The following is a 57,671-nucleotide window of genomic DNA, read 5'->3' as shown; positions in this document are numbered from 1 at the left end:
TGAAGAATTGCTTGGGGGCATATTTAAGTAGTTGGAACTTCATGATGTCCCTTTCTATTTAACATAAATTTATATTGGAATAGCTGTAATTTAAATAGAGATAACGGATCATGATAAGTTTCTGGGTTTGTTCTTAATTTTGTTAAATTATGTTCATCCTCTTCAATTTCTCGATGAGCTGCTTCTACAGTTTGTTTTAAAATGCTAAGAGGATCTTTAAAGAACATCATAATGTCGCGTTCTAATGCACTTTCGAACAATTCAAATTGCAGGAAGAATTGTGTAGAAATAGTTGTAGCCACATCTGTATAATCTTCCGTTTCAATATATTGTTTATATTTATTAGAGAGAAGAGGTTGATTTTTATTTCCAAACAGTTTTCCAGCACTCTTTAAGAAAAATTGTGTTGGTGTAAAACGTAGTAATATGTTGACATTATCGACTTTGATTCGGTGCGTCATTCTTACAACATCCCTGCGCCAATCATCTAGAAGTTTGAAATCACATGGTAATTGCATGCGTTCTTCTTCGTATAGTTTATTAAAGGTTGTACTCATTTCATCTAAGTAAGATTGACCTTGAATAAACTCATTATGAGCTGTTTCAATCCATTCTTGAATCGATTTTGTAAATTTAGGTAGTAGCACTTGTTGTAAATGTTTTTGAATTCGTTCATTCATTGCATCATTTATTTCCTCATGAACCGATTTAAAATCACTATCTTCTTGAACGAGATCAGAACAACTTTGTAACAACTCTGGAATTTGAGCATGTATATCATGTATAATTTCTTCTTTTGTTAATCGGTACGAATCTGTAATCGAACGGATGGTATCTGCTTGGATTGTAGTGAGATTATTCAGAAAACCATTTAATTTTACTAAAATATGCTTATTCCAACGAATTGATTTTTCTAATGTATTTTCTAGCTCGACACGTTCGTTTATGAGATATGTAATGGTCTTATGAATAAACCATAACAGTTTTTCTATGCGTTCTTGAGTTATATCTCTCTTAGCGATATTTGCAAGAATAGAATCAGTTACATCGCTTAATTCCTGACTATTTTCTTGTAGCGGTGAATAAGGAAAGATTTGTGCCGATGGGAAGTGCGCATGTATCTTATTTTCAATTTCATTAATCATTTGCTGTGCTGTCTCTGCATGAATATTTGAATCTAGTTTATTTCGTATAAATTGAATTTGTAAATTAGGCATTTGCTCTTGCATATATACCAATGTATCGAGTTCTTCATCCGATAATGGTGAAGATGTATTGATAATATAAATAAGACTATCGGTTGCTTGCAAATATTCAAGAGCCGTATCCTTCATATGTAACGCTTGTTTAAAGTTAGGTGTAACAATGAATGAGAATTTATTTTTTCTTAAAAATCTACATGGTAGTTTGAACTCGACACAGTTCTTTCTCGTTTCTTCTTGAGAAGGTGTCATCATCATATTTTGAAATGTATTCACGTCCGAAACACTTCGAATTGTTAAATCTGTAAATTCGTTTATTTCCGTTTGAACATTGTCTTTAAAAATGATAGGAACCGACTGGTAATCCCCTAATATGTCTTCCCCTAGTATTGAATTCATAAATAACGATGTATCGAGGTTGCTCGTTCCGGCTATCAGAAATTGTTTTACTTGTAAATTAGAAAGACCGCGAACAAGTAATGTGAATTGATGTGGTAAATCTACATCATTGTTTTCTGCCCATGTAGCAATTGTTTCAAATAGTGTAGAAATATTATCTATATTCATTTCTTCATTAGCCTCTAAATGAGACAGAATAGCTTTAGCACTTTTTACAAGAAGTGAATCTAAAGTTTTAGGAGCGACTTCATCCCAAGCTAATACCGCAGCGGAAACAAATAAAGAATTTTCCTTTTTGGTAATACTGAACCAATTTGTTAATAAATCTGGAATGATTCCTTGTAATTCATGCATGAAGTGCTGGCCTGTAATTAACTTACAATATGTTTCTTGATAAAGGATAGAAATTTCATTCCAGTCCTCGGAAGGACCTACTTCTAAATGGCAGAATAAATGATTCACTGTTTGGATCCATGTTAAATAGTTTGGTTCTTCTCGGTAGCTATTCCACAGTGCTGAAATGAGTTCTTTAAATTGTGCTTGATCAACTGTATATAAGGTTTTTAATGCTTCATAAAAATATTCTGGTTTCATATTTTTTGTGAAACCTAGATTGATATAATGAATCAAAATATCAAACCAATGTAAAGATTTGGTTCGAATCCCTTCATGTACTGCAAGTTCAATTGCGTTGTTCCAATCTTCTTGTTTTTCATAGAAGGAGCGAGCGATTGTAGTAATATTAGGATAATCAGGCTGGAATGAAACAGCTTCATTAATCGTTTTAAAAGCCAAACCTAATCGATTTTGTTCAAGATAAAGAGAAAAGAGTTGTAAAGCAACTTCCATTGTAAGTGTTATATCTTCCGTTTTAATAGAAGTATAAATTTCTTCTGCTGTGGAAAGGAAACCTAATTCAAAATAAGCATCACCTATATTTTTCTTTGCCCAGAAAGAAAGTTCATTATTTACTTTTTCCCATTTAAAAATAGCAGCTTCAAAGTCTTTATGATGAAAATAAACTTCACCTTGTGCAAAGCGAATATTTGATATGTTGGCAAATTCGTTTTGGGATTCATTTATGTATGCTTCTCCAAGAATTTTTTGGGCATCAGTGGAGGCTTGTTCTGTTAAAAATGTTTCATAATATATCTTTTGAATGAATTGTTTTTCTGTGGTCATGTTATTTCCCCCTATATAAATTAGAAAAATGATTTGTTATGTAAAAAGGGTGCATTTTCATTTAATGGATAGAATTTGCATTTTATCGACCAAAATATATTTTTTCAGTTATATCATTTTTCTGAAGAGTGAAACCGATGCTAACAGTAACTTTCTTTCTATTGTAACAAAAAAAATCGTTTATGAATTTTTATTTTTTAATGACTTTACAAAATGAGATGTATATGAAAAATGAAAGAATAGGAGTAGAGTTCATTATAAAAAACATGTATAGTGAATATGTATACCATGTTTGCTACAAAATGAGAATGGGCATAATATGGAATAACGATTGTACATGGGATGTGTCATCCGAATGGAACAACATATTGCTGAATTAATCACACAATACGGATATTTTGGGATTATTATCGCTTTAGCTGGTGGAATTGTCGGGCTGCCGATACCAGATGAATTTCTCTTAACCTTTATTGGGTATAACATTTCAAAGGGTGTTATGTCAGGACCGGCAGCGTTTTTAAGTGGGATGGCAGGTGCGATGCTTGGAATTACATTAAGTTATTTATTAGGTTTAAAGCTCGGCTTACCTGTATTGAAAAAATATGGTCCTAAGATTCGAATTAAGGAAAAACAAATTGAAAAAACACATATTTTGTTTGAAAAATATGGTCCATTTCTTTTACTGGTAGGATACTTTATTCCAGGAGTGCGTCATTTAACAGCGTATTTTGCTGGAGTGTCCAATCTAACTGTATGGCGCTTTTGTTTATATGCATATAGTGGTGCGCTTATTTGGATTAGTGTTTTTATCGGACTTGGTTGGAAATTGGGAGAGAAGTGGCGTTTTGTTGAATATAGCTTACATCATTATGGAATTTGGATATTAATTATTTCAGGACTAATAACAATTGCAGTTTGGTTTTATTTAAAAAGAAGAAGAAACCGCTTATGATAAGCGGTTCTTTAGCTAAAAGCGATGAATAAGACACCAGTTGTAATACATATAACACCGATTCCGGTCATGAGATTTATTTTTTCACCTAGAATGATCATCGCTAGGAGAATTGAGATGACTACACTCAATTTGTCAACAGGACCTACTTGCGAAACTTTCCCTGTTTTTAAGGCAAGAAAATAGAATAGCCATGATGAAGCACCTGCAATACCACTTAATGTGATGAATAGCAGTGCTTTTTTATTAAGGAGAACATCTCCAATGTTTTGGAATTTTCCTTGTACGATAATAACTCCGATCATAAATAATGCCATAATGATTGAGCGGATGGTTGTTGCGACATTTGCATCAATGCCATCTAAACCGATTTTCCCGAATATAGATACGAGAGCTGCAGCAATTGCTGATAATAGTGCGAATAATAACCATGAACTCATAGTAAAACTCCTCCCATCTTTTAGTATTATACATGAAAATCATTCTCATATATAATAAGATAGGAAAAGAAAAACCCACTTTATTACTTTTAAGGTGGGTTTTTCTTCGTATTATTCTACAATTTCTTCGTACAAAAAGTACGTTACATTATAAATGTGCTCTACTTCCTCATCTGTCATAAACAGCAGGTCTGTACGTTCGATTCCTTTTTTCTTTTCAATAAATTCAATCATATTTTTCCGTTCTTCTCTTTTCATATTTTGTTCTCCTCCTAAACTGTTTTAATACAGTTTATTTAAGTTAATATTTATTATATAACAGAATCTTTAGAAAGTTCCAGCTTTTTTATCTTTTTTTACCATAAGTTTTCGACAAAACAAGCTTTTTTTAAATGGAATTGTGATGAAATAGAACCAGTTAGGAGAATACTAATAAATAGTGAGGATATATGATGGAAGGGTGAACAGGATGTTTAATAAAATTTTTCTTATATTGACAATTGTTGGGGTACCGCTTTCAATTTTAGGAAAAACAATGCACTGGCCACAAACAATTATGTTTGCTGTCTATTGTTTAACAATTGTTGCTTTAGCTGCTTTTATGGGAAGGGCAACTGAAAGTTTAGCAATTGTATCAGGTCCAAGAATTGGAGGGCTATTGAATGCAACTTTTGGAAATGCAGTAGAACTTATTATTTCTATTTTTGCTTTACGAGCAGGACTGATAGAAGTTGTATTAGCCTCATTAACAGGGTCTGTTCTTGGAAATTTATTATTAGTAGGAGGTCTTTCTTTTTTTGTGGGGGGACTGAAATATAAAAGACAAAGTTTCAATGTGTATGATGCAAGGCATAATTCAGCATTATTAATATTTGCAGTCGTTGTTGCTTTCGTTATTCCAGAAGTCTTTTCAATGAAAATGGACATTGAAAAGACACATCAATTAAGTATTGGCGTTTCCATTATTATGATCATTATGTATTTAGCAGCTCTGTTTTTTAAATTGGTTACACATCGCGGTGTATATCAGCATAGCAGTGATGATGCAAAACATGAAGAAGAACCGGAATGGTCAAAAGGAAAAGCATTGCTTATTTTAGCAATTTCAACAGTGGCAGTTGCTTACGTTTCAGAAGCACTTGTGCATACATTTGAAACAGTCGCAAAATCTTTTGGGTGGTCAGAATTATTTATTGGGGTTATTATCGTTGCCATTGTTGGGAATGCTGCTGAACATGCTTCGGCGATTATTATGGCATATAAAAATAAGGTAGATATCGCTGTTGAAATAGCGATTGGTTCTACTTTACAGATTGCCATGTTTGTTGCTCCTGTACTCGTGCTACTTTCAATGTTCTTCACGATAAAAATGCCATTAGTATTTACAGTGCCAGAACTCATCTCTATGATTACAGCTGTATTTTTAACCATTGCAATTTCCAATGATGGGGATACAAACTGGTTTGAAGGAGGCACTTTATTAGCTGCTTATTTTATTATGGGAATTGGTTTTTACTTGTTGTGAAGAAAGGCGGATAACAATGAGGAAGAGAGAAAAGAATAAATAAAGTAAATCATTTTGATGCTGTTAATTAGGAAGGAGTCAGACAGGTGAAAAGAGTGTACAGTATATGGCTTTTAACAATAGCCACACTAATATTATTATTTCCTTGTAATAGTCTTGCCAAGACGACGTTGCAAGTTAAGATGCCATCATCTGTTTTAAATATTTCAAAAGATAATACGTATTCAAATGAAACACAAGATTTACCACGTTTGCAACCAAGTAAGCTTGCGCAAGAATTGTTAAAAACATCAAGTATTAAAATTGAAAATCCAGATTTAATTCGGATGTTAAATGAAACTTCAATTTCAAATGCACCACTTGCAATCGGATATAAAGCAAAAATTTATTTAGGACAGTGGCCATTACATTATGAATCAACAGATACAACAATGAATTGGGAATATAAACAAGTAAATCGTAACGTGTATGATAATAGAGGAGTAGAGGCGGTGCATCCGCTTCGCTATAAGCAAGAGATTCAAAAAACGATAGAAGGAAATCTAACATCGCCTATTAAAGATGCGGCAGATGTGAAAGCTATGATGTTGTTAAAGGCTTCTGAAAAAGTTCAATTGCCTCTTTCTTTTAAAACCACAATTGGATATGGAACTCATCATGAACGAGTGTACAAAATTAGTCCGAAACAAATGGGATATTTATATGCGTATGTGCCAGCGGTAAATGAAAAAGGAAAAGTTACGTTTGGTGAGGTATATCTTGTTTTGAAGGGCAATCAAAAGAGATTGGTTGTTAAAAATGTAACATCACAAGGAATTGGAGCCGCTATTCCAATTCAAGATTATTTATCCTTTAAATTCATCCCATCACCACATCCGCAATAGAAAAAACGTCAGCTATAGGAAGCTGACGTTTTTCTTACAATGTAATCTTCGCTTTTTTTGTTAAGAAATCTTCATTTTGATAGTAACTATTTTTGACAAGAATATTTGGACCAAGGCATTTTACAGCTGGACAATGGCAGCTTAATGATTTTGCTGTTTTGGAACTGTACCATTTGTCGTATGCTTCTTGTAATGTATTTGTTTGTACATTGCCGAGAACGGGAATATCGCCAAAATCAGTAACGATAATATTGCCATCAAAGATATTTACATTTAAGCGGGAGCGGCCATCTGGATCATTACGAACAGTTACATTTTTGCTCTCATGCAGTTTTTTTAGAGTAGCTAAATCACGTTCATCATCGCTACATGCATAAAATGGTAGCGTTCCGAATAACATCCATACGTTTTCATCCCGAATAGCTAATAGATGTTCAATTGCGCTTCGGATTTCAGCTTTTGTTAGAATTTCAAGATTGCTAGCAAAGTCACTTGGATACATTGGATGTATTTCATGACGCTTACATCCCATTTCTCCAACAATTTGACGATGAATGTTTTCAATATGTGGTAATGTACGTTTATTTAACATTGTTTCTGCGGAAACGATAACACCGGCATCTGATAAAGCTTTACTATTTGTAATCATGCGCTCAAACAGTTTTGCACGTTGTTCATAAGTAGGTTTGCGGGCCATCATTGCAAAACCACCTTCAACGAAATCATCAATCGTTCCCCAGTTATGTGAAATATGCAACACATCTAAATAAGGAATAATTTGTTCGTAACGGGCTAAATCTATAGTTAGGTTTGAATTAATTTGAGTGCGAACGCCTCGTTCATGGGCATATTTTAAGAGTGGTGTTACATAGTTGTCGACGGATTTTTTTGACATCATAGGTTCTCCACCAGTGATGCTTAGAGAACGTAAATGAGGCACCTCATCTAATCGTTTTAATAAAAGCTCCATTGGAAGCGGATTTGGATCTTTAGGTTGCAGTGTGTACCCAACAGCGCAATGTTCACAGCGCATATTGCATAACGTTGTCGTTGTAAACTCAACGTTTGTTAATAGTAATTTGCCGTACTCTTCAAGGTCCATATACGCTTCCCATGGATCGTAAGAAGGAGTAATCGGCTTCATTGTTTGTGATATACTCATATGAAATACTCCTTTGACTATTGGAATAACAATTTGTCCATTCTCTATAATAGAAGAATATAGACATTTTATAAAGTGAAACTTTTCATAACAAAAAATTGTAGAGTTACTTAAGACGTGTTAAAAAATAAGAAAATTTTTTATATGTTCATTTGTATAGAATAATATTATGTACAAAAATTGATAAAAAGGCATGTTCATGTCAATCATTTTTGCGGTATAATGAAAACAACTCGAATAAAAAGGAGAGTGCTTTCGTGGGAAAAGCAATTCATGATAAAGATTCGCAATTAGTATATTTAAAAGAACGTTTAAATATGTTCATTGAAGTAATCGATTCAATTGAACCAGAAGAAGTGGAATTAGAAGATGTAGATCGTCTTCTTGCAATGTTAGATGAATTAGAACTAAAATGTGAGCAATTTAAAAAAGATTAATAATATATGAAAGTGACCACCAATGATATGTTGGAGGTCATTTTTTCTTTTATAGAAGTTCAAGTTGGTGAAGGCTCATAATCAGTGGGGAGTGAAGCCCCTCTTACTGATTAAAGTTGTACTTTATCATTTTAGAAACCAGAGAGAATTTGTTTTATCAAATAGAATGAATATAAAAAAAAGGGTATAATCAAGTTGTGAAAAATTTCATTTTACTTTCAGATGATAGACATACAAACAAGGAAGGATAGAATGAAGTTTTCATCTAACGACGTTTTGGTAGCGTTCACAATTGAGGGGGAAGTAACAATGGAAAAGCTTCAAGAAAGCATGTATCAACTTATTGTTGAAACGTCGACGAATTTACCAAAGGATGTTCGTCGTGCAATTCAACAAGCAAAGGAACGAGAGAATGCAGGGACTCGTTCCGCGATGGCACTTGGCACAATTACAAAGAATATTAAAATGGCAGATGACAACATTTCGCCAATTTGCCAAGATACAGGGATGCCAACATTTAAAATCTATACACCAGTTGGTGTGAATCAATTAAAAATGAAAGAAGCTATCTATAGTGCGCTTGAGCAGGCGACCAAGGATGGAAAATTACGTCCGAACTCTGTCGATTCCCTTTTTGGAGACAACAGTGGAAACAACTTAGGGCCCGGAACACCTGTTATCAAATTTGAACAGTGGGAAAAAGATTATATCGATGCTCGTTTAATTTTAAAAGGAGGCGGCTGTGAAAATAAAAATATTCAATATAGCTTGCCTTGCGAACTAGAAGGGCTTAGACGAGCAGGACGTGATTTAGAAGGGATTCGTAAATGTCTTCTTCATGCGGTATATCAAGCACAAGGACAAGGATGTAGTGCAGGTGTAATTGGTGTCGGTATCGGGGGAGACCGCACGTCGGGATATGAATTAGCTAAAAATCAATTATTCCGTCCATTAGATGATGTGAATCCAATTCCAGAATTGCAGAAATTAGAAGAATATGTATTAGAGAATGCTAATAAACTTGGGATTGGTACAATGGGATTTGGTGGAGAAACGACTTTACTTGGTTGTAAAATTGGAGTATACAATCGTTTGCCAGCGAGCTTCTATGTGTCTGTAGCATATAATTGTTGGGCATATCGCCGTCTTGGTGTAACACTTCACCCAGCAACAGGTGAAATTATCGAGTGGTTATATCAAGAAGGAGAAGATACGCTTCAACAAGAGGTTGTACAAGAAAAACAAGAACAACGTGAAATCGTATTACAAGCCCCAATTACAGAAGAACAAATTCGTGAACTGCGCGTTGGGGATGTTGTAACAATTAACGGTATGATGTACACAGGTCGTGATGCGATTCATAAACATTTAATGGATCATGACTGCCCTGTAGATTTAAATGGTCAAATCATCTATCATTGTGGGCCAGTTGTAGTGAAAGATGAAAATGAGAACTGGAAAATTAAAGCGGCAGGCCCAACAACAAGTATCCGTGAAGAACCATATCAAGGAGATATTATGAAGAAATTCGGTATCCGTGCAGTCATTGGTAAAGGTGGTATGGGTGCAAAGACATTAGCTGCACTGAAAGAACATGGCGGTGTCTATTTAAATGCAATTGGCGGTGCTGCGCAGTATTATGCCGAATGTATTAAAGAAGTAAAAGATGTAGATTTTCTACAGTTTGGTATTCCAGAAGCAATGTGGCATTTACGCATTGATGGTTTTAAAGCAGTTGTAACAATGGATTCTCATGGTAATAGCTTGCATGCTGACGTGGATAAAACATCACTTGAAAAGTTGGCGGAGTTCAAAGAACCGGTATTTAAATAAAGAAAGAAAAAAATGCATCTCGAGTTACTGGAGATGCATTTTTTGGTATATGTAGAAAAATATGCTCAGCATGAAAGGAAGATTAAAAACAGAAACTATCGATACGATGACATATGGAAAGGGGAGTATGTATGAAGTTTAGATATTTATATATAGGTCTCATTTTAATGATTATAATGGCATTTGTACCGAAGTTTGCTTTTGCTTATACGAATGAGGCGAATCATTGGGGAATCCCGCGAGCTAAAAGCGAGACTCCGCCGGATGCGGGGAAAAAGTTTATGGATTTACTTCGTAATAATGGTGGCTTTTATTTAGGCGATACGACTAAAAAAGATATATATTTAACATTTGATAATGGCTATGAAAATGGATATACTGAAAAAATTTTAGATGTATTAAAAGAAAAGAAAGTACCAGCGACATTTTTTGTAACAGGACATTATGTGAAAGGGCAAAAAGATTTATTAAAGCGAATGGTAAATGAAGGACATATTATTGGTAACCATTCACAAACACATCCGGATCTTACAACCGTCAATGATGCAAAGTTAAAAGAAGAGCTACAAAGTGTAACAGATGAAATTAAAAAAGTAACAAAGCAAAAGGAAGTAAAATATTTACGTCCTCCGCGCGGTATTTTCAGTGAACGCACATTGGCGCTTGCAAAAGAAATGGGGTATTACAATGTATTTTGGTCACTTGCTTTTATTGATTGGAAAGTAGACGAGCAAAGAGGATGGCAATATGCATATGATAATGTGATGAATATGGTTCATCCAGGTGCGATTATTTTATTACATGCCGTATCAAAAGATAATGCAGAAGCCCTTGCGAAAATCATTGATGATTTACGAGAGAAAGGGTATCATTTTAAAAGTCTAGATGATTTAGTAAAACGCAATCAACCGTAAGCATGTATGCTTGCGGTTTTCTCATGCTATAATGATGTGTAAAAAGGATGGGGAAACGTATGTGGAGTGAACATGTTACGTTAAAGAGTCCGTACCATTTTGAAGAAGTATTAAGGCGCTTATCTTTTGATCCATTACATCGTGTTCAATTAGATGAGAAAATCGTGTATGTTCCACTGTTTATAAATGGAGAACAAATTGTTGTTCGCATACAAGGGCTAGGAACAATCGAGAAACCACAATTTTGGATTTCGAGCGAGACAGGTCAGCGCGAACAAGTTATGGAACGGATTTATACTATTTTCCAGTGGAATGAATCTTTGCAAAAGATACAAGACCATTTTCAAAACACATCACTACATCCACTTTTTGAAACATATGCGTATACACCGCTTATTTTAGAATTTGATTATTTTGCTTGTCTGCTTCGATGTATCATTCACCAACAAGTTAATTTAAAGTTTGCTACTGTTCTTACGGAACAATTTGTAAAGACATATGGAACAGAGAAGAATGACGTTTTCTTTTTTCCAACGCCAGAAAGAGTAGCAAAGATTTCAATAGAAGAACTTAGAGGACAAAAGTTTAGTCAACGAAAAGCGGAGTATATGATCGGATTAGCAAAACAGATTGTGGAAGGTAAGCTTAATTTGTCAAAGTTAGAAAAACAAACAGAGGAAGAAATTTCTGCACAATTGTTACCAGTACGAGGCATTGGAGCATGGACAGTGCAAAATTTTTTATTATTTGGACTTGGGCGCCGAAATATGTTTCCCAAAACAGATATCGGAATTCAGCGTGCACTACAAAGATTATTTCAATTAGACAATAAGCCAGATGATGCACTTTTAGAACAAATAAAACAAGAGTGTGAACCATACTGTAGTTATGCAGCGTTATATTTATGGAAAAGTATAGAGTAGAGGTGTAATAATCGTGCAAAAGCAACATGAAAGCAAATTGCAAGTTGGCCAAACGTTTCCAGTGACCATTAAGCGTCTTGGGATTAACGGAGAGGGCGTTGGTTATTTTAAGAGACAAGTTGTCTTTATTCCAGGAGCATTACCAGGTGAAGAAGTGGTTGCAGAGACAACGAAAATTCAACGCGGTTTTGCGGAAGCAAAAGTGAAAAACATTCGTAAAGTTTCCCCACATCGCGTGAAAGCTCCGTGTCCAGTATATGATAAATGCGGTGGTTGTCAGCTCCAGCATTTAGATTATGAGGAGCAATTAAATCAGAAGCGTGATATCGTTGTACAAGCATTTCAAAAGTATATGAAGAATAGTTTGGAAGAGAAGATTCGCCCGACGCTTGGTATGAAAGACCCATGGCACTATCGTAATAAAAGTCAATTACAAGTAGGAAGAAAAGACGAAAAAGTTATTACAGGATTATATGAGCAAAATTCACATCGTCTAATTGATATTGCGCATTGTATGATTCAACATAAAGCAACAAACGAAGCGACGAAAGTCGTTAGACGTATTTTAGAGAAGCTAAACATTTCTATTTATAATGAGCGGAAAGGGAAAGGGCTTATCCGTACAATTGTTACACGTGTAGCAGTCCAAACAGGAGAAGTGCAAATTACGTTAATTACGGCAAAAGACGAATTTCCAAATAAAGAGCAGTTTATTGCAGAAGTACAAAAACAAATGCCAGCTGTGAAATCTATTATGCAAAATGTAAATGGACGTAAAACATCTGTTATTTTTGGGGATAAGACGTTCCACTTAGCTGGGAAAGAAGTCATTCAAGAAACGCTCGGCGATTTATCATTTGAATTATCAGCGCGTGCCTTTTTCCAATTGAATCCAGAGCAGACTGTTGTTCTTTACAATGAAGCGAAAAAAGCAGCAGCATTAACAGGAAAAGAAAAAATTGTAGATGCGTATTGTGGCGTTGGTACGATCGGACTGTGGCTTGCAAACGATGCAGCGGAAGTGCGCGGTATGGATGTCATTCCAGAAGCAATTGCAGATGCACGAAAAAATGCAAAACGCCACGGATTTACAAATACGAAATATGAAGCAGGGAAAGCTGAACAATGGTTACCGAAATGGGTAAAAGAAGGCTGGCACCCAGATGTAATCGTGGTGGATCCACCACGTACAGGTTGTGATGATAAATTGCTTGAAACCATTTTAAAAGTACAACCAAAAACAGTTGTATACGTTTCTTGTAATCCATCTTCACTAGCACGCGATGTAAAAACATTAATGAAGAGCTATGAAGTGGAATATGTACAGCCAGTGGACATGTTCCCGCATACAGCACACGTTGAGTGTGTTGTCTTGATGTCACGGGTGGAGAAATAAAGGAGCTTTACAAGCGTATAAACAAAGGGTTTTCGAGATTGGGAAACATTCTGCCAGTTGTGCGGTGGAAATTCTTAGTCTCGAAAACCCTTGTTTTTATTTATTAAGGAAACATATCGACTGTGGAAATCGGCAGAGGGTTGAGGAGATAGAATGGATGATGTTGTAGAGTTGTAGAGATAGGATAGATGTAATAAATAACAAATGACCTAACCATATGTGTTCGATAGGATAGATGGAATTGAGATAATAATTATTTAATATAAACAATATATATCAACGCTAATTCATATCTATTACCATTAAATCATATTTAATAATGCGATTTTATATTAAAAGATTTATATTCATAGGTTTTTTATGTTATAATAGATTACTATTATTATCACCAGTTTGATATCCGAGGTGAAAGAAATGAATGAGATGAATGAAAAATGGTCAAATCTTGAGGAAATTTCAGAATACTTAGGGGTTACAAAAGATACAATCCGAAATTGGATAAAAAAAACTGATATCCCTGCTCATAAAATTGGTCGGCAGTGGAAGTTTAAACTTTCAGAAGTTGATGAATGGGTCAAGAGTGGAAAAAGTGCGATAGAATAAGTTTTGGAAGGAAGAGCATTATGGCAGAAATACGTTTATACAACGGTGATTGTATCGAAACGATGAAACAACTAGACGATGCATCTGTTGATTTGATAATAACCGATCCCCCATATAATTTAGGGAATTTTATGAAAAATAGAGATACTAATCTTGTGAAAATGAGAGAAAACTTTTTTGGAGCAGCTGGTTGGGATGACCTTGACTTTGATGATTGGCAAAAGTCAATGGACAACTTTTTTATGGAGTCTGCTAGGGTTTTAAAAAAAGGTGGTTCTATGATTGTTTTCATGGCAATTATTAAAGTTGAAACATTGATTAGCCTTGCAGAAAAAAGTGGATTTTATTATAAGACTACAGGTATTTGGCATAAGTTAAATCCAATGCCACGAAATATGAACCTCCATTTTGTCAATTCAACTGAAGCATGGCTATACTTCACATATAAAACACGTACAGGTACATTTAATAATGAAGGGCGTTTAATACATGATTTTATAGAAACCTCAATTACACCGAATGGGGAGAAAAAATATGGCAAGCACCCTACTCAAAAGCCAGAACAATTAATGGAACATTTTGTGGAAATTTTATCTATTGAGGGTGATACTGTCTTGGACCCATTTATGGGAAGCGGAACAACTGGAGTAGCTGCGAAAAGACATAATAGAAACTTTATTGGAATTGAGTTAGATAAGGGTTATTTTAATGCTGCATCTAAGCGTATCGAGGAGGTGCCAAATGAAGCCTAAAGTAATCGATTTATTTGCAGGTGTTGGAGGAATGTCTTTGGGATTTGAACAAATGGGATTTGATGTAGTATTTGCAAATGAGTATGATGTCTCAATAGCAGATGCCTATAAAATAAACCATCCTAATACCGATATGTTAGTGGCCGATATAACAACTGTAGATTTTGAAGAAACATTTTCAAGGTATTTTGGGGAAATAGACGTCATTATCGGCGGGCCACCATGTCAAGGATTTTCGCAGAAAGGTCAGAGGAAAACAATTCATGATGAACGTAATTTCCTTTTTAAATCTTTTGTGAGAGTTGTTGAGAAAGTACGACCAAAGTACTTTGTTATGGAAAATGTCCCCAATTTACTTACTGCTGAACGCGGGTATTTTAAGAAGGAACTAGAGAAACTCTTTAATGACATGGGTTACGAATTAAACATGGGAGTGTTGAATGCGTCAGATTATGGAGTGCCACAAAATAGAAGACGTGCGATAATTATTGGTAAGCAAGGAGATGTTGCTCCTTCACTCCCAACACCACAAGAAGGTAAAGTAACAATATGGGATGCAATAAGTGATTTAGCTTACTTGAATTCTGGTGAGGGATCTGAAAAACAAGAATATAGAAACCCGCCACAAAGTTCTTACCAAGAAACTTTGAGAAAAGAATCGACTATTCTATATAATCACGTTGCAACTAATCATTCTGCTTTAGCTTTAGAAAGGTTATCATTGATTCCACCAAATAGTGGCAAGGAGGTTCTTCCAGAAGAGCACTTAACAAAATCTATTTATAGTGGTACTTGGACCCGTATGAGAAAAAATGAAGTGTCTGTTACCATTACGACACGGTTTGACACACCATCATCAGGAAAGTTTACACATCCTTTTTTGAATCGTGCAATTACTGTTCGTGAAGCGGCTCGCATACAGTCTTTCCCAGACTCCTTTCACTTTGTTGGTACTAAAGGATCTCAAATGAAACAGGTAGGAAATGCTGTTCCGCCTTTATTAGCTAAAGCCATTGCTCAGGTTATTATGAAGGATATAGAAGTCTATAAGGAGGATACTGCATATGCAAAGGCCTGAAAACATGGAAATTTATGAAGACATAGATTTAAAGCTTGGCATTAAGTCATCTTTGCCCAACGTTAAAGCCACACTTGCCCTTTTTATTTTGATTTGGAAGAGTGAAGGACGTCCGGCAGAAGTGAAGTATTCAGTTCAAGATGGTGATTCAATTCGTATTTCGGATGAACTCATGAATAAGCTTGTAGCATACTCTTCACCAGTGTATAGTGCTCATGGCGTTTCGGATGATCAATTTCGTCAAAAAGTGAATAACAATCAACTATTAAAATCACAAATGGAAGCTCTTATTGTAGCGTTTGAACTATATTGGAAATTGGGCGAAATTGTTTTTCAGGATAATACTAAGCCTGTTAGTTCTGAGAGAACAGGTGGTGTGAGGTATCCAAAAGAGATACATTTTACTTTGAATATGGATATCATTGATGTCGCTATGGCTGTGGCAGAGGAGAAATATAAGGAAGTATTGCTTAATTGGTTGGGATTGAGTGTCGCCACAAGTGAACGAGAAGATAAATTGCTTAAGTCCGTATTAACGGCTTTGTCAGAAACAGCAGTATTTAAACTTGTTGATAGTGGTCAAGATGTAATTTTTAATCAAGATAGCATCTATCGTAAACTTTTAGCTACCACCGAACCAGTAGACATTAATGGTGATAAAGAAGCCAAGGGTTCGTTACGAGTTCTGAAAACCTCTCTAAATGATGGAACTAATCCATATTTGAACTATTCGCGTGGAACAGTTACTTCTACGAACGATCCGGATCTAAACCTTGCCGATTATCAAAAACGTGTTTCTACATACTTGTCTCTAAGTACTACAAAAATTGTAGGAATTGATGAGTATGAAGAAGTACAGAGTGGGGCAGATGCTGCACATGAATCCAATGATGACTATCTTACCGATTCTTCTAATGCTGAATTAATAAAATTTAAAACAGGATATCAAACTGATTTCCACCATAATAGAATTATCTTTGGTGCCCCAGGAACAGGTAAAAGTTATACTTTAAATCGAGATAAGGAGACCTTACTTAAAAATGGTGGTGAGTACGAGCGTGTGACTTTCCATCCTGACTATTCGTATGCTAACTTTGTGGGAACTTACAAGCCTACGATGGTGGATTCAGAAAAGAATCTGATTGGAAGCAAAGATGAGAGGGATGTTTTAACTGTTCTGTTGGATGATAAAACGGCTCAAGAAAAATATGACTTGCTATATGAAAAATTTAAAGATGGAGATTTAACTCGCTTACCACTTTTACTAGGATTATATAGTGATGACAAGTTTAAAACTAAGAAAAAAGATGGCTCTGATGCCAGTGGTGATAATAGCGTTGAACGAAATCATGGTCGTGCGATTAGGCCATATGTAAACCTGATTTCAAAAAAACAACCTGCTAGTGAAATTGCATATGAATACGTTCCTGGCCCATTTATGAGGACGTATGTGAAAGCACTTAAAAATGCTCAGTCAGATAGTCCTAAGCCATTTTTATTAATTGTTGAAGAAATCAATAGAGCGAATGTTGCAGCTGTATTTGGTGATATATTTCAGTTATTAGACCGTGATGAGGATAATGTTAGTGAATATGCTATTCAAACATCTGAGGATATTAAAAAATACCTTGCTAAAGAATTAGGGGGTAATCCACAAGAGTATTCTGAAATCAAAATCCCGGATAATATGTTTATATGGGCAACTATGAATAGTGCTGACCAAGGAGTATTCCCTATGGATACTGCATTCAAACGTAGATGGGACTTCACTTATTTAGGTATTGATGATAGCGAAGAAAAAATTGTAGGTAAAACTGTTGAACTAGGTAAAGGTGCAAACAAGAGAATAGTTGAGTGGAATGAATTGCGTAAAGCAATAAATACTGAACTTCTTTCATATAAAGTGAATGAGGATAAGTTGCTTGGTCCATATTTTCTGTCAAAGAAAATCGTTCCTGAATCGGAACCTATTGACCCAACAAAGTTTATCGCCACATTTAAGAGCAAAGTTATCATGTATTTATTTGATGACGCAGCAAAGCAAAAACGACATACTCTTTTTGATGGTTGTAATGATAAGACGACATACTCTTCTATTTGCAAAGAGTTTGAGGAAAAGGGTGTATTTATCTTTGCCAAAAATATCAGCAATAAATTCCCTGCTACTGCTCCTACAAATAACCTTACAGGGGACGGTGCAGAATGATATCGAAGTTTGTCCGAGAACAGAAAAGATATAATCAAACTGAATTACAGGACATCTTTCAATGCTCGGAAGAAAAAACGGTAGATATTATTAAGCGTTTGAAAGAGTATGGTGTTCTAAAGGCTGTTAAAGCAACGGATTCTCAAAAAAATATGTCAGACCTGTTGGACGAGGATATTGAAGTTGCAGATGTAGAGATTGGTGAGAATGAATACTTTTATGTGTTTACTTTCGTTGGTGTAATAACCGTTTGGGGTTGTGTATTAAAATGCTATCCTAAATATATCTTAACTAATAATAATCCCTTAACTGAGTTAAAAACAATAATAAAAGTTCTTGAAAAGTATAATGCCAAAGAGCAAATCATTCGTATGTATAATGATAACAGTGAAAGTAGTGCTTTCAACTTGCTTGCTGTTATGATTTTCTTGCTACATGACTACTACGAAAATGGTGCATATACGAATACAAAAAATATAATTGAAACTAATGGTTCGGGTGAAATACTGTGGGACAAGACGATAAATGAGACCTTTACTTATCTCAGTAATAATCGACCATATTACATAGAACTATTTACACAAAAACGTATAAATGATGATTTTGATTACTTTAAAAGGCTCCATGAATCTATTATAAGTATTTGCTCTAGGGAACTAAAAGATGCAGATTTATTGGATTTGTTTGATATACTGCCGGTTGAAGTGTCTGATGAAGAACTTGATGACTTTGGAGAAAAAGACTATATACTTTACCGCATACAAAATGAATTGAATTTGCAGTTTAATACAAGAAAGCAGTTATTACTAAAGACGTTATACGCCTATGTTGCACATAGTAGCACACTTGCAGAAATTGATTGTTTCACTATGTTTGGTACAAACAGTTTTAATTTAGTATGGGAAAAGGTGTGTGCGGAAGTACTGGACAATCAATTACAGACTCCACTAGGTTCACTGCCTATTTCGTTATCTGACGGATATAATCCTTATGACCTGCTCATTTCATTAATAGAAAAGCCAAAGTGGAATGGTTATAAGCAAGATGGTTCTGAATTTCAAAAGCACGCTAGGGAAACCCTCGTACCAGACATTGTGTCAATCCATAAGATGAATAACTCACATCAGTTCATTATATTTGATGCTAAGTATTATAATATTCAACTTGAGCATGGAAAAGAACTACGAGGACAACCTGGAATTGGTGATATTACAAAGCAGTACCTATATCAGTTGGCATATAAAAAATTTGTTAATGATCATGGAATTCAAGATGTTAAAAATTGCTTTTTGATGCCAACCGAACAACATAGCATTATTAATAAGGGATACGTCAATATAGAAATGTTAGATGCTCTTGGGTTACAGAATATACAAATAAGACAGTTGCCCGCAGAATTGATATACTCGCACTATTTAGCAAATGAAAAAATGGATATAGGCTTACTTCATTTATAAAGGGGATGTGGGGGAGTATGGCAGGTAATCGTTCATTTAAAGAATATGTGGCAGAAAGATTCTATAATAAAATGTTTGCTGTCATACAGGATTTCACCGAAGAAAACTATGATCGCTTAGACTTACGGCTATACAGAGTTCAAAACATCGGTGGCATTGAGTTATCAGATATAGAAGTAAAGTTCGTATCTGTTAATGACTTACCGGACATGAAAATAGAATTTGATGTTGCTGTTGAAGCGGAATTCGAAGTCCGTGAATCAAATCATCGTTATGATGAATCAGAAAATTGCCGGCAATGGTTTATGCTAGAATGCTCAGGTGATTTGGATTGCAATTTGGATGATTTTTCAATCTCTAGTATAACGGAGTATACTAGCAAAAATAAGCAGCCGAAACCTATGTCAGACTCCCTTGTCCCTATCATTCATAAGGAACAACTAGAATCTGTTGCCACAGACTTCCTTAGAAGACATTACCCTGAAGCATTAAAAACCCCAATGGCAGTTGAGCCACAGGTGTTGGCAGAAAAAATGGGCCTTACAGTAGAAATGAGGGAGATTACAAAGGATTTCTCTGTTTTTGGGCAGATATACTTTCACGACTGTGATGCAGAATTTTATAATGTAGACATCGATGAAATGGTACAGACCCGTGTGAGTGGCCGTACAATAATCGTGGACCCTAAAGCTTACTTCCTTCGTAATCTGGGATCAGTCAATAATACTATTGTGCATGAGTGTGTTCATTGGGATCAACATAGAAAAGCATTTGAATTGGAGCGGTTGTATAACAGCAGTGCCACACGAATCAAGTGTCAGGTGGTCGGAGGTATAAAAGACAATACCAGAGATGCAGCTGACTGGATGGAGTGGCAGGCGAATGCCCTCGCTCCAAAGATACAAATGCCACTTGCTATGTTTAAAACCCAAGCGTTCAAATTTATTAAGCAATTCCGTTCAGAACTGGGAACATCTGAACTTATAGATGTAATGGAGCCAGTTATTGATGCATTAGCAACGTTCTTCAGTGTATCTCGGACAGCAGCTAAAATCCGAATGATTGATGCTGGATATGAGGAAGCAATCGGAACCTTTACTTACATAGATGGTCGCTACGTCAAGCCTCATAGATTTAAGAAGGGTGCTCTTGAAAGAAATCAGACCTTTTCTATAGGTGCAGAGGATGCTGCCATCCAAAGCATAACCAATCCAGAAATGGCCGCTTTAGTTAGGGACGGAAGTTATATATATGTAGATTCCCACTTTGTCTTAAACCATCCAAAATATATAACGCAGGATATATTTGGACAGACTGTACTTTCGAACTATGCACGAACCCATATGGATGAGTGCTGCTTGGTTTTCGAGTTATCAGTCAAATCTGGGTGCAAGGAAAGATATTATACTGAATGTTTTCTCAATCGTGATAAGACATCGAATATTGATTTTGATATAAAATATTGTAATGGTTTTGAGTATGCGGCTCCAGAAAAGAAGGCCCAACTACTAGCCGAAACAATAGCTGAAGAAATGCGAATCTATAATGAATTGCCAAATAGCTATACCAGCTCTCTTAAAATAGTTCGTAAGTGGAGAAAAGTAACTTATAACGAATTAGCAGAGGAAATAATGGTCAATGAGCGTACCATAAGAAGAATAGTTAATGGTGAAGAACCAGGCTCTATTAATTCCATAGTTTTAATTTGCCTTGGACTTCATCTGCCACCTAAAATTAGTAACCATATAATTAGCAATTCTCCATTTTCGTTGAACTTCAATAACAATAGTCATATTTGGTATGATTTTGCATTGACTCACCTATATCCAAAATCGATGGATGAGATTAGAACATTTTTACAGGAACATGGCGCAGAGCCATTATAAAAAATCAAAATATTTTTGAAAAAGCGGACACGGGATGTCCGTTTTTTAGTTGCAAAATATGTGAGCCATACATGAATCCTTTTAGGGGTTTGTGTATGGCTTTTTTTATTGTCGTTTTTAGGTGTTTTTGTGAGGGAAAGCCTAATTTTAAGCCTGAAATTAACGGGCATGAGGTGTCCGCCAAGGCTGTCCAATTCTCTCTTACAATAATACTAGACGAAGGAAAGGTCCTTCGTAGTTAGCAAGAATTAGACCATTCCTCGTCTACAAAAAAATATCAAATGCCTGATTTGCAATAAGGGCAAAGGATACATATTGCTACGTTTCAGTCCGTTTAGGATTGTTATGCGTTGCAATAAAAGTACCTTACCTTGTTGCGCTCATTTTCAGGACAAAGGGTCTGTGTACTTCGAGGCACAGACCTATTTTTGTATCCTTTGCCGCCAATGCAGTCCGGCGGAAAGGATGCAAAATGAAAATTAGAATTCAGCACGAAAACAAATCTATCTATCTAGAGGTACCAGACGAGGACTTCACTTTAATGATTGATGCAGATTACGAGGACAGGCTATCTTCTGTCGAGGAGAAGGAAACTGTAGCACGCCGTTCACCACAAGAGATTATGGACGAGCGTTTCAACAAACCCGAGTACAATAACTGGCATAAATTTGATAGACACAGAGGGATGCCAAAGAAACCATTCCGCAAAGATGACGAATCTGAGGATGCAACGGATCATATGGACTATTTCCCTGATAACACCGATGAAGTGACTCGAGAGAAACAAGAAGAGTATGAATACCTCTGTGAAATTATCCGCAAGACCCTCAAGGAAAAACAAGCAGAGTTACTGATTGCTATATTTCTAGATGGTGTTTCTGTAACAGAGTATGCAGAGCGTGAGGGTGTTAGTAAAAGTGCCATTTCACACCGTTTAGATACAGCTAAGAAGAATTTCAAAAAAGTTTTTCCAGAATCCTCAACTTTCCCCTCTTGCCACGGCTAATAGATAGAGGGCAGCAAATAAACGCTTTCGGAAAGAGGTGAAGAACATGAAACACAACTTAAAAATCAGTGTTTCAAAAACTCCACAATCTGGCGGGATTGTTTCCTGTCGTAATGTCACCATAAGGGAGCGTTTCCTCCGTTTCTTACTTGGTGATAAGCAGAAACTGACTATCCTTGTTCCGGGTGACACCGTACAGGAACTCGCCATTAGTGAGATTAAGGAGGGAGGATTAAACCATGAGCAAAATCAAACTACTTCTTGATGTGGTTTCAGATATGCGCTCTTTGGCAGACAGCATACAAGCGGTTGCCGATGCAATGGCGGGCAATGAACCTGTCGAAGCAAAAGAGCCGACTTCACCTGTAAAAGAACCTGCGCCAAAGAAAAAGGAGATCACTCTAGAGGAAGTAAGAGCAAAACTCGCTGAAAAGAGTCAAGCCGGTCTTACTGCCCAAGTGAGAGAAATCATCCAAAAATACGGTGGCTCTAAATTAAGCGAAGTTGACCCGAAACATTATGCAGATATGTTGAAAGATGCGGAGGTACTAGGGAATGAGTGATCACGCAGTACTTTCCGCATCGGGGTCCCATAGGTGGCTGAATTGCCTTCCATCTGCAAGATTGGAACTAGAATTTGAAAATAACGAATCCAATGCAGCTGCTGAAGGCACCGCCGCCCATGCTCTTTGTGAACATAAACTTAAAAAAGCACTTCACATGAGAAGTAAGCGTCCTGTTTCAACTTATAACAACGATGAGATGGAAGAACACAGCGATGCTTATGTGGAATTTGTAATGGAGCAGTTTGAACTGGCAAAACAAAGCTGTACGGACCCGTTAATACTTATTGAACAACGTCTTGATTTTTCCTGCTATGTACCACAGGGGTTCGGAACTGGTGACTGCATCATCATTGGCGATAAAAAGCTTCATATTATCGATTTTAAGTATGGCATGGGTGTGTTAGTAGATGCGGTGGATAATCCGCAGATGAAATTGTATGCCCTTGGTGCTTTGGAAATCTACGATAGCCTGTATGATATCGAGGAGGTTTCCATGACCATCTTCCAACCCCGCAGGGAAAATGTCAGTACATGGACAATCCCGGTAAAGGAATTAAAAGACTGGGCAGAAAACGAGCTGAAGCCAAAGGCGAAAAAGGCCTATGAAGGCGAAGGTGACTACCTTCCAGGTGAATGGTGTACATTCTGCCGAGCGGCTGTTAAATGCCGTGCAAGAGCAGAAGAAAAGCTGAAATTAGCACAGATGGAATTTAAACTGCCACCCCTGCTTACAGATTCTGAAATTGAGGAAGTTCTCTCTAAATTGTCCGACCTTACAAAGTGGGCAAATGAAATCATTTCTTATGCTACGGATGCCGCCGTTAATCACGGGAAAGAGTGGCACGGTTTTAAGGTAGTTGAGGGTAGGTCTATCCGTAAATATAAGGACGAAGAGGCTGTGGCTGAAGCAGCCAAGGCAAACGGCTATAAAGATATTTACCGTCAGAGTCTCATTACCCTTACGGAAATGCAGAAGCTGATGGGTAAGTCGAAATTTCAAGAAATCCTCGGTGGTCTCATACATAAACCACCAGGTAAGCCAACGCTGGTTCCACTTTCGGATAAGCGGCCAGCTATGAATATATCAAATGTAAAAAACGAATTTAACGAGATAACGGAGGAATAGGAATATGAATAATCAAAACAGAACGAAGGTTGTTACAAGCGTCAACACACGTCTTAGCTATTTTCACGGCTGGGAACCCGTATCCATCAATGGCGGAGCGGAAAAGTACAGCGTATCTGTATTGATTCCCAAAACAGATAAGGAAACTATCAATGCTATCAATGCAGCAGTAGATGCAGCCATTGAAGAGGGCATTGCAAAGTTTGGTGGTAAAAAGCCGAATAAGGCGGCTATCAAACTGCCACTTCGTGATGGTGATGTAGAACGTGATGACGAGGCTTACAAAGGACATTACTTTGTAAATGCCAACAGCAAGACTCCACCCCAAATAGTAGATAAAGCAGTCAGACCTATCTTGGATCGTAACGAGGTTTACAGTGGTTGTTATGCAAGAGTATCCCTGAATTTCTATGCTTTTAACTCTAATGGCAATAAGGGTGTAGCATGTGGACTTGGCAACATCCAGAAGATAAGCGATGGAGAGCCTTTAGGCGGAAGAACCAATGCAGCTGATGACTTCACAACTATTGAAGATGATGATTTTCTAGCATAAAGAATAAATACAGACGAGGTGGTGGAGGTTGTTCTTCTGCCACCTCGTTTGCATTGGAAAGAGGGATAATACATGAATTCTATTTCTATTGATATTGAAACATTTAGTAGTGCCAATCTTCAAAAGTCTGGAGTTTACCGTTATGCCGAGAGTGATGATTTTGAAATTCTACTATTTGGCTATTCGGTGGACGGTGGCGAAGTACAAGTTGTTGACCTTGCCAGCGGGGAGGAAATACCAGATGAAATTATAAATGCACTTATGGATAATTCCGTTACTAAGTGGGCTTTCAATGCAATGTTTGAGCGTGTGTGTCTATCAAAATGGCTTAACCTTGAAGATTATCTTGACCCTGCATCCTGGAAATGTTCCATGATATGGTCAGCATATATGGGACTACCTCTTTCTTTGGAGGGAGTCGGTGCAGTTCTAGGTTTAGAAAAACAAAAATTGACTGAGGGTAAAGACCTTATTAAATATTTCTGTACACCTTGCTCCCCTACAAAATCTAATGGTGGTCGAGTTCGTAATTTACCAGAACACGACATGGATAAATGGGAGCGGTTTAAAGTGTATAACCTTCGCGATGTGGAATCCGAGATGTCTATACAACAGAGATTATCCAAGTTTCAAGTACCGGAGAATATCTGGGAGGAATATCATCTCGACCAGGAAATCAATGATCGTGGCATTGCCATTGACATTGCTTTCGTAAAACAGGCTGTTGTGATGGATGAACATTCCCGTAAAAAGCTAACGGCTTTAATGCAGGATATAACTAATTTAGAGAATCCGAACTCTGTACAACAAATGAAAGACTGGCTTGCCGATAACGGGCTAGAAACAGATACCCTTGGTAAAAAAGCGGTTGCTGAGATGTTAAAGACAGCACCTGAACCACTAGGCACTGTTTTGGAACTTCGGCAACAACTTGCAAAATCATCGGTGAAAAAATACACAGCAATGGAGAATGCAGTATGTAGTGACGGTCGTGCAAGAGGAATGTTTCAGTTTTACGGAGCCAACAGAACCGGCAGATTCTCTGGCAGGCTGATTCAGTTGCAAAATCTACCCCAAAACCATATGCCTGATTTGGAACAGGCGCGTACTTTAGTTCGAAGCGGAAACTTTGATGCTCTTACTTTACTTTATGATTCAATCCCAGAGGTACTGTCGGAGCTTATCCGTACTGCTTTTATACCGCGAGAAGGTATGAAGTTCATTGTGGCGGATTTTTCAGCGATTGAGGCTCGTGTCATTGCCTGGCTGGCAGGAGAAAAATGGAGAATAGAAGTATTTCAAAATGGTGGTGACATTTACTGTGCCAGTGCCTCTCAGATGTTTAATGTACCCGTTGAAAAGCACGGTGTGAATGGGCATCTTCGTCAGAAAGGAAAAATTGCTGAACTTGCTCTCGGTTACGGAGGTTCTGTCGGAGCCTTAAAATCAATGGGTGCTTTGGAGATGGGAATTGAAGAAGAGGAACTACAACCCCTTGTAACAGCTTGGAGACAATCTAATCCCAACATCACAAAACTATGGTGGGATGTTGACCGGGCAGTAAAAACTTGTGTTAAGCAAAAAACTCCTACAGAGACACACGGTATTAAATTTATATATCAAAGCGGGATGCTCTTTATTGTTCTTCCTTCTGGCAGACGGCTTGCCTATGTAAAACCTCGTATGGGAGAGAATATGTTTGGCGGTGAAGCGGTTACTTATGAAGGTGTCGGTGGAACGAAGAAATGGGAAAGAATCGAAAGCTACGGCCCAAAATTTGTAGAGAATATTGTTCAGGCAATCAGTCGTGACATTTTGTGTCATGCCATGCAGACATTAAAGAATTGTTCCATTGTGGCTCATGTACACGATGAAATTATCATCGATGCGGATATGGGAATGTCACTTTCCGCTATTTGTGAACAGATGGCTAGGACACCAACATGGGCAAATGGCCTGTTACTTAGTGCTGATGGCTATGAGTGTCTGTTTTATCAAAAAGATTAAAATAAATATTTTCAAAATCCTCAACAATCATTACCTCCTGTGGCTATTAGGTAGAGGGGTTTCCTCTCTGACTATATTGCAGGAGGTAATTCGTATGGACGAATTAGTAAAAATCAATTATGAAAATCAACGACCAACCGTACTCGGACGTGATTTACATGAAGCCTTGGAAGTAAAGACCGCTTATAAAGATTGGTTTCCAAGAATGTGTGAGTACGGATTTGAGGAAGGATCAGACTTTAGCCCATTTTTGAGCGAAAGTACTGGAGGCAGACCAAGCATTGACCATCAGTTAACAATTGACATGGCAAAAGAGCTGTGCATGATACAGCGTACTCCAAAAGGGAAAGAGTGCCGTCAATACTTTCTTGAAATAGAAAGAAGATGGAATTCCCCAGAAGCAATCATGGCAAGGGCACTTCAGATTGCCAATCAACAGCTAACACAAGTAAGGAAACAAAATAAAGTGCTTGAAGGTACAGTTGCTGTTCAGAATCAGCAAATTGCAGAAATGAAACCGAAAGTCTCTTATTACGATGTGGTTTTAAATTGCAAAGACCTCATTTCCACATCAGCAATTGCCAAAGATTATGGCAAATCAGCTATTTGGATGAACCGCTATCTTAATAAAAAGGGCGTCCAGTTTAAGCAAGGTGGTATCTGGCTTTTATATCAGAAGCATGTGGAAAAAGGATACACCAGTACTAAGACACATAGCTACCTTGGCAGTAACGGTGAACAGCATACAAAGGTCCATACATATTGGACTCAAAAAGGCAGACTCTTCATTTACGAACTTATGAAGGCGGACGGTATTTTGCCTCAGATAGAAATGGAGGGTGTGTAATGGGAATCAACAAATTTAACCATGAAGGATACCATGACCCAACTCCCCATGAAGCACTAACCAACATAATGAGAAAGGAAAAGGCAGAGAAAAAATCTGCCTTTAAGCCGCTTGTATATATCTGTTCTCCCTATTCCGGTGATGTAGAAGGAAACGTTAAAAAGGCTCGTAACTTTTGTAGATTTGCCTTGGAGAGTAATTGTATCCCAATTGCTCCCCACCTTATGTTTCCGCAGTTTATGGATGATGAAAATTCAGAGGAACGTGAACTTGCCATATTTATGGACATCGTTCTTATGTGCAAATGCTCCGAGGTGTGGGTGCTCGGCAATACCATCTCAAGCGATATGGCGAGGGAAATTGAAGTAGCCAAGAAACGCAGACAAACGGTCAGGTATTTTAATCCGGAGCATGAGGAGGTTGAAAGCTTATGAAAATTGCAGTGGGCAATAGCCGGATGGATAGGAAATGGAAAAACAAAGATATCTCCTGGGAGGATTTTTGCTCCCGTGTAAAGACAACCCAACGTACTACAGAAACGGTAGAAGAATATCGGAAACTTAAAAAAGGCCAGCAAGATGATATCAAAGACGTGGGCGGCTTTGTTGGAGGACACTTAAAAGAAGGAAGGCGAAAGAAGGGCAATGTTTTATGCCGTTCTTTGCTTACCCTTGATATGGATTACGGCAGACCAGACATCTGGGAACAAATCAGTATGCTTTTCGATTATAAATGTTGCGTTTACTCCACTCATAAGCACACACCAGAAAATCCAAGACTCAGGCTTATCGTTCCTCTTGCTCGTGAGATCGGTGAAGAAGAATATGCAGCCGTTGGACGTATGGTGGCAAAAGAAATCGGTATTGACCTTTTCGATGATACGACATATGAAGAACATCGCCTTATGTATTGGCCATCCACTTCCTCTAATGGTGAATTTGTCTACGAAGAGCAGGATGGAGCATTACTTGACCCGGATGTTTATCTTTCAAAATATGAAAACTGGCACGATACATCAACTTGGCCAGTATCAAGCAGGCAGTCTGAGGTTATTAATCGCAGTCTTAAAGAACAAGCAGATCCGCTTTTAAAAGAAGGTGTGGTAGGAACTTTCTGTCGTGCTTACTCCGTTCATGAAGCAATTGAGAAATTCTTAGGTTCCGTTTATGCACCATCTGCTATGGAAGGGCGCTATGACTATATTCCAGCTGACAGTAGTGCGGGTGTGATTATCTATGATGATAAATTTGCATACAGCCACCATGCTACCGACCCAGCAAGCGGCCTGCTCCTTAATGCTTTTGACCTTGTTCGTATTCATAAATTCGGCTCTTTAGATGATAGAGCTTCCACGACTACGGCTCCTGGTAGGATGCCGTCTTTTGTGGCAATGTGCGAGTTTGCTATAAAAGATGAAGCGGTAAAAGCTGAGTTTGCTAAGGAGAGACAGTCACAGGCTGAAGAGGAGTTTAATGATGAGGATTGGCAGACAGGTTTGGAATTGGATAAGCAAGGTCGGATAAAAGACACGCTGGACAACATCGTCATGATTATTCGACATGATGAAGATTTACAGCATATCGCTTTCAACTGCCACCGTGATGGTATTGATGCCAAAGGTGGTCTGCCTTGGGGACAGCTTAAGGCGGGTTGGAATGATTCGGACAATGCACTTCTTAAGGTGTACTTAAGCAGCAAATACGGAGTCTATTCCCCTACAAAGACCAAAGATGCTGTGTTAGCTGTAGCGTCAGAACGAGCCTACCATCCTGTTAAGGAGTATCTCGACTCACTGCCAAAATGGGATGGTATTAGTCGAGTGGAAAATCTGCTCATTGATTATTTCGGTGCAACAGATAATTCCTACACAAAAGCGGTGATTCGCAAAACGATGGTTGCAGCGGTAGCACGCATTTATAGACCCGGTACAAAGTTTGATAGTGTTCTAATCTTAAACGGGCCTCAAGGTATTGGTAAGTCAACCTTCTTTGCCAAACTTGCTGGAGACTGGTTTTCAGATAGTTTGACTATTACAGATATGAAGGATAAATCCGGGGCTGAGAAACTTCAGGGATATTGGTTACTGGAACTGGGGGAACTTGCTGGAATGCGTAAGACGGATGTGGAGGTTGTAAAGTCCTTTATTTCAAGGGCGGATGATAAGTACCGTGCCAGTTATGGGGTCAACGTCGAAAGCCATCCCCGTCAGTGTGTAATTGTAGGTTCAACGAATGCAGAAAGTGGATTTCTTCGAGATATCACGGGCAACCGCAGATTTTGGCCAGTCCGCATTAACGGTAACGGTAAAAAGAAAGCTTGGCAGATGACCAAAGAGGAAGTACAGCAGATTTGGGCAGAAGCACTAGTGCTTTATGAGAAGGGCGAAAAACTCTACCTTGAAGGTGATGATGTATCTATGGCGACGAGTGAACAGGCAGATGCGATGGAAACAGATGAACGAGAAGGACTGGTTCGTACCTATCTAGATACGCTCTTGCCGGATGATTGGGACACGATGTCTTTGTACGAGCGTAGAAATTTCCTCGGCGGTAGCGAATTTGGCGGCGGCACCCGTGTTGGAACAGTAAAAAGAACCCTTGTCTGTAATATGGAAATTTGGTGTGAGTGTTTCGGTAAAGAGGCCTCAATGCTAAAGCCTTCAGATTCTTATGCCATCGGTGCCATTATGAGAAAGATCAGTGAGTGGAACAAGTACACCGGGAACAAGAATGGTGTTGTGACGTTTCCTGTCTACGGAAAGCAACGAGCTTATTCCCGAGTCGAGGAACAACGCTAAGTTGTACCTTACCTTGTTCCCATACTAGTTCCTTCCCTAAAGTTAGTAATAATAAGGAAAATCAACGGTTCGGAACAAGTGGAACAAGAAGTAACCTATTTATTTATAAATAGTCAAAAGAAGTAAGAGTAGCCTGTGCATACACGCATACACGCGCGTATAGGAAAATTGGTTCAAAGTTGTTTTCTTGTTCCGAGCTTTTTATATGGGAGGTAGGTATTTATGCTTGAAAAATATATCGAAAAGAAACTGGTGGCTGAGGTAAAAAAGATGGGAGGCATTGCTGCGAAGTTTGTTAGCCCAGGTTTAGATGGGATGCCAGACCGCATAGTGCTTTTACCATATGGGAAGATGGCTTTTGTGGAATTAAAGGCTCCGGGAAAGAAACCTCGCCTGTTACAGATTAGAAGAATAAAGCAATTACAGAAGTTAGGCTTTGCCTGCTATGTCATTGATGATGTTAAGCAGATTGGAGGGATACTGGGTGAAATACAATCCTCATAAATATCAGACCTATGCAACGAACTTCATTCTAGAGCATCCCATTGCTGCGGTGTTTTTAGAAATGGGTCTTGGCAAAAGCGTCATTACTCTAACTGCTATATTTGACCTATGTCTTGATCGTTTTGAAGTTGGAAAGGTTCTGGTTATTGCTCCACTTCGAGTAGCTAGGGATACTTGGCCAGCTGAGATAAATAAGTGGGAGCATTTAAAAGGACTCAAGTTTTCGGTAGCAATCGGTACAGAGCAGGAGCGATTGGCGGCTCTAAGGAAGCCTGCAAGTGTCTATCTTATAAACAGAGAAAATGTTGACTGGTTGGTAAACAAAAGCGGTATTCCTTTTAATTTCGATATGGTGGTCATTGATGAACTATCATCTTTTAAGTCCTATGGCGCAAAAAGGTTTAAAAGTTTACTAAAAGTAAGACCGAGGGCAAAACGGATTGTGGGTCTTACGGGTACACCCTCCAGTAATGGATTAATGGATTTGTGGGCAGAGTTTCGTATTCTCGACATGGGTAAAAGACTCGGCAGGTACATAACACACTACCGCAATTCCTACTTTACACCGGATAAACGAAATCAGCAGATTGTGTTTTCATATAAGCCATTGCCAGGTGCTGAAGATGCCATATATCGGCTCATTTCAGATATTACCATTTCCATGAAGTCGGTAGATTTTCTCAAAATGCCAGAATGCGTGATCAATGAAGTACCTGTCTATCTATATGAAAAAGAACAATCAGTATATGATCACTTTCGTGAAGAGATGGTTCTTGAATTTGCTGATGAAGAAATAGATGCCATGAATGCAGCGGTCCTTTCAGGGAAACTCCTGCAAATGGCAAACGGTGCTATCTATGATGATGATAAAAATCCCCATATTATCCACGACCGCAAGCTAGATGCTCTTGAGGACTTAATTGAAGGTGCTAACGGCAAACCTGTGCTTATTGCCTATTGGTATAATCACGATTTAGAGCGTATTAAGGCAAAATTCAATGTCAGAGAAATTAAGACTTCCAAGGATATCAAGGATTGGAACAACGGCGATATTTCTGTGGCGGTTATCCATCCTGCATCAGTAGGACATGGTCTGAACTTACAAAGTGGCGGTTCAACGCTTATCTGGTTTGGACTTACTTGGAGTCTAGAACTCTATCAGCAAACCAATGCGAGACTTTGGAGGCAAGGTCAAAGTGAGACAGTGGTTATTCATCACATTATTACTAAAGGCACAATCGATGAAGATGTGATGAGGGCCTTGAAACGAAAGGAAAAGACACAATCCGATCTTATCAATGCGGTCAAAGCAAATCTTGGGAAAGCGAGGGATGCTGTATGATGGATGCATTTGAAAAACTGGCAAGCGCCATTATTCTACAGGCAGTCAAAGATTATCGTTTTGCTTTGAAAAGACTAGCAAAACACCCTCGCAATGATTCTGCTTTATATACAAAACGTGAGGTGGAGTGCTTCTTTCATTCTGGATTGTTCACTGTTCTCACCTCCCTAAACCCTGATATGTTAATTCAACAGCTACAAAAGGAGGTGGTGCGATGATGACAGCTAAGGAATTCTTAAAGCAGGCTTATCGTTTGAATGAACTAATTAATTCCGACCTTGAAGAGTTACAAAACTTAAGGGATTTATCAAGAAGTGTTTCATCTCCTGTGCTTGAGGAGAAAGTCAGTAGAACCAAGAGCACTGACCCACCCTTTGAAAAATATGTGATTAGAATAGTAGATTTGGAGCAACAAATACAACAAGAGGTTGAACGATTAGTAAAGCTGAAATCAGATATCCGTGAAGCGATTAACCAGATGGAAAACGTGGATGAGAAGCTACTTCTTCGCTACCGATACATTAACTTTCTTAACTGGGAAGAAATCTGTGTCAATCTTAATGTTTCTATGAGAACCGTGCATAGACTCCATTCATCCGCTTTGCAACATTTAAAGGTACCTAAATAAAAGTTGGCACACTGTGGCACAGTTTGGCATACGATGACACTGTTTGTCCGTAGTGAAAGTTATATAATGGTAGTATGGAATATTAATAAACAGAAGCCTTCACGGGAGCATTTCTCCTGCGAGGGCTTTTTCTATGGGCAAAAGGAGGTGCAGTATGCCAAAGAAACCTAATCGACCGTGCTCTTACCCTGGTTGTCCAGAACTGACTGACAGACGGTTTTGTGAAGAACATGCTAAAAAGGAAGCCGCAAGGTATGAAAAGTATGACCGCGATCCAGCAACCCGTAAGCGATATGGTCGTGCATGGAAGAGAATACGTGACCGCTACATTGCGGCTCATCCTCTTTGCGAGGAGTGTAAACGACAAGGAAAGCTGACCCCAGCAACCGAGGTACATCACATTCTTCCTCTTGCAAGAGGTGGAACACATGATAGAAGCAATCTGATGTCCCTTTGTACTTCCTGTCACTCTACCATCACTGCAAAAGATGGAGACCGTTGGGGAACCCGGTAGGGGGAGTCAAATCTCCACAGCTTTTCTTTTGTGTAACGGGCGTGGGGTAACGCGCGAAAAAACGCGGTTTCAAACGGGGTAATAGGCCTATCGACGAAAAGAGGTGAGTGAATGGCCAAAGATGGAACAAATCGAGGCGGCACCCGTATAGGCGCTGGTCAAAAGAAAAAACCACTTGCTGATAAAATTGCACAGGGAAATCCAGGTAAGAGAAAGCTAGAAATCATTGACTTCCAAAATACCGCTGATTTAAAGGGGCAGGAAATGCCAAAGCCAAGGGCCATGCTCTCAGCGGTGCAAAAGGACGGGAAAACCCTAGTAGCCAGCGAGATTTATGAAATTACTTGGAAATGGCTTGAGGAGCGAGGCTGTGCCCATTTGGTGCTCCCACAGCTTCTAGAACGATATGCCATGAGTGCGGCCAGATGGATACAGTGTGAGGAGGCGGTAACTGAGTTTGGCTTTCTTGCCAAGCATCCAACTACCGGCAATGCTATTCAAAGTCCTTATGTAGCGATGAGCCAGAACTTTATGAGTCAAACAAACAGACTGTGGATGGAGATATATCAAATCGTTAGAGAGAATTGTGCTACAGAATATTCTGGTTTAAACCCACAGGACGATGTGATGGAGCGACTGCTATCTGCCCGCAGAGGAAAATAAAGATGAGGAGATATGATGTAATGAGTAAAAGATATTTAACAGCAGAAAGTGTATGTGCTGGACATCCTGACAAACTATGCGACATCATAGCAGATAGCATTTTGGAAGCTTGCTTACGTAAAGATAGGGCATCAAGGGTAGCTTGTGAGGTAATGGCAACTAAGGGGAAAATTATCGTGGCGGGGGGGATCTCCTGCAGCGAGAAAATCGACATCCGATACATTGTTAGAAATGTCCTAAAAGAGATTGGATACAATCCTCTAAAATTTTTGATTTATGTATATGTACATAATCAAAGTGTAGATATTGCGGCTGGTGTGAATAACGCGCTGGAAGCACGAAATGGTATAAACGAACAGTACGGTTCGATAGGTGCCGGAGACCAGGGCACTATGTACGGCTATGCTACAAAGGAAACAAGAGAAATGCTTCCCCTACCCCTTGTGCTATCCCACAGAATCGTAAAGAGACTGGATGATTGTCGCAAAGGAAAGCTGATCAAAGGGATTCTTCCCGATGGTAAAGCACAGGTAACGGTGGAATATGAAGATGACACTCCAGTGAGAATAAAGACGATCGTGATATCGGTACAGCATGATAAGAATAAAACACAGGAAGAAATTAAGGTAGATATCCTTAACAATGTCTTATGGCAATGCTTTGAGGATTTTCCTTTTGATGATGAAACAGAACTTCTCATCAATCCATCTGGTCAGTTTGTTCTTGGTGGTCCCGCTGCCGATACGGGTTTGACCGGTAGAAAAATCATGGTTGATACCTATGGAGGGCTTGCATCTCATGGAGGTGGTGCTCTTTGTGGTAAAGACCCAACAAAAGTTGACCGAAGCGGTGCTTACATGGCACGGTATATTGCCAAGCATATCGTTTGGTGTGGTTATGCCAAGAAATGTGAAGTTAGTATTTCCTATGCCATTGGTAAGGCAAACCCAGTAGCCTTTACTGTAAATACCCTTGGCACTGGCACTGTTTCTGATGAAATATTAACTCTTGCTGCCCAGGAGACTTTCAACTTAAGACCTGCGGCCATCATTGAAAAGCTACGTCTTAGAAATGTGATTTACTCTGACACAGCGGCTTATGGTCATTTTAATAGTTGTCTGTTCCCGTGGGAGGATGTAAATAAATACAGTGAATTTAGAAAGGCGGTGGAAAAGCATGTTGATAGAGAAGATTAAAACGAAACAACTCATCCCCGCTGAATATAACCCAAGGAAGGATTTAAAACCGGGTGATCCGGAATATGAGAAACTTAAACGCTCCCTTGAGGAGTTTGGATATGTAGAACCCGTTATATGGAATACGACCACAGGCAGAGTCATCGGAGGGCATCAGCGTTTAAAAGTTCTGCTGAGTATGGGTATAGATGAGATAGAATGCGTAGTTGTTGAAATGGACGAGCAAAAGGAAAAGGCTCTAAACATTGCACTAAATAAAATAAGTGGTGATTGGGATAAAGATAAACTGGCACTTCTCATTACAGACCTAAATGCTTCTGATTTTGATGTTTCTCTAACAGGATTTGACCCAGGAGAGTTGGAGGATCTTTTCAAAGATTCCCTTAAAGATAATATAAAAGAAGATGATTTCGATGTGGACAGCGAGCTGAAAAAGCCCGCTGTTTCGCATTTAGGGGATGTTTGGATACTTGGACAGCATCGATTAGTCTGCGGAGACAGTACAAAGAAAGACACCTTTGATGTCTTGATGGATGGGAAAGCTGCCAATCTAGTAGTTACGGACCCTCCATATAACGTCAACTATGAAGGCACTGCCGGAAAAATCAAAAATGACAATATGGCTAATGAAGCGTTCTATGATTTTCTGCTTGCGGCATTTCAGAACACCGAAGCAGTGATGGCAAAGGACGCTTCTATTTATGTATTCCATGCTGATACGGAAGGACTAAATTTTAGAAGAGCATTCTCCGATGCAGGATTTTATCTTTCCGGTACTTGTATATGGAAAAAGCAGTCCCTTGTTCTTGGACGCTCTCCTTACCAGTGGCAGCATGAACCGGTTCTTTTCGGTTGGAAAAAGAAAGGCAAGCATCTCTGGTATTCAGACCGTAAGCAGACCACCATCTGGGAGTTTGAGAAACCGAAGAAAAACAGCGACCACCCAACCATGAAACCCGTGGCACTTGTGGCATATCCCATTATGAACTCAAGCCTTAGTAACTGCATTGTGCTCGATCCCTTCGGTGGTTCAGGAAGTACACTGATTGCCTGTGAGCAAACAGATAGAATCTGTTACACCATTGAACTGGATGAAAAGTACTGTGATGTCATTGTAAAAAGGTATATAGAGCAAGTGGGAAATTCTGATGGTGTATTTCTATTAAGAGATGGTTCGAAATTCAGATATTGTGACCTGCCGGAGGTGAATGAGGATGAGTAAATTGACACTCGGTTCACTCTTTGATGGCAGTGGTGGTTTTCCTTTAGGTGGTTTGCTTTGTGGCATCGAACCGTTATGGGCATCTGAAATTGAGCCGTTTCCTATACGGGTTACGACCAAACGCATCCCTCAGATGAAGCATTATGGGGATATCAACAAATTGAATGGTGCGGAGCTTCCGCCTGTAGATATTATAACCTTTGGCTCTCCCTGCACGGATATGAGTGTGGCGGGTAAAAGAGCTGGTCTGGACGGAGAGCAATCCGTCCTTTTTTATGAAGCGATCCGAATTATTAAAGAAATGAGGTGTAAGACCAATGGACAATATCCAAGGTATGCAGTCTGGGAAAATGTCCCTGGCGCATTCTCATCGAATAAAGGAGAAGACTTCAAGGCAGTCCTCGAAACGGTCATCGGTGTCAAAGAACCGAATACCTCGGTGCCTTTACCTGAAAAAGGACGATGGCCTTACGCAGACATCTATATGGGAGCCGGATGGAGTGTGGCTTACCGAACTATCGATGCACAATATTTCGGAGTCCCCCAACGTCGTCGTAGAATCTACCTTGTCGCAGATTTTGCAGACAGATGTGCCGGAGAAATACTATTTGAGTCCGAAGGCATGCCAAGGAATTTTACGCCGAGCGGCAGCCCGTGGCAAAGAACTGCCGACAATGCTAAAAACTGCACTGGAAAAACAGGCGATAGCATAACTGGCATAAATGACCAAGGCGGAAGAGTGATGTCTGTTTCTAAAGATATTACTGCAACGCTTCGAGCAGAGGAACACGGGCATCAGCCTTGCGTAATGCAGTCAAGCGGGTTTTGTACCGAACACAGTGCCAAGAGTAGAAGTGTAGGATATGAGGAAGAACGCTCCCCTACCCTTAGAGCAGGTGTTGTTCCAGGTACAGTCATGTCCTTTGAACCGGGGGCTGCTTCTCGAGTTGGTGGTCATACAGATGAAGATTTAAGTGGATCACTTCGTGCAAGCATGGGAGATAATCAAACGGCTGTTGTAATAGAAAATCATCCAACTGATAGTCGAGTAAAACTCTCGGAGGATAATAAAGTACAGACGCTAACCTCTCGGATGGGAACTGGTGGAGGGAATGTCCCCCTTGTTATGAACACTCCTAAAACGTTAAAAATCCGCTCCGGCTCTGAAGGCGGTGGTAAGGGTGCATTGATACAAGATGATAAGTCTGCAACTCTTGGATGCAATAATGATCAAACCGTTTTTGTGCCTACCGCATATGGCATCTGCTCTGATAAAAGTAATTCCATGCAGTCTAGCAATCCACATAGCGGTATATATGAAGCGGATACATCTCGAACCATTGATGCCAATGGAGGAAATCCAGGATGTAATCAAGGTGGTATTGCAGTGGTTGCTCTGCAAGGCTCGATGATTGGAAGAGAGGATAAAAACGGCCCCCAAGGAAGCGGTATAGATGAAGATGTTTCTTTTACGCTTAATACCGCTGATCGTCACGCTGTTGCCTATGCCATGACTACCGGAGCCTATGCACAGGTTGAAGAAGATAAAGCACCTACTCTATTGTCGAGAGATTATAAGGATGCCCCTGTTGTGACTCAGCCTTCTTACGGTATTGATAGGGCGGCTTTTAATCAAGGAAGGAATGCTCTATATAAACCTACTGTAGATGAAGAACAGCAACCTACGCTCACAGCAAAAGGTCCTGGAGCAGTGGCACACCCAGCTTCATTTTATCCGCAGATGAAAGCTGAAAGTCAATGCTACAGACAGGACGGTACATCAAATACGATTATCAATGGCACCAATCCAGGCTATCAAAACGGATTGGTTGAGCCGGACTATATTGTTCGAAGGCTTACACCAACGGAATGTGCAAGATTGCAAGGTTTTCCCGATAATTGGTGCGATGATCTTGGTACGGAAAATCCTACAGAAGATGAAATCTCATTCTGGACGGAGGTTTGGGAAACTCACCGCAAAACTATAGGTAAAAGCAAAAGGCCAAAAACAAGAAATCAGATTATAAAATGGCTTAACAATCCTCATTCCGATGCAGCTGAATACAAAATGTGGGGTAATGGCGTAGCACTTCCATGCGTTTGTTTTGTGCTGACTGGCATTGTGTTATCTACACAAAATACCGCCGATTAATGAAACAGTATTTTCTACAGAAAGATGCTCTAAATGACTTGATAATAACAGCTTTTAGAGTGATATATGTACGTACCGAAAATAGAAAGGCGGTATGAAAATGCAGATTAACTATAATGTTACAGGACCAAAAAGAAAGGAACTAGTTAATGCGATCAGCCAAGAACTAAATGCCCCTGTAAAATATCTCGGAGCACCTACATTTGCATATGAGGTGGCAGACTACAATGTTAACAAAAACGGAGTTCTAAGCGGACCAGATAATAAGGAATTGGTCGATGATCTATTAGGACTTTACGACCTCAAAGCAATTTCAGAAGAATTTGACACACCACCTCCCAAAGCAGAAGCAAATGAAACGGAAGAATCTATCAATCTGATAATTCAAATGCCACGGGCAGATTTTACCGACACGGCACTCGAGAACCTAAAAGGATTGGTAGAGAGCAAAGCGGCTCTTATAAAGAAAGCACTTGATACGGATTCCATTCCCATCATTGTAAATGAGGAATTTGTAGCATTCCCTTGGTTTCAAGGTGAGTGCTCCTCAGAGGAGGTTAAGGCATACACCCATTTTGTCACGGCACTTTGCGAAATGGCGAAAAAACAGACCCGTGTCAACTCCACCGAGAAATCAGTAGAGAATGAAAAATACGCTTTCCGTTGCTTCCTTCTAAGGCTTGGTTTTATCGGTTCAGAATATAAGATGGAACGAAAGATTCTTCTATCCAAGCTTTCAGGTAGCTCCGCTTTCAAAAGCGGAACGGCCAAGCAGGAGGTGAGTGAACAATGAATAGCATTCACCCAGAAATGTTAAAGCAACTTAGAAGCTATTACACTCCAGGAACTCGTGTCATGCTACTTAAAATGAACGACCCCTATACCAAACTTCAGCCTGGAGCGAAAGGTACGGTTACTAGTGTTGATGACATAGGAACGATTCACGTCAGTTGGGATTCCGGTGGTTCCCTTGGAGTGGCCTTTGGTGAGGATTTATGCAAGAGAATCGAAGAGTAAACATGAATGAGATAATCAAAGAACAAATCCTTTCCATCCGAGAAAGTGGAGTCACAAATATGTTTGATGCAAACCGAGTCCAGTATGAAGCAAATGAACGAGGGTTTTATGAATTGGTAGTCTATTTAATAGACCATAAAACGGAATATGCTCATTTCATACTGACGGGGGAAGTGGATGAAAAGAAGTAAATAAAATTTAACTAGGATAAGGAGAAGGGCTTCATCTATAGGATTGAGGCTCTTTTCTTTTGTCCTTTTTCATAAAAGGGGCGGTGTTTATGCGGAAACTGAAGAAATATAAGCCGACCGCCTTTATAGCTGATGGGTCATATTACGATAAGGATGCTGCTGATTACGCTGTAGCTTTTATCGAAGCACTCTCCCATACGAAAGGTTTATGGGCAGGTAAGCCTTTTGAACTTATCGATTGGCAGGAGCAAATAATCCGTGATTTATTCGGAATTTTAAAGCCAGATGGATATCGGCAGTTTAACACTGCTTATGTAGAGATACCTAAAAAGATGGGAAAAAGCGAGCTTGCCGCAGCAATTGCGCTTCTCCTCACTTGCGGTGATGGTGAAGAACGGGCAGAGGTGTACGGTTGTGCCGCTGACCGCCAGCAGGCATCAATTGTATTTGAAGTAGCAGCCGATATGGTGCGGATGTGTCCAGCGCTGAATAAACGAGTAAAGTTGCTTGCTTCAACTAAGCGATTGGTGTACCTGCCGACCAACAGCTTCTATCAGGTATTGTCGGCTGAAGCCTACTCCAAACACGGCTTCAATATACATGGTGTTGTTTTTGATGAACTTCATACTCAGCCAAATCGGAAACTATTTGATGTTATGACGAAAGGATCTGGGGATGCAAGGACCCAACCGCTGTATTTTCTTATCACCACAGCGGGAACGGATACTCAAAGTATCTGCTACGAAACACACCAAAAAGCGGTTGATATTATTGAGGGCAGAAAATACGATCCTACCTTTTACCCCGTAATCTATGGTGCTAAAGAAGAGGATGATTGGACAGATCCAAAAGTGTGGAAGAAAGCAAATCCAAGCTTGGGAATTACGGTGGGGATTGACAAGGTAAGGGCAGCTTGTGAAAGTGCAAAGCAGAACCCAGCTGAGGAAAATAGCTTCCGGCAATTGCGCTTGAATCAATGGGTTAAACAGTCTGTCCGTTGGATGCCAATGGCAAAATGGGATGCCTGTGCATTTCCAGTTATTCCAGAAAGTCTTGAAGGGCGGGTATGTTATGGAGGTCTTGACCTATCTTCTACAACAGACATTACAGCCTTTGTGTTGGTGTTTCCACCGGAGGATGAAACAGATAAATACGTTGTTCTTCCGTATTTTTGGATGCCAGAGGACAACATTGACCTCCGAGTCCGAAGAGACCATGTGCAATACGATCTTTGGGAGAAGCAAGGGTATATTCTAACTACAGAAGGCAATGTAGTACATTACGGCTACATTGAGCGGTTTATTGAGGAACTTGGAGAAAAGTATAACATTCGAGAGATTGCTTTTGACCGTTGGGGAGCTGTTCAAATGGTTCAGAACCTTGAAGGATTAGGCTTTACTGTCGTTCCTTTCGGTCAAGGCTTTAAAGATATGTCACCACCAACCAAAGAACTGATGAAATTGACATTAGAAGAAAGAATAGCGCACGGTGGGCATCCAGTACTTCGTTGGATGATGGACAACATCTTTATAAAAACTGATCCGGCAGGCAACGTGAAGCCGGACAAGGAAAAAAGCACAGAAAAAATAGATGGGGCGGTAGCAACTATCATGGCACTTGATCGTGCTATACGCTGTGGCTCAGGTAATAGTGGAGATTCGGTGTATGACGAGAGAGGTTTGATTGTCTTTTGAACCTTAATGGTTAGCACAATGTTTATATTCGGAGGTGACGCCTATGAATCTAATAAAAGGACTGTTTCGGTCAAGGGACAAACCGCAAAACCGTGTGGGTAGTGCATTTTCCTTCCTGTTTGGTGGTACGTCATCTGGCAAAACAGTGAACGAGCGTACTGCAATGCAAGCAACAGCAGTGTATGCCTGCGTAAGGATACTAGCTGAAGCGATTGCAGGACTGCCACTCCATGTATATAGATATCGTTCTGATGGAGGTAAAGAAAAGATTCCTTTTCACCCGCTGTATTACCTTCTTCATGATGAACCAAATCCAGAGATGACTTCATTCGTGTTTCGAGAAACACTGATGAGTCATCTTTTGCTTTGGGGCAATGCCTATGCACAGGTGGTCAGAAACGGTCGTGGGCAGGCAGTTGCACTTTATCCCCTACTTCCTAACAAGATGGAAGTTAGTCGAGCAACAAACGGAGAGCTGGTCTATACCTACTATCGTGATACTGATGAAAGTGGCCTAAACCCAAAAGGTGGCTATGTCACACTCCGTAAAGATGAAGTTCTACACATACCTGGCTTAGGTTTTGATGGACTCATTGGCTATAGCCCAATCGCTATGGCGAAAAATGCAATCGGTATGTCACTTGCTACTGAAGAGTACGGTGCGGCATTCTTTGCCAATGGTGCTAATCCCGGAGGTGTGCTGGAACACCCAGGAGTAATCAAAGATATACAGAGGGTCAAGGATAGTTGGAATAGTGCCTACCAAGGCACAGGCAATGCTCACAAAATTGCTGTGTTGGAAGAGGGCATGAAGTTCCAAGCCATTGGTATCCCGCCTGAACAGGCACAATTCCTAGAAACACGGAAATTCCAAATTAATGAGATTGCGAGGATTTTCCGAGTACCGCCCCATATGGTGGGAGATTTAGAGAAATCCAGTTTCTCCAATATTGAGCAACAGTCTTTGGAGTTTGTAAAATACACCCTCGATCCTTGGGTGGTGCGATGGGAACAAAGTCTCCAGCAATCGCTTATTTTGCCTTCTGAGAAAACTTCACTGTTTATCAAGTTTAATTTGGACGGTCTGCTACGTGGTGATTACCAAAGTCGTATGAATGGCTACGCTACAGGTCGGCAAAATGGCTGGATGTCAGCCAACGATATCCGTGAACTGGAGGATATGAACCGCATACCAGCTGAGGAAGGCGGCGATTTATATCTGGTTAACGGAAATATGACAAAACTGGCTGACGCAGGCGCGTTTGCCAAAACCGAAGGAGGTCAGTAAATGAGGAAGTTCTGGAACTGGGTGCGAGATTCTGATGAAGAACGTACCCTCTATTTAAACGGAGTGATATCCGAAGAAACGTGGTGGGGCGATGAGGTTACACCTAAGATTTTTAAAGATGAATTGCTGGCAGGCACCGGCGATATTACGGTGTGGATTAATTCCCCTGGCGGGGATGTGTTTGCAGCAGCCCAGATTTATAACATGCTGATGGAGTATACCGGAAAAGTCACTGTAAAGATTGATGGGCTTGCGGCAAGTGCGGCTTCCGTTATTGCAATGGCGGGTGGAGATGTATATATGTCCCCAGTTTCCATGCTAATGATTCATAACCCATCAACGATTGCGATCGGTGACAGTGAGGAAATGCTTCGAGCAAAGGCTCTATTAGATGAGGTCAAGGAAAGTATTATTAATGCCTATGAGTTAAAAACGGGTCTTTCCCGAACAAAACTCTCCCATCTGATGGATGCAGAATCATGGATGAATGCAAATAAGGCTATTGAACTTGGTTTTGCAGATAAGATCATGTTCATGGAAAGTGAAACACCAGATTTGACAGATAGTCTTATTTTTAGCAGGATGGCGGTTACTAACTCGCTTATCAACAAACTTCCAAAACAACCAAAACAGAAAACAGGTACACCCATTGAGTCGCTCGATAAGCGGCTTTCTTTAATTTCGCACTAATTTAAAGGAGGAAATAACGATGAGTAAAATTCTTGAATTGCGTGAGAAACGCGCTAAAGCATGGGACGCAGCAAAGGCATTCCTTGATTCAAAACGTGGCGGCGATGGACTGTTATCCGCTGAGGACACGACAACCTATGAAAAAATGGAAGCCGATGTGGTGGCTCTTGGTAAGGAAATTGAGCGTTTAGAACGTCAAGCATCTATCGACTTGGAACTGTCGAAAGCAACCAGTAACCCAATTACGAACGAACCTACTAGAACTGGAGAGGAAAAGACTGGTCGCGCAAGTGCTGAATACAAAAAAGCTTTCTGGAATGCGATGCGTGACAATGTCAGCTATGAAGTAAGGAACGCTTTAAAGATTGGCACTGATTCCGAAGGCGGATTCCTCGTGCCAGATGAGTTTGAGCATACGCTTGTAGAAGCCCTAGAGGAAGAAAATATCTTCCGTAGGTTGGCCAATGTAATCACTACATCTTCTGGTGACCGCAAGATTCCTGTTGTTGCAAGCAAAGGCACTGCAAGTTGGATCGATGAAGAGGGAGCTATACCAGAGAGTGATGACAGCTTCGGTCAAGTATCGATTGGTGCTTATAAACTAGCAACGATGATCAAAGTCTCTGAGGAACTGCTAAATGATTCCGTGTTTAATCTCGAAAGCTACATCACAAGAGAATTTGCCCGTCGCATTGGTAACAAGGAGGAGGAAGCCTTCTTTATAGGTGACGGTACAGGAAAGCCAACAGGAATTCTGAATGCTACTGGTGGCGGTCAAGTTGGTGTTACTGCGGCAAGTGCCACTGCCATTACTTTGGATGAGGTATTAGATTTATTCTACAGTTTAAAAGCACCGTATCGAAATAAGGCAGTATTCGTAATGAATGATGCCACTATAAAAGCTATCCGTAAATTAAAAGACGGTAATGGTCAGTACCTATGGCAACCTTCTGTCCAAGCGGGGACACCTGATACGATTCTTAACCGTCCGCTGTACACCTCATCATATGTACCTACTATTGAAGCAGGTGCAAAGACTATGGTATTCGGTGATTTTAGTTATTACTGGGTGGCAGACCGTCAAGGACGCGTATTCAAACGATTAAATGAACTCTATGCTGTTACAGGTCAAGTAGGATTTATTGCGACTCAGCGAGTTGATGGAAAGCTTATCTTACCGGAGGCCGTTAAGGTACTCCAACAGAAAGCGTAACGGGGGTGCTTTATGAGTTATAACACGAAGAATTATACCGAACAAGGCGGAGAAAAAACTGTCATCGGAGGTGTTTTAGAAATTAAAGAAGGGGCCTCGGTTATGGGGCTTCCTGTTGCTGAAAACCAGGCAGACAGCACCGCCACCGATGTTGCTGGTCTAGTTACGGACTTCAATGCTCTGCTTGCCAAACTAAAGGCAGCGGGGCTTATGGAGACGGACTAAGGTGGAATGTAAAGGGGGTTGGTGGTATGGCAGTGGCAGACAATCTTTTGCCTAAAGTTAAGGCAAACTTAATTTTGGCGCATGACCAAGATGATGCCCTCCTTATTGGATTTATCACTGCGGCAGTCTCATATGCACAGAGCTATCAGCATGTTCCTGAAAACTATTATGAAACCCATGCCATGCCTCCAACAACAGAACAGGCAGTGATTATGTTATCGAGCCATTTCTATGAAAGCAGGGATGGCTCGACGGCAGGTTTCTTTGCTGATAGTGTACAGGCGGGGCAACAAGTATGGAATACAGTGAACTTGCTTTTACGACTTGATAGAGAGTGGGGTGTTTAGCATGAGCTTTGGGAAGATGAACACCTTTATCGATATCATTTGCACGATACCCACAAAGGATAAGGAAGGCTTCGCCACAAAAGATGACAACATACTCGCAAGTGTACTTGCTTACAAGGAAGATCGGCATGGCAGTGAGCGATGGACGAATATGGCATCATTTTCATCTGCAACTTCCCTATTCAGGTTTAGAAAAATCTTCGGACTTAAGGTGACCAATGAAATGGTTATCGTCTGCGATGATGGCAGATATCAAATTTTAAGTGTTGAGGATGTAAGAAATCGAGGTATGTATGTCGAGGTTTTAGCCGAAAAGCTAGAACCAACTGTGAGGTGATGGATATGGCAAAAGCGAATATAAAGATGCCAGAAGAATTCCTTTTAAAGGTATCCCGATTAGCTGACCAGACCGATGTGATTCTTCCTAAGGTTTTGGAAGTTGGCGGTGAAGTGGTGCTGGATAAAGTCAAGGGAAATCTAAGTAAGGTGGTAGGCAATGGCACGAAATATCCATCTAAAAGTACGGGCGAGCTGCTATCTTCATTAGGACTCTCGAGTGCAAAGCAGGATAGAAACGGTAACTTCAATGTAAAAGTTGGCTTTGCTGAGCCGCGATCTGACGGTGAGAGCAATGCTAAACTTGCCAGCATCATCGAATATGGCAAACATGGTCAGCCTGCAAAACCCTTCCTAAAGCCTGCGAGGAATACATCCAGGAAACCTTGCATCAACGCAATGGTCGCCAAGCTGGAGGAGGAGATCGAGAAAATATGAATATTTTAGAGGAATTGAATACCCTTGTTTCCACTATACCGCTTCCCGTGGAAACCGGGGTTTTTTCAGGTTTGGCACCAGATGAGTATGTCGTGATTCTCCCTCTTTCGGATATTTTTGAAGTTCATGCGGATAACCGTCCAGGCTTTGATGTGCAGGAAGCGAGGATATCACTGTTCTCTAAAAATAACTATCTAAGGCGGAAAAGACAGCTCACAACTTCTTTAATAAATGCAGAGTTTACTGTGACCGAACGAAGATATATCGGTCACGAGGATGATACTGGATATCATCATTACGCCATCGATGTGGCTAAAAACTATAGATTGGAGGAATAACACATGGCAACGATCGGTCTTGATAGACTGTACTATTCAAAAATAACCGAGGACGCTAACGGTGAGGAAACTTATGCCCAACCTTCTGTACTTGCAAAAGCCATCACTGCTGAACTCTCGGTAGAACTGGTGGAAGCAATTCTGTATGCTGACGACGGAGCGGCTGAGGTTGTGAAAGATTTTAACAGTGGTACTCTCACTCTCGGTGTAGACGACATTGGTCCGACAGTCGCAGCGGATTTAACTGGTGCTTCTACAGATGATAACGGAGTATTAATCTCAGCCAGTGAAAACGTGGGTACACCCGTTGCAGTTGGGTTTCGTGCGCAAAGGGCTAATGGAACATACCGCTATTTTTGGTTGTATCGCGTTAAGTTTGGACTACCAGCAACCAACTTGCAGACAAAGGCTGATTCCATTACCTTTTCTACACCCACCATTGAGGGAACCGTTATGCGTAGAAATAAGCTGGATGGATTGGGCAAGCACCCATGGAAAGCGGAAGTTACAGAAGGTGATCCTGGTGTTTCATCGACCACCATAACAGGTTGGTTCACAGAGGTCTATGAACCTGTATATACACCTGAACCATAGGAGGGGAAATCATGGATAATGATAGAAGTGCCTCAATCAACATAGGTGACAAAGAGTATGAACTGGTTTTAACTACACGTGCAACAAAGGCCATTGCGGGTCGTTACGGTGGTCTTGAAAACCTTGGAGAAAAGCTGATGAAATCAGAAAACTTCGAGATGGCACTGGACGAGATTGTTTGGCTAATTACATTGCTTGCAAACCAGTCCATTTTGATTCGTAATCTTAAGAATAAGAACGCACCAGAAGAATTGCTTACAGAGGAAGAAGTGGAGCTTCTTACTTCACCGCTTGACTTAGCGGCATATAAAACTGCAATTACCGAGGCAATGTTCAAAGGTACAAAGAGAAATGTGGAAAGTGAGGAGGAAACTCCAAAAAACGTGGAAGTCGGGTAACGGACGCTGAGGTCTTTACCCGGCTTCTTTATTATGGAACAGTCCAGATGGGCATGGAGGCAGAGGAATTCTGGCTTCTGCCAATTGGACTGTTTTTTGATTTATGGGCTTGCCATAAGCAGTGGCATGGCATTGAAAAGCCAAAGAAAACTCAGACCATTGACGATATTATCCCACTAGGCATATAGGAGGAGGTGAAGGTATGGCGGATAATTTTGGATTAAAAATAGGTGTCGAGGGTGAGCGAGAATTTAAGAAGGCACTCTCCGAAATCAATCAATCATTTAAGGTACTAGGTAGTGAAATGGCCCTTGTAACCAGTCAATTTGATAAAAACGATAAATCCATTCAATCGATTACGGCTCGAAATGCCGTTTTAAATAAAGAAATTGACGCACAGAAAGAAAAGATTTCTACCCTTAAGGCTGCCCTTGATAATGCCTCCTCCTCTTTCGGTGAAAATGACCGTCGTACCCAAAACTGGCAGATACAATTAAATAGGGCTCAGGCAGAACTGAACCTTATGGAACGTGAACTTGAGGAGTCTACAATTGAAGCGGATAATCTCGGTGAAGAGTTAGAGGATTCAGGTAAAAGTGCAGAGGATGCTGGTGGCAGGTTTGAAAAGCTTGGCGGTGTACTCAAGGGAATTGGTGTGGCGATGGGTGCGGTTGCCGTTGCCGCTGGAGCCGCGGCTATTAAGTTAGGTAAAGAGGTAGTTACTCAGTTCGGAGAATTAGAACAAAACCTAGGTGGATCGGAGGCGGTTTTTGGAGCATATGCTGCATCGATTCAGAAAACTGGTGAGGAAGCCTATAAAAATCTAGGTGTTTCCCAAAGTGAGTACCTTGCAACTGCCAACAAAATGGGCGCGTTATTCCAAGGTTCTGGTATACAGCAACAGAGAAGTCTTGAGCTAACTGAAAAGGCCATGCAACGTGCGGCAGACATGGCATCTGTTATGGGTATTGATATGTCCTCGGCATTGGAGGCAGTCACTGGGGCGGCAAAGGGTAACTTTGATATGATGGATAACTTAGGTGTTGCGATGAACGCTACAAACATCGAAGCCTATGCTCTCGCAAAGGGTCTGGATTTCACTTGGAATACTGCAACACAAGCGGAAAAAGCCGAAGTAGCAATGCAAATGTTCTTTGAGAACACAGAGCAGTATGCAGGTAACTTTGCAAAAGAATCAACAGAGACAATCTCCGGTTCTATTGGGTTACTACAGGCCGCACTTGGTTCATTTACAGCTGGACTCGGTAATGCCAATGCTGATATGACGAATCTGACTGAGAATCTTGTTGATGCTTTCGAGGCGGTTGTCACTAATATTGTACCGGTTTTAGAAAATATCGTAGCCGCATTACCAACAGCGACGGGCGCAATATTAGCAGCGGTTGCAGACTTGCTTCCAATGCTTCTTGAATTAGTTACAAATATATTCGCGCAAGTACTGGAAACAATTTTGAGCCTTTTACCCGAACTTATTCCAGCTGCGGTAAGTGCTCTAATGACGATTGTCGGTGCATTAATTGATAACCTTCCACTGCTGATAAATGCAGCAATTGAATTAGTAACAGCACTTGTGGAGGGAATCGGCATAGCGTTACCACAACTCATCCCTGCGGCAGTTTCTGCAGTTATGCAGATTGTCCAAGGATTGATGGATAACCTACCACTCATTTTGGATGCCGCTTTGCAGTTGATTATAGGGTTAGCACAGGGATTGGTAGAGGCAATACCTCAGCTTACTTCTGCCTTACCGGTCATCATCAAAGCAATAGTGGATTTTATCATTGCATCTATTCCACAGATTATTGATGCGGGTATTCAATTATTGACCTCACTGGTCACAGCTTTGCCTACCATTATTACAGCAGTTGTGGAAGCAATTCCGCAAATTATCGATAGTATCATCAGTGCTGTTATTGGGTCGATTCCTTTGATTATTGATGCAGGTATCCGGCTTCTAATATCACTCATACAGGCATTGCCACAGATTATTACTACTGTTGTAGGTGCTATTCCCAAGATTGTTAGCTCGCTGGTCAATGCCATTATTGGTAACATCGATAAGATTATCTTAGCGGGTGTACAACTGTTTGTGGCACTGATTGCAAATCTGCCAAGGATAATCGTGGAGATCGTAAAAGCCGTACCGCAGATTATCTCTGGACTGGTTAGGGCCTTTACTGGCTATATCGGTCAAATGGCACAAGTGGGCGGCAATTTGATTAAAGGGCTGTGGAAGGGTATATCAGACGCAGGTGCATGGTTATGGGGTAAAATATCCGGGTTTTTCGGAAATGTTGTTTCAAGGATTAAAGACTTTTTCGGTATCCGCTCCCCTTCAACTCTATTTGCTGGAATTGGCCACAACATGGGTGAAGGTATCGGTGTAGGTTTTGAGGATGCAATGACAGCAGTTTCAAGGGATATGCAAAATGCAGTACCAACCAGCTTTGATTTTAATTACAGAGGTGTATCTGGACAAGGTAATGCCACGGGTTCAAGTATCACTCAAAATATTTCAGTTGTGACACCTAAAGCTCTATCAGAAAAAGAATTAGCACGGGAGTTTAAGAACCTATCCCGTAAACTGGCACTTGAATTGTAAAGGAGGTACGGAAATGGAGCTAACATACACCAATAGAGATGGAGAGAGTATTACGCTTAAGCAAAGCCGACCGTACTTTCTTACGAAGGTAGACGGTACTGGAAATATTCGTCAAACCGTCAACACTTTCAAGGCGCCGGATCAGGATGGCGCTTTTTATATTTCCTCCACACTAGATATGCGAAACATAACGATTGAAGGTACGGTTGTTGCTGATACTCCCGATGAAGCCTTTAAAAGGAGACAACGATTCCTTCAAATATTCAGCCCAAAGCTACTAGGGACCCTTCAATACCGTGACCGACAGATATCCTGCGTGGTGGAGGAGGCAGGTTTTAGTGTTTCTAATCGGCAACGAATACCAAACTTCTTTGTCAGTCTACTCTGCCCATCCCCTTTCTTCGAGACATTAAATGAGGTGCGAGAGGAACTGGCATCATGGATACCGCTATTTGAGTTTGAATTGGAAATTCCTATGAGTGGGATGGAGTTCGGAATGCGTCAACCTAGCCAAATCATTACAGTGGAAAATATCGGGGATGTATCTTGTGGATGTGAGATTGTATTCCGAGCCTTAGGTACTGTGTCGAACCCTGAACTATTAAACATAGACACGGGAGAATATATCCGACTTCTCACTACAATGAGCGCTGGGGATGAACTTCGCGTATACACCCACTTCGCTGGTAAGCGTGTGGTCCAGATTAATGGGTCAACGATTACAAATGCTTTTTCACTGTTGGATACCAATTCGGTGTTCTTTCAACTCGCGGCAGGTCTTAATACACTACGATACGATGCTTCAGTCAATATGGAACTCCTAGAGGTTAGTATTTACTTTCGTCCGCAGTTTTTGGGGGTGTGAAGATGGAACTGTATATCTACAATTCAAACCGAGAGCTTGTGGGCATTGTGGAGTCCTTTGAGTACTTACGCTGGACGAGACGCTATTCCCAGTGCGGCTCATTTGAGTTAAAAGCGATTGCAACTACGGAAAATACAGAGCTATTAAAGGAAGGAAATATCATCTGGAAAAATGATGATGAGGAAGTCGGGATCATCGAACATCTGGAACTTTCTCAAACCGAGCATGAAATTATTACTGCAAGTGGTCGGTTTGCAACTTCCTTCCTCTCCCGCCGCATTGTTTGGCAAACGGAGAAATTGTCTGGTGATATTTCTACTTGTGTAGAGCAACTTTTAAATAATAATCTTATCAATCCTTCTGATGTAGCAAGGAAGATTGCGAACATATCCTTTTCTGCTCCAAACTTTAATGTTCCTATCAGCACACAGGTATCGTATCGAAATTTGATGGATGCTGTGACGGAACTATGTGTTGCATCGGATGTTGGCATTAAGACTGTGTTCACTCCTACTACAGGGGTTTTTACCGTAGCGTTATATATGGGAACGGAATCACAAGCTGTATTTTCTAAGGAATATGAAAACCTTACAGAACAGATTTATACAATAAGTGCTGGAGATTATGCCAACACCGCCCTTGTTGGTGGTGAAGGAGAAGGTCCAGACAGAACTTTTGTTACAATTACAAGTGGCTCTGGTGAGACAAGGCACGAAATTTTTGTGGATGCTAAGGACTTACGGGCAGAAGACTTTGGTTTAGATTACATTGATACATTAATCTTTCGAGGTCAAAGTAAGCTGAGTGAGCAAGCCATACGCTATTCATTTGATACATCGGTCAATCCACACGGTAATTTGTCATATAAGATAGACTTCGATCTTGGGCAGACCGTCAAAGTTATTTCCAAAGCATGGGGTGTATCCATGACGACACGTATCACCGAAGTTGAAGAAACTTATGACGCAGATGGCCGGAGTATCAGTGTAGTATTCGGAAAAGCTGAATTGACAATAGCCCAAAAATTACACTCCGACTTGAGCGAGGTGAAAACAGCAATATCGGCTCCAACTGGCATATCTGAAATTGCACAGGCTTTAGGAGCAGTGGAGGATACGCTAGTAGCAGTTGAGGAAACCTTAGGCGACTTGACGGAGGTAGATTCAAAGATTCAAGGAGACAACGTAGCATCTACTATCAACAATCTGTATGGAAAACTACCTGCGCTCGAAATCAATGTTGGCGGAGGAACTATATCGATTGGACAATATGCGTTGTATTATATGAAACCTGGAGATGCCTTTTATTTCACCTCATGGAGTGGCAATAAGTTTAGTGACCAGCCAAGTGACGACGGCCATGTCTTTTTGATAAAACATAGCGGGGACAATACGGGAAATGGATATCAGCGGGCAATGGGTTTCTTTATTTCTCGCAATACGCTGACTTTCTATGTGATTTCTGTTTTCGTATTTAATAACCCTTCTGGACAAGCAAACTGGCTTAATATCAATAATGAACCTGTAACTACTGCAAGAATTGCCAATGGAGCAGTTACAGGTTTAAAAATTGCAGACCGTACAATTACAGCTACTAAAATGGTTTCTTCTTTTAGCGACTATTCAACTACAGAACAAAACACAGGGCGGCTCTGGATAGATGGCAAGACGATTTATCGTAAAGAGATAAATCTCGGTTCGCTTACGGATACAACACCAAAACATGTACCTCATGGTATAGCAAACCTCAGCACTGTTGTCAGTTTAACCGGTTTTGTCACGAATGGGAGTGTTTTCTTGCCACTGCCCCTTGCTCGTTACAACAACTTTGCATCTCAAATCGGACTCTTCGTGAATATGACCGACATTGTAGTCGAACCAGGCAATGATAGAACTGCATATACAGGCTATGTAGTTATAGAGTACACAAAAACCGTTTAGTAAGGAGGGAATAGTTTATGGAGAAAAGTGGATTTTTCAACTCATCTGATGGAGATAGAATCTATGACGCAACAGATTTCGCTGCATATTTTGGAAGCCTTGTCTCGAATGGTGTATTTTATTCTACACCAACAAACCTTCTGGTGTCTCCAGGGATTGGGTTGGTAGTGAGCATAGCAGCGGGCAGTGCGTGGATTAATGGTTATCGATATGAAAATACGGATGTTTTAAACAAACCACTTTCTACAGCAGACGGAAGCAATCCTCGCATAGACCGGGTTGTGGTTCGCTTAAGTCAAATTACGAGGAGCATTCAGCTTGCCATTGTCACGGGTACTCCCGCAGCAACACCCATAGCTCCAGAGTTGACAAGAACAAGCGATGTCTATGAACTTGGCATCGCTGATGTTTTAGTACCTTCGGCTGCCACATCGATTTCAGCAAATAACATTATAGATACCCGATTGAATACTAGCCTTTGTGGGCTGGTAAACTCGCTAGTTTCGGCTGTTTATGAATAGGAGGAGGTGAATGTAAGTGGCGGATATTAATGGCATCACTCTGCAGGCGGGTTCTAGCCCGACCGTCCATTACACAATTACTTATACCAAAAGCCGTCTAAATAATAGTCAGATGAGATACAATTTCACCATATCCGCTGCGTTGGGTTCATCAGGTTCCTTTATCCGTAGTGGTTATGCATTGCTTTGCACTATGACTGTAAATGGATCTTCTTCACAGGTACGTATTAAAGCGGCGGATGGAGATAACTGGGAAGGGACCACACCAAGGCTCAGATATGTTTCGGTAACCTGCGCTTCTACTACAGGTAATGCAACCCAGCCAGTCACATTCAAAGTGGTATCTGATGGACGATTGCCATTATCCTCTGGTGTAATTACCAATTCAAGCTATACGGTACTAAGTGCTCCATTGCTTACTACAGCTTGTGGAGCCCCAACATCTTGTACTGTTTCTCCAACACTTGCGGAAAGGAATGTGACTCTTTCTTGGAGCGGTGCTTCTGGAGGCATCAATAATACGATTTCCAGTTATGAGATTCAATATAGTGATTCCGCCGATAATGTCACATGGGGAGCATGGACTGCTCTGACAACGGTGACCACCACAGCGACAAGTGGTAGTGTATCCGTTGCACCGCCTCCTACCCGAGGTAATTATCGTAGATTTCAGGTACGAACCCGTGGTACAGCAGGTGCTAGTTATTACTCTAGCTGGAAAGTATCCACAAACAGCATCCGCAGAAATACGGTGCCAAAGCCAGCGACGACTGCTGTTGCCTCCCCGGCTGCATATAGCGATGAGACTATCACGCTTAATTGGAGCGGAGCATCTAACGGTACCAGTCCAATTAAGGGATATCAAATTGCCAGTCGCACATCTACGGATAATAGTACTTGGAGTGCGTGGAATGTGTTGACCACGTTGACACTGGCGGCAAGCGGAGGGAGCTATAACCCAATAGTTTCAAGGACTCCAGGAACATATACTCAATTTGGTATTTGGACAATTGATACATTGGATGTTTATTCAATAGAAAAAGTCAGCAATAGTATCTATTGTAATGTCACAGCTTGTGCAGCACCGACCCTTTGCACGGTAAGTGCAACATTATCTGAAGGAAATGTCACTCTTTCTTGGAGCGGAGCATCTGGCGGTGCAGGTAACCCTATCACTTCCTATGAAATACAGTACAGTGATTCACATGATAACATCAATTGGGGTGCCTGGCTGGCATTGGCTATAGTCAATACTTCTGCAACAAGCAGTATTTTAAATGTCAGTCCACCTGCTACACGTGGCCATTATCGTCGGTTTCGAATAAGAACTCGTGGTACGGCTGGTGAGGATTATTACTCAGACTGGACTATTTCCAGCAATACTGTTCGTAAAAACATACTGCCCATACCACCGACTATTTTTGCCGCAAACCCTCCTATATATGAAGCTAATACAATAAATCTTTCATGGAGTGGGACGGTACCTGGAACCAGTGCGATTAAGCAGTATGTCATACAACAGTCTACATCGACAGATGGTGTGAATTGGTCGGCATACGTAGCACTGACGACTATTATTTCAAGCAATACCTCAGGTAGCCTTCAGGTAAATGCTTCACAAATAGCTGGTCGGTATACCCGTTATCGAATCAGTGTTACAGATGCACTTGATGCAGTTTCTGCCTTTGTAGTTAGCAACATGGTAAAGAAAAACAGCCCACCTGCATCACCAGTAGTGGACTGTCCAATGTCTGGCAATTTTACTTATAACTCTACACCACGTTTTATGATTACAACAGGGATTGAACCAGATGGACAAACACAAATAGTGGAGGTAAGGATTGACTCTGGTCCATGGCAAAATAGCGTGGACAATCCTGAGCGGTTTTCTGTAAGCGGCTATCTTGGTAATGGTGTCAAGACGATTTACCAAGCAGAACCTCTTTCTGTAGGAAATCATACCGTTACTTTTCGTTGCCTTGACAGTGATATCGAGTCAGCAAGCACAGAAGTTGTTCGTACCTTCACGATTTTAGCATTACCTTTTGAAATCATCACCGCTAATGTGACACATGTAAAGGCAGCGCATATTAAGACGTTTCGAACTGCTATAAACAGGGTACGTAGCTATTACAATATGTCCCCTGCAACTTGGAAAGAGGAGATCATCGCAAGAAAGACCACTGTTAAGAATTGGCCATTCCATATCGTTGAAATGCGTAAAGCTATAGATGCGATTATTATGATGATTAATAGTTTCGATTCTTCCCATGCATTCGATACACCATCTGTCACATGGCTACCTATTGGTACAGGAAGACCTAGGGCAGATGTGATGCAACAAATTCATGACCTAATAAAAATAATGTAAAAATAAAATTCAGCGCTCTTGTCATTTGCAGGGGCGCTTTTCTATATGGAAATACACGAAACGGAGGTGTCTTTAATGAAAGAAATTTGGAATTGGATACAGCTGGCTATTGCCGCAGTCGGTGGATTTCTTGGGTGGTTTCTCGGCGGTTATGACGGATTTCTCTATGCACTGGTAGCTTTTGTGATCATTGACTACCTGACAGGTGTCTTTTGTGCAATTGCAAACAAAAAACTGTGTAGCGAAATCGGTGCTAAGGGGATTTTCAAAAAGGTACTCATCTTTATAATGGTAGGCATCGCTCATATTATCGATACACAAATTTTGGTTAGTATTGGAGAAAATAGTGGCATTTTACGAACTGCAGTAATCTTTTTCTACCTAAGTAATGAAGGAGTATCCATTTTGGAGAATGCTGGACATATTGGACTGCCTATCCCAGAAAACCTAAAATCGGTTCTACAGCAACTACATGGACGTGATAAGGAACCGCCTAAGCCTGGTGATGGAAGATGATTGAATTAATATTTGATTAGAGGTGATTTTAATGAAGTTACGCAAACTAATACTTACGAACAATGCCTGCTATAAAGCGGGTAAAACCATAACGCCAAAGGGTATTATGGTTCACTCGACTGGTGCAAACAACCCATGGTTGAAGCGCTACGTTGGCCCAGACGATGGCTTGCTAGGAAAGAACCAGTATAACAACCATTGGAATCAAGACAAACCTGGAGGGCGTGAAGTCTGTGTCCATGCCTTCATTGGTAAATTAACAGATGGTTCCATTGCTACCTATCAAACATTACCTTGGAATCACCGAGGTTGGCATGCTGGCGGAGCTGCGAACAATACTCATATTGGATTTGAAATTTGCGAGGACGGATTGACCGATGCCTCGTATTTTTCTGCTGTTTACAAGGAAGCTGTGGAGCTTTGTGTACATCTTTGCAAACTCTATGGATTTAGCGAAAAAGATATCATCTGTCACAGCGAAGGTTATAAACGAGGCATTGCCAGTAACCATGGGGATGTGATTCACTGGTTCCCTAAACATGGGAAGAGTATGGACACCTTTCGAGCGGATGTGAAGAAATTACTAATCACAGAAAATAAGCCAGCAGAACCAGTGAAAAAGAAATATTACCGTGTGCAGATCGGTGCATATTCGGATAAAGCAAATGCTGAGGCACAGCTTGCCAAGGCTAAAAAGGCAGGCTTTACGGATGCATTTATTAAGTATGATTAACAAATTGAGCGAGTTAAAAATCATCGAGATTCCTAAATAAAATATTAAACTATTAATTTATCTAGCCTGCGGGGGTTCTTCCCTTGCAGGCTCTTTTTTTATGCCTTGATTTAATTAAATTCTACAAATCCTCAACTTCGACCTGTTCCCACGGCTATTAGGTAGGAGGTGATTCCTAGTGAATCAGCACGAGGATAAAAAAGTTACGAAGATCTCGGATGAGGTTATAGACAAAAGCACCACCGCACTTAAGAGAGTGTCACAGGAACAGTTACAACGTGAGTTTGATTATATCCAGGCAGAAAAGTTGCTGAGAAAGATGCTCGAAAAAGGCTTAATAACTGAAGTGGAATTTAACAAGATAGACGCATTAAACCGCCAAACTTTCTCCCCTTTTTTAGCTGAGATAATGCCCTGAAATCGTTGATATATAAGGGTTTCAGAGGTAATATGTGACCTACCAAGAAGGAGGTGAGAGGATGAAAAGGATAACGAAAATAGAAGGAAATACGGCCAATTCTTTTATTAAGCCCAAAATACGAGTAGTCGCCTACTGCCGAGTTTCTACAGATAGTGATGAACAACTTGTCAGCTTGCAAGCACAAAAGACCTATTATGAAACCTACATAAAGGCGAATCCAGAATGGGAATATGCAGGCCTATATTATGACGAGGGAATCAGCGGCACGAGAAAGGAAAACCGCTCTGACCTACTTAGAATGTTATCAGACTGTGAAACTGGGAGAATTGACTTAATTATTACAAAGTCCATCAGCCGATTTGCGAGAAATACTACAGACTGCTTGGAGATGGTTCGAAAACTGATAGACCTTGGGGTTCATATCTATTTTGAGAAGGAAAACATCAATTTGAAATCATCACCGCTAATGTGACACATGTAAAGGCAGCGCATATTAAGACGTTTCGAACTGCTATAAACAGGGTACGTAGCTATTACAATATGTCCCCTGCAACTTGG

The 57,671-nt window shown here is 40.3% G+C and carries 58 protein-coding genes and 1 pseudogene; 55 read left to right on the top strand and 4 right to left on the bottom strand.

Going from position 1 to position 57,671, the window contains the following annotated elements:
• Positions 1 to 23 precede the first annotated feature (23 nt).
• Entirely contained in the window at positions 24 to 2,783 is a 2,760-nt protein-coding gene (locus MR059_RS13225) for a tetratricopeptide repeat protein (protein ID WP_011983515.1), read from the bottom strand.
• 355 nt (positions 2,784 to 3,138) lie between these two features.
• Here MR059_RS13225 and MR059_RS13220 point away from each other — a divergent pair, with 355 nt between their 5' ends.
• Positions 3,139 to 3,735: a DedA family protein gene (locus tag MR059_RS13220; RefSeq protein WP_242161864.1), complete on the top strand. Its 597-nt coding sequence runs from the start codon at positions 3,139 to 3,141 to the stop codon at positions 3,733 to 3,735.
• Positions 3,736 to 3,746: 11 nt separating this feature from the next.
• On the opposite strand, the gene MR059_RS13215 is transcribed toward MR059_RS13220, so the two are convergent.
• Together MR059_RS13215 and MR059_RS13210 are read right to left on the bottom strand one after the other, a co-directional pair.
• Entirely contained in the window at positions 3,747 to 4,175 is a 429-nt protein-coding gene (locus MR059_RS13215; RefSeq protein WP_011983517.1) for an EamA family transporter, read from the bottom strand.
• A 111-nt stretch (positions 4,176 to 4,286) separates the two neighbouring features.
• Positions 4,287 to 4,433: a BH0509 family protein gene (locus tag MR059_RS13210; protein WP_011983518.1), complete on the bottom strand. Its 147-nt coding sequence runs from the start codon at positions 4,431 to 4,433 to the stop codon at positions 4,287 to 4,289.
• A 211-nt stretch (positions 4,434 to 4,644) separates the two neighbouring features.
• Here MR059_RS13210 and cax point away from each other — a divergent pair, with 211 nt between their 5' ends.
• Together cax and MR059_RS13200 are read left to right on the top strand one after the other, a co-directional pair.
• Complete coding sequence (gene cax, locus MR059_RS13205) at positions 4,645 to 5,700, top strand: calcium/proton exchanger (RefSeq protein ID WP_011983519.1); 1,056 nt, start codon at positions 4,645 to 4,647, stop codon at positions 5,698 to 5,700.
• Positions 5,701 to 5,786: 86 nt separating this feature from the next.
• Complete coding sequence (locus MR059_RS13200; protein WP_041809408.1) at positions 5,787 to 6,584, top strand: YfkD famly protein; 798 nt, start codon at positions 5,787 to 5,789, stop codon at positions 6,582 to 6,584.
• A 34-nt stretch (positions 6,585 to 6,618) separates the two neighbouring features.
• On the opposite strand, the gene yfkAB is transcribed toward MR059_RS13200, so the two are convergent.
• Positions 6,619 to 7,746, bottom strand: a complete 1,128-nt coding sequence (gene yfkAB, locus MR059_RS13195; protein ID WP_011983521.1) for a radical SAM/CxCxxxxC motif protein YfkAB — start codon at positions 7,744 to 7,746, stop codon at positions 6,619 to 6,621.
• Between the two features lie 257 nt (positions 7,747 to 8,003).
• Here yfkAB and MR059_RS13190 point away from each other — a divergent pair, with 257 nt between their 5' ends.
• From MR059_RS13190 to MR059_RS12935, 52 genes and pseudogenes are all read left to right on the top strand, one after another.
• Positions 8,004 to 8,183 (top strand): SE1561 family protein, encoded by a 180-nt coding sequence (locus MR059_RS13190; protein WP_011983522.1) that lies wholly within the window; start codon positions 8,004 to 8,006, stop codon positions 8,181 to 8,183.
• Between the two features lie 309 nt (positions 8,184 to 8,492).
• The gene (gene fumA, locus MR059_RS13185) at positions 8,493 to 10,016 is read left to right on the top strand and encodes a class I fumarate hydratase (RefSeq protein ID WP_095206560.1); all 1,524 of its coding nucleotides are present in this window, start codon (positions 8,493 to 8,495) and stop codon (positions 10,014 to 10,016) included.
• A 131-nt stretch (positions 10,017 to 10,147) separates the two neighbouring features.
• Positions 10,148 to 10,930, top strand: a complete 783-nt coding sequence (gene pdaA, locus MR059_RS13180) for a delta-lactam-biosynthetic de-N-acetylase (RefSeq protein ID WP_011983524.1) — start codon at positions 10,148 to 10,150, stop codon at positions 10,928 to 10,930.
• 59 nt (positions 10,931 to 10,989) lie between these two features.
• Positions 10,990 to 11,853 (top strand): DNA-3-methyladenine glycosylase family protein, encoded by an 864-nt coding sequence (locus MR059_RS13175; protein ID WP_011983525.1) that lies wholly within the window; start codon positions 10,990 to 10,992, stop codon positions 11,851 to 11,853.
• A gap of 10 nt (positions 11,854 to 11,863) precedes the next feature.
• On the top strand, positions 11,864 to 13,249 hold the full coding sequence (rlmD, locus tag MR059_RS13170) for a 23S rRNA (uracil(1939)-C(5))-methyltransferase RlmD (RefSeq protein ID WP_242161874.1): 1,386 nt from the start codon (positions 11,864 to 11,866) through the stop codon (positions 13,247 to 13,249).
• 414 nt (positions 13,250 to 13,663) lie between these two features.
• A complete protein-coding gene (locus MR059_RS13165) occupies positions 13,664 to 13,852 on the top strand; it encodes a helix-turn-helix domain-containing protein (protein WP_035198876.1) in 189 nt (62 codons plus the stop codon).
• Positions 13,853 to 13,872: 20 nt separating this feature from the next.
• On the top strand, positions 13,873 to 14,604 hold the full coding sequence (locus tag MR059_RS13160) for a DNA-methyltransferase (protein WP_084347347.1): 732 nt from the start codon (positions 13,873 to 13,875) through the stop codon (positions 14,602 to 14,604).
• On the top strand, positions 14,594 to 15,682 hold the full coding sequence (locus tag MR059_RS13155; protein ID WP_066226112.1) for a DNA cytosine methyltransferase: 1,089 nt from the start codon (positions 14,594 to 14,596) through the stop codon (positions 15,680 to 15,682). Before MR059_RS13160 ends, MR059_RS13155 begins: the two co-directional genes overlap by 11 nt.
• A complete protein-coding gene (locus tag MR059_RS13150; protein WP_242161863.1) occupies positions 15,669 to 17,888 on the top strand; it encodes a 5-methylcytosine-specific restriction endonuclease subunit McrB in 2,220 nt (739 codons plus the stop codon). Before MR059_RS13155 ends, MR059_RS13150 begins: the two co-directional genes overlap by 14 nt.
• On the top strand, positions 17,885 to 19,345 hold the full coding sequence (locus tag MR059_RS13145; RefSeq protein WP_242161862.1) for an LlaJI family restriction endonuclease: 1,461 nt from the start codon (positions 17,885 to 17,887) through the stop codon (positions 19,343 to 19,345). Before MR059_RS13150 ends, MR059_RS13145 begins: the two co-directional genes overlap by 4 nt.
• 17 nt (positions 19,346 to 19,362) lie before the next feature.
• Positions 19,363 to 21,231: a helix-turn-helix domain-containing protein gene (locus MR059_RS13140; RefSeq protein WP_242161861.1), complete on the top strand. Its 1,869-nt coding sequence runs from the start codon at positions 19,363 to 19,365 to the stop codon at positions 21,229 to 21,231.
• Positions 21,232 to 21,703: 472 nt separating this feature from the next.
• Positions 21,704 to 22,237: an ECF-type sigma factor gene (locus tag MR059_RS13135; protein WP_000702208.1), complete on the top strand. Its 534-nt coding sequence runs from the start codon at positions 21,704 to 21,706 to the stop codon at positions 22,235 to 22,237.
• Positions 22,238 to 22,283: 46 nt separating this feature from the next.
• Positions 22,284 to 22,502, top strand: coding sequence for a hypothetical protein (locus tag MR059_RS13130; protein ID WP_000682242.1), 219 nt, complete (start codon positions 22,284 to 22,286; stop codon positions 22,500 to 22,502).
• Positions 22,477 to 22,800 (top strand): hypothetical protein, encoded by a 324-nt coding sequence (locus MR059_RS13125; protein WP_000034851.1) that lies wholly within the window; start codon positions 22,477 to 22,479, stop codon positions 22,798 to 22,800. The genes MR059_RS13130 and MR059_RS13125 overlap by 26 nt, the downstream gene beginning before the upstream one ends.
• Positions 22,793 to 23,929: a DUF2800 domain-containing protein gene (locus MR059_RS13120; RefSeq protein ID WP_055742214.1), complete on the top strand. Its 1,137-nt coding sequence runs from the start codon at positions 22,793 to 22,795 to the stop codon at positions 23,927 to 23,929. Before MR059_RS13125 ends, MR059_RS13120 begins: the two co-directional genes overlap by 8 nt.
• Before the next feature lie 4 nt (positions 23,930 to 23,933).
• On the top strand, positions 23,934 to 24,482 hold the full coding sequence (locus tag MR059_RS13115; RefSeq protein WP_242161860.1) for a DUF2815 family protein: 549 nt from the start codon (positions 23,934 to 23,936) through the stop codon (positions 24,480 to 24,482).
• 72 nt (positions 24,483 to 24,554) lie between these two features.
• Positions 24,555 to 26,489: a DNA polymerase gene (locus MR059_RS13110; RefSeq protein WP_242161859.1), complete on the top strand. Its 1,935-nt coding sequence runs from the start codon at positions 24,555 to 24,557 to the stop codon at positions 26,487 to 26,489.
• 94 nt (positions 26,490 to 26,583) lie between these two features.
• Entirely contained in the window at positions 26,584 to 27,336 is a 753-nt protein-coding gene (locus MR059_RS13105) for a phage antirepressor KilAC domain-containing protein (RefSeq protein WP_242161858.1), read from the top strand.
• Positions 27,336 to 27,770: a DUF7768 domain-containing protein gene (locus MR059_RS13100; protein WP_242161857.1), complete on the top strand. Its 435-nt coding sequence runs from the start codon at positions 27,336 to 27,338 to the stop codon at positions 27,768 to 27,770. Before MR059_RS13105 ends, MR059_RS13100 begins: the two co-directional genes overlap by 1 nt.
• Positions 27,767 to 30,133 carry a virulence-associated E family protein gene (locus MR059_RS13095; protein WP_242161856.1) on the top strand — a complete coding sequence of 789 codons (2,367 nt, stop codon included), beginning with the start codon at positions 27,767 to 27,769 and terminating at the stop codon, positions 30,131 to 30,133. The genes MR059_RS13100 and MR059_RS13095 overlap by 4 nt, the downstream gene beginning before the upstream one ends.
• 222 nt (positions 30,134 to 30,355) lie before the next feature.
• Positions 30,356 to 30,637, top strand: coding sequence for a VRR-NUC domain-containing protein (locus MR059_RS13090; RefSeq protein WP_137743042.1), 282 nt, complete (start codon positions 30,356 to 30,358; stop codon positions 30,635 to 30,637).
• A complete protein-coding gene (locus tag MR059_RS13085; protein ID WP_242161855.1) occupies positions 30,618 to 31,979 on the top strand; it encodes a DEAD/DEAH box helicase in 1,362 nt (453 codons plus the stop codon). The genes MR059_RS13090 and MR059_RS13085 overlap by 20 nt, the downstream gene beginning before the upstream one ends.
• Complete coding sequence (locus MR059_RS13080; RefSeq protein WP_242161854.1) at positions 31,979 to 32,197, top strand: hypothetical protein; 219 nt, start codon at positions 31,979 to 31,981, stop codon at positions 32,195 to 32,197. The genes MR059_RS13085 and MR059_RS13080 overlap by 1 nt, the downstream gene beginning before the upstream one ends.
• Positions 32,194 to 32,607 (top strand): DUF1492 domain-containing protein, encoded by a 414-nt coding sequence (locus tag MR059_RS13075; RefSeq protein ID WP_242161853.1) that lies wholly within the window; start codon positions 32,194 to 32,196, stop codon positions 32,605 to 32,607. The genes MR059_RS13080 and MR059_RS13075 overlap by 4 nt, the downstream gene beginning before the upstream one ends.
• A gap of 133 nt (positions 32,608 to 32,740) precedes the next feature.
• Positions 32,741 to 33,121 carry an HNH endonuclease gene (locus MR059_RS13070; RefSeq protein WP_472926999.1) on the top strand — a complete coding sequence of 127 codons (381 nt, stop codon included), beginning with the start codon at positions 32,741 to 32,743 and terminating at the stop codon, positions 33,119 to 33,121.
• A gap of 111 nt (positions 33,122 to 33,232) precedes the next feature.
• The gene (locus tag MR059_RS13065; protein ID WP_242161851.1) at positions 33,233 to 33,784 is read left to right on the top strand and encodes a P27 family phage terminase small subunit; all 552 of its coding nucleotides are present in this window, start codon (positions 33,233 to 33,235) and stop codon (positions 33,782 to 33,784) included.
• Positions 33,785 to 33,804: 20 nt separating this feature from the next.
• Complete coding sequence (metK, locus tag MR059_RS13060) at positions 33,805 to 34,980, top strand: methionine adenosyltransferase (RefSeq protein WP_242161850.1); 1,176 nt, start codon at positions 33,805 to 33,807, stop codon at positions 34,978 to 34,980.
• Positions 34,961 to 36,202 (top strand): site-specific DNA-methyltransferase, encoded by a 1,242-nt coding sequence (locus tag MR059_RS13055; RefSeq protein WP_242161849.1) that lies wholly within the window; start codon positions 34,961 to 34,963, stop codon positions 36,200 to 36,202. Before metK ends, MR059_RS13055 begins: the two co-directional genes overlap by 20 nt.
• A complete protein-coding gene (locus MR059_RS13050) occupies positions 36,195 to 38,354 on the top strand; it encodes a DNA cytosine methyltransferase (protein WP_242161848.1) in 2,160 nt (719 codons plus the stop codon). Before MR059_RS13055 ends, MR059_RS13050 begins: the two co-directional genes overlap by 8 nt.
• A 100-nt stretch (positions 38,355 to 38,454) precedes the next feature.
• Positions 38,455 to 39,147: a virulence protein gene (locus tag MR059_RS13045; RefSeq protein ID WP_242161847.1), complete on the top strand. Its 693-nt coding sequence runs from the start codon at positions 38,455 to 38,457 to the stop codon at positions 39,145 to 39,147.
• Positions 39,144 to 39,371: a DUF4314 domain-containing protein gene (locus tag MR059_RS13040; RefSeq protein ID WP_242161846.1), complete on the top strand. Its 228-nt coding sequence runs from the start codon at positions 39,144 to 39,146 to the stop codon at positions 39,369 to 39,371. Before MR059_RS13045 ends, MR059_RS13040 begins: the two co-directional genes overlap by 4 nt.
• Before the next feature lie 2 nt (positions 39,372 to 39,373).
• Complete coding sequence (locus MR059_RS13035; protein WP_015926203.1) at positions 39,374 to 39,562, top strand: DUF5049 domain-containing protein; 189 nt, start codon at positions 39,374 to 39,376, stop codon at positions 39,560 to 39,562.
• Between the two features lie 89 nt (positions 39,563 to 39,651).
• Positions 39,652 to 41,256, top strand: coding sequence for a terminase large subunit (locus tag MR059_RS13030; RefSeq protein ID WP_242161845.1), 1,605 nt, complete (start codon positions 39,652 to 39,654; stop codon positions 41,254 to 41,256).
• Between the two features lie 43 nt (positions 41,257 to 41,299).
• Positions 41,300 to 42,544, top strand: coding sequence for a phage portal protein (locus MR059_RS13025; RefSeq protein ID WP_015926201.1), 1,245 nt, complete (start codon positions 41,300 to 41,302; stop codon positions 42,542 to 42,544).
• Positions 42,545 to 43,234 (top strand): head maturation protease, ClpP-related, encoded by a 690-nt coding sequence (locus MR059_RS13020; RefSeq protein WP_242161844.1) that lies wholly within the window; start codon positions 42,545 to 42,547, stop codon positions 43,232 to 43,234.
• A 19-nt stretch (positions 43,235 to 43,253) separates the two neighbouring features.
• A complete protein-coding gene (locus MR059_RS13015) occupies positions 43,254 to 44,447 on the top strand; it encodes a phage major capsid protein (protein WP_242161843.1) in 1,194 nt (397 codons plus the stop codon).
• A 12-nt stretch (positions 44,448 to 44,459) separates the two neighbouring features.
• The gene (locus MR059_RS13010) at positions 44,460 to 44,672 is read left to right on the top strand and encodes a head fiber protein (protein ID WP_242161842.1); all 213 of its coding nucleotides are present in this window, start codon (positions 44,460 to 44,462) and stop codon (positions 44,670 to 44,672) included.
• Between the two features lie 26 nt (positions 44,673 to 44,698).
• Positions 44,699 to 45,019, top strand: a complete 321-nt coding sequence (locus MR059_RS13005) for a head-tail connector protein (protein ID WP_000257312.1) — start codon at positions 44,699 to 44,701, stop codon at positions 45,017 to 45,019.
• Between the two features lies 1 nt (position 45,020).
• Positions 45,021 to 45,356 carry a head-tail adaptor protein gene (locus tag MR059_RS13000; RefSeq protein WP_019155112.1) on the top strand — a complete coding sequence of 112 codons (336 nt, stop codon included), beginning with the start codon at positions 45,021 to 45,023 and terminating at the stop codon, positions 45,354 to 45,356.
• A gap of 5 nt (positions 45,357 to 45,361) precedes the next feature.
• Positions 45,362 to 45,793: an HK97-gp10 family putative phage morphogenesis protein gene (locus tag MR059_RS12995; protein ID WP_242161841.1), complete on the top strand. Its 432-nt coding sequence runs from the start codon at positions 45,362 to 45,364 to the stop codon at positions 45,791 to 45,793.
• Entirely contained in the window at positions 45,790 to 46,131 is a 342-nt protein-coding gene (locus tag MR059_RS12990) for a hypothetical protein (protein ID WP_039236509.1), read from the top strand. The genes MR059_RS12995 and MR059_RS12990 overlap by 4 nt, the downstream gene beginning before the upstream one ends.
• 3 nt (positions 46,132 to 46,134) lie before the next feature.
• Positions 46,135 to 46,725 carry a major tail protein gene (locus MR059_RS12985; protein WP_018664396.1) on the top strand — a complete coding sequence of 197 codons (591 nt, stop codon included), beginning with the start codon at positions 46,135 to 46,137 and terminating at the stop codon, positions 46,723 to 46,725.
• A gap of 11 nt (positions 46,726 to 46,736) precedes the next feature.
• Positions 46,737 to 47,123 (top strand): hypothetical protein, encoded by a 387-nt coding sequence (locus MR059_RS12980; protein WP_019155108.1) that lies wholly within the window; start codon positions 46,737 to 46,739, stop codon positions 47,121 to 47,123.
• Positions 47,124 to 47,325: 202 nt separating this feature from the next.
• Positions 47,326 to 49,746, top strand: coding sequence for a phage tail protein (locus MR059_RS12975; RefSeq protein ID WP_242161840.1), 2,421 nt, complete (start codon positions 47,326 to 47,328; stop codon positions 49,744 to 49,746).
• Positions 49,747 to 49,759: 13 nt separating this feature from the next.
• A complete protein-coding gene (locus tag MR059_RS12970) occupies positions 49,760 to 50,611 on the top strand; it encodes a phage tail family protein (RefSeq protein ID WP_040303594.1) in 852 nt (283 codons plus the stop codon).
• Positions 50,612 to 50,613: 2 nt separating this feature from the next.
• Entirely contained in the window at positions 50,614 to 52,551 is a 1,938-nt protein-coding gene (locus MR059_RS12965; protein ID WP_242161839.1) for a siphovirus ReqiPepy6 Gp37-like family protein, read from the top strand.
• Between the two features lie 17 nt (positions 52,552 to 52,568).
• Positions 52,569 to 53,072 carry a hypothetical protein gene (locus tag MR059_RS12960; protein WP_018664403.1) on the top strand — a complete coding sequence of 168 codons (504 nt, stop codon included), beginning with the start codon at positions 52,569 to 52,571 and terminating at the stop codon, positions 53,070 to 53,072.
• 16 nt (positions 53,073 to 53,088) lie between these two features.
• Positions 53,089 to 55,443, top strand: a complete 2,355-nt coding sequence (locus tag MR059_RS12955; protein WP_242161838.1) for a hypothetical protein — start codon at positions 53,089 to 53,091, stop codon at positions 55,441 to 55,443.
• 75 nt (positions 55,444 to 55,518) lie between these two features.
• Positions 55,519 to 55,959: a phage holin family protein gene (locus MR059_RS12950; protein WP_242161837.1), complete on the top strand. Its 441-nt coding sequence runs from the start codon at positions 55,519 to 55,521 to the stop codon at positions 55,957 to 55,959.
• A 31-nt stretch (positions 55,960 to 55,990) separates the two neighbouring features.
• On the top strand, positions 55,991 to 56,692 hold the full coding sequence (locus MR059_RS12945) for an N-acetylmuramoyl-L-alanine amidase (protein ID WP_242161836.1): 702 nt from the start codon (positions 55,991 to 55,993) through the stop codon (positions 56,690 to 56,692).
• Between the two features lie 178 nt (positions 56,693 to 56,870).
• Complete coding sequence (locus MR059_RS12940) at positions 56,871 to 57,110, top strand: SHOCT domain-containing protein (protein ID WP_079421704.1); 240 nt, start codon at positions 56,871 to 56,873, stop codon at positions 57,108 to 57,110.
• Positions 57,111 to 57,171: 61 nt separating this feature from the next.
• A pseudogene (locus tag MR059_RS12935) lies at positions 57,172 to 57,570 on the top strand (recombinase family protein); the annotation flags it as partial.
• Positions 57,571 to 57,671: the final 101 nt, after the last annotated feature.

The sequence above is a fragment of the Bacillus cereus group sp. BfR-BA-01522 genome (genome assembly GCF_022662635.1).
Classification (GTDB): domain Bacteria; phylum Bacillota; class Bacilli; order Bacillales; family Bacillaceae_G; genus Bacillus_A; species Bacillus_A cytotoxicus.
The sequence above is the reverse complement of the archived record's forward strand: the minus strand, read 5'-3'. Positions and strand labels throughout refer to the sequence as shown.

What these genes read in the sequence shown, in the direction of transcription:
- MR059_RS13225 (WP_011983515.1), bottom strand. Translation starts at nt 2,783, where the DNA reads ATGACCACAGAAAAACAATTCATTCAAAAGATATATTATGAAACATTT.
- MR059_RS13220 (WP_242161864.1), top strand. Translation starts at nt 3,139, where the DNA reads ATGGAACAACATATTGCTGAATTAATCACACAATACGGATATTTTGGG.
- MR059_RS13215 (WP_011983517.1), bottom strand. Translation starts at nt 4,175, where the DNA reads ATGAGTTCATGGTTATTATTCGCACTATTATCAGCAATTGCTGCAGCT.
- MR059_RS13210 (WP_011983518.1), bottom strand. Translation starts at nt 4,433, where the DNA reads ATGAAAAGAGAAGAACGGAAAAATATGATTGAATTTATTGAAAAGAAA.
- cax (WP_011983519.1), top strand. Translation starts at nt 4,645, where the DNA reads ATGTTTAATAAAATTTTTCTTATATTGACAATTGTTGGGGTACCGCTT.
- yfkAB (WP_011983521.1), bottom strand. Translation starts at nt 7,746, where the DNA reads ATGAGTATATCACAAACAATGAAGCCGATTACTCCTTCTTACGATCCA.
- fumA (WP_095206560.1), top strand. Translation starts at nt 8,493, where the DNA reads ATGGAAAAGCTTCAAGAAAGCATGTATCAACTTATTGTTGAAACGTCG.
- pdaA (WP_011983524.1), top strand. Translation starts at nt 10,148, where the DNA reads ATGAAGTTTAGATATTTATATATAGGTCTCATTTTAATGATTATAATG.
- MR059_RS13175 (WP_011983525.1), top strand. Translation starts at nt 10,990, where the DNA reads ATGTGGAGTGAACATGTTACGTTAAAGAGTCCGTACCATTTTGAAGAA.
- MR059_RS13165 (WP_035198876.1), top strand. Translation starts at nt 13,664, where the DNA reads ATGAATGAGATGAATGAAAAATGGTCAAATCTTGAGGAAATTTCAGAA.
- MR059_RS13160 (WP_084347347.1), top strand. Translation starts at nt 13,873, where the DNA reads ATGGCAGAAATACGTTTATACAACGGTGATTGTATCGAAACGATGAAA.
- MR059_RS13155 (WP_066226112.1), top strand. Translation starts at nt 14,594, where the DNA reads ATGAAGCCTAAAGTAATCGATTTATTTGCAGGTGTTGGAGGAATGTCT.
- MR059_RS13150 (WP_242161863.1), top strand. Translation starts at nt 15,669, where the DNA reads ATGCAAAGGCCTGAAAACATGGAAATTTATGAAGACATAGATTTAAAG.
- MR059_RS13145 (WP_242161862.1), top strand. Translation starts at nt 17,885, where the DNA reads ATGATATCGAAGTTTGTCCGAGAACAGAAAAGATATAATCAAACTGAA.
- MR059_RS13140 (WP_242161861.1), top strand. Translation starts at nt 19,363, where the DNA reads ATGGCAGGTAATCGTTCATTTAAAGAATATGTGGCAGAAAGATTCTAT.
- MR059_RS13135 (WP_000702208.1), top strand. Translation starts at nt 21,704, where the DNA reads ATGAAAATTAGAATTCAGCACGAAAACAAATCTATCTATCTAGAGGTA.
- MR059_RS13130 (WP_000682242.1), top strand. Translation starts at nt 22,284, where the DNA reads ATGAAACACAACTTAAAAATCAGTGTTTCAAAAACTCCACAATCTGGC.
- MR059_RS13125 (WP_000034851.1), top strand. Translation starts at nt 22,477, where the DNA reads ATGAGCAAAATCAAACTACTTCTTGATGTGGTTTCAGATATGCGCTCT.
- MR059_RS13120 (WP_055742214.1), top strand. Translation starts at nt 22,793, where the DNA reads ATGAGTGATCACGCAGTACTTTCCGCATCGGGGTCCCATAGGTGGCTG.
- MR059_RS13115 (WP_242161860.1), top strand. Translation starts at nt 23,934, where the DNA reads ATGAATAATCAAAACAGAACGAAGGTTGTTACAAGCGTCAACACACGT.
- MR059_RS13110 (WP_242161859.1), top strand. Translation starts at nt 24,555, where the DNA reads ATGAATTCTATTTCTATTGATATTGAAACATTTAGTAGTGCCAATCTT.
- MR059_RS13105 (WP_242161858.1), top strand. Translation starts at nt 26,584, where the DNA reads ATGGACGAATTAGTAAAAATCAATTATGAAAATCAACGACCAACCGTA.
- MR059_RS13100 (WP_242161857.1), top strand. Translation starts at nt 27,336, where the DNA reads ATGGGAATCAACAAATTTAACCATGAAGGATACCATGACCCAACTCCC.
- MR059_RS13095 (WP_242161856.1), top strand. Translation starts at nt 27,767, where the DNA reads ATGAAAATTGCAGTGGGCAATAGCCGGATGGATAGGAAATGGAAAAAC.
- MR059_RS13090 (WP_137743042.1), top strand. Translation starts at nt 30,356, where the DNA reads ATGCTTGAAAAATATATCGAAAAGAAACTGGTGGCTGAGGTAAAAAAG.
- MR059_RS13080 (WP_242161854.1), top strand. Translation starts at nt 31,979, where the DNA reads ATGGATGCATTTGAAAAACTGGCAAGCGCCATTATTCTACAGGCAGTC.
- MR059_RS13075 (WP_242161853.1), top strand. Translation starts at nt 32,194, where the DNA reads ATGATGACAGCTAAGGAATTCTTAAAGCAGGCTTATCGTTTGAATGAA.
- MR059_RS13070 (WP_472926999.1), top strand. Translation starts at nt 32,741, where the DNA reads ATGGGCAAAAGGAGGTGCAGTATGCCAAAGAAACCTAATCGACCGTGC.
- MR059_RS13065 (WP_242161851.1), top strand. Translation starts at nt 33,233, where the DNA reads ATGGCCAAAGATGGAACAAATCGAGGCGGCACCCGTATAGGCGCTGGT.
- metK (WP_242161850.1), top strand. Translation starts at nt 33,805, where the DNA reads ATGAGTAAAAGATATTTAACAGCAGAAAGTGTATGTGCTGGACATCCT.
- MR059_RS13055 (WP_242161849.1), top strand. Translation starts at nt 34,961, where the DNA reads ATGTTGATAGAGAAGATTAAAACGAAACAACTCATCCCCGCTGAATAT.
- MR059_RS13050 (WP_242161848.1), top strand. Translation starts at nt 36,195, where the DNA reads ATGAGTAAATTGACACTCGGTTCACTCTTTGATGGCAGTGGTGGTTTT.
- MR059_RS13045 (WP_242161847.1), top strand. Translation starts at nt 38,455, where the DNA reads ATGCAGATTAACTATAATGTTACAGGACCAAAAAGAAAGGAACTAGTT.
- MR059_RS13040 (WP_242161846.1), top strand. Translation starts at nt 39,144, where the DNA reads ATGAATAGCATTCACCCAGAAATGTTAAAGCAACTTAGAAGCTATTAC.
- MR059_RS13035 (WP_015926203.1), top strand. Translation starts at nt 39,374, where the DNA reads ATGAATGAGATAATCAAAGAACAAATCCTTTCCATCCGAGAAAGTGGA.
- MR059_RS13030 (WP_242161845.1), top strand. Translation starts at nt 39,652, where the DNA reads ATGCGGAAACTGAAGAAATATAAGCCGACCGCCTTTATAGCTGATGGG.
- MR059_RS13025 (WP_015926201.1), top strand. Translation starts at nt 41,300, where the DNA reads ATGAATCTAATAAAAGGACTGTTTCGGTCAAGGGACAAACCGCAAAAC.
- MR059_RS13020 (WP_242161844.1), top strand. Translation starts at nt 42,545, where the DNA reads ATGAGGAAGTTCTGGAACTGGGTGCGAGATTCTGATGAAGAACGTACC.
- MR059_RS13015 (WP_242161843.1), top strand. Translation starts at nt 43,254, where the DNA reads ATGAGTAAAATTCTTGAATTGCGTGAGAAACGCGCTAAAGCATGGGAC.
- MR059_RS13010 (WP_242161842.1), top strand. Translation starts at nt 44,460, where the DNA reads ATGAGTTATAACACGAAGAATTATACCGAACAAGGCGGAGAAAAAACT.
- MR059_RS13005 (WP_000257312.1), top strand. Translation starts at nt 44,699, where the DNA reads ATGGCAGTGGCAGACAATCTTTTGCCTAAAGTTAAGGCAAACTTAATT.
- MR059_RS13000 (WP_019155112.1), top strand. Translation starts at nt 45,021, where the DNA reads ATGAGCTTTGGGAAGATGAACACCTTTATCGATATCATTTGCACGATA.
- MR059_RS12995 (WP_242161841.1), top strand. Translation starts at nt 45,362, where the DNA reads ATGGCAAAAGCGAATATAAAGATGCCAGAAGAATTCCTTTTAAAGGTA.
- MR059_RS12990 (WP_039236509.1), top strand. Translation starts at nt 45,790, where the DNA reads ATGAATATTTTAGAGGAATTGAATACCCTTGTTTCCACTATACCGCTT.
- MR059_RS12985 (WP_018664396.1), top strand. Translation starts at nt 46,135, where the DNA reads ATGGCAACGATCGGTCTTGATAGACTGTACTATTCAAAAATAACCGAG.
- MR059_RS12980 (WP_019155108.1), top strand. Translation starts at nt 46,737, where the DNA reads ATGGATAATGATAGAAGTGCCTCAATCAACATAGGTGACAAAGAGTAT.
- MR059_RS12975 (WP_242161840.1), top strand. Translation starts at nt 47,326, where the DNA reads ATGGCGGATAATTTTGGATTAAAAATAGGTGTCGAGGGTGAGCGAGAA.
- MR059_RS12970 (WP_040303594.1), top strand. Translation starts at nt 49,760, where the DNA reads ATGGAGCTAACATACACCAATAGAGATGGAGAGAGTATTACGCTTAAG.
- MR059_RS12965 (WP_242161839.1), top strand. Translation starts at nt 50,614, where the DNA reads ATGGAACTGTATATCTACAATTCAAACCGAGAGCTTGTGGGCATTGTG.
- MR059_RS12960 (WP_018664403.1), top strand. Translation starts at nt 52,569, where the DNA reads ATGGAGAAAAGTGGATTTTTCAACTCATCTGATGGAGATAGAATCTAT.
- MR059_RS12950 (WP_242161837.1), top strand. Translation starts at nt 55,519, where the DNA reads ATGAAAGAAATTTGGAATTGGATACAGCTGGCTATTGCCGCAGTCGGT.
- MR059_RS12945 (WP_242161836.1), top strand. Translation starts at nt 55,991, where the DNA reads ATGAAGTTACGCAAACTAATACTTACGAACAATGCCTGCTATAAAGCG.